This is a genomic window from Gluconobacter sp. P5E10, assembly GCF_018812145.1.
GTDB classification, from domain to species: Bacteria; Pseudomonadota; Alphaproteobacteria; order Acetobacterales; family Acetobacteraceae; genus Gluconobacter; species Gluconobacter cerinus.
In genome coordinates, this window is record NZ_JACRVZ010000012.1 from 1 (window position 1) to 56,146 (window position 56,146).

The following is a 56,146-nucleotide window of genomic DNA, read 5'->3' on the forward strand; positions in this document are numbered from 1 at the left end:
ATTCCGGCGGCTTGTGTGTTGGCGGCGACCGGGCTGTCGATCACCGAACTGAGGGACTTGCGTAATCGGATCGACCGGCTGCGCCAAGCCGTCAGCTCTCCGCGTGCCCCGGGCTGCAAGTCCGACGATCATTGAGCCTGTCACCCGTCAATAACCATTTCCAGAGAGACTAGTCTTGAGTTCCCCTACGCCCTAACATAGACGAGCGGGGTCATCGCATTTGGCCGCCGGCACATACCGCGCATTTTAGGCGGGATGCTCGTGATGTTGGTCGTGATCGACAACAGCCTATTCTCGCAAGCCATGAACACGTCCGTTTCAGAGAAGCGAAGAGCGACGCTCTGGCTTCTGACATGTAGGCGACTGCTGCCTGTCTGCTCTAATATCGCTGAGCAAACAGGCAAATCGTGGAAGAAAACAAAACAGTTGGACTGCTTCCGGATAAAAGGTGCGGAAAGCTGCCAGCTGATTTCACAGTTTGAAAGATGCCCCTAACAGATTTTATCTCCACTCAAAGCCAGAAAATTCCAGATCCAAAAAACTGACAATCTATTCATCGTAGTTTACTCACGAAATATCTGAGATGATCTGCAATAAAACTGGCTACAAAATAATAGCTGTGATCGTAATCAGGACGAAGATTCAGGATGAGTTCCTGCCCTGCATTCTGTGCGGCTTCCTGGAACAGTTCTGGCCTGAGCTGTTCTTTCAGAAACTGGTCCGCCAGACCCTGATCTATCAGAACAGGCAGTCTTTCCTTCGCTGTCCGCACAAGTTCAAGCGGGTCATAGGCTGCCCAACTGGCACGATCCGGCCCCAGATAAGCACTGAATGCTTTTTCACCCCATGGTACCTGCGTTGGCGCCACAATGGGTGAAAAGGCTGACACAGAACGATAGCGGCCAGGATTACGCAGCGCGATCATGATGGCGCCAAATCCACCCATCGAATGTCCCGCAATGCCTCGCTGCTGCGTAACCGGAAAGCTCGCCTCAATCAGCGCAGGAAGTTCCGTGACGACGTAATCATACATCCGATAATGCGCAGCCCACGGCTCCTGCGTCGCATTGAGGTAAAATCCGGCACCCTGTCCAAGATCGTACGCATCGTCATCGGCCACACCCACGCCCCGTGGACTGGTATCCGACGCGACAATGGCGATGCCCAGTTCTGCGGCCACGCGTTGCGCGCCAGCCTTGCCAATGAAATTCTGCTCCGTACATGTCAGACCGGAGAGCCAGTAAAGAACGGGAACCTTTTCAGTTTTTGCCTGCGGCGGCAGGTAGATCGCGAAGTTTGCTTCCACACCCAACGACACGGACTTGTGTCGCCAGACTTCCTGCACGCCCCCAAAAGAGGCATGTGTTTCCTTGCGTTCCATGGCTCTCACTGCCTTTTGCGCATGTCAGTTACCGTCCGTGAAGGTATAACTGCAGATCTTGTTCCCTGCCGGATCCCGGAGATAGGCAGCGTAAGCGCCCGGTAAGTGGCTTCGCGGGCCGGGTGCGCCTTCATCGGTTCCCCCATTGGCAAGACCTGCAGCATGAAAAGCCTCCACTTCGGCGGGTGTCGCTGCTGCAAAACCGATGGTGACACCGTTGCTTGAGGGCGCTTCACCGTTGCCTGGACGTGCAATGATGAAGGCTGGCTTTTCGCGGCCATACAGAATCCACCCATGCCCGAACGGCCCCAGGTTTTTTATGCCCAGAGCCGCAAGCGCGGCGTCATAGAATTTCGCGGATACCGCAGTATCCACTGCCCCAAGAAAAACGTGAGAGAAAACACCGTCACCGGAAATAACTGCCATGATCGTTCTCCTGTAATTTCCAACCATTGGAAATGATGTTGCGCGGTGAGACGCAGACCTTAGAAATGAATGACGGAACGGATGGATTTTCCCTCATGCATCAGATCGAAGGCCGTATTGATGTCTTCGAGCGGCATGGTGTGGGTTACGAAAGGCGCAAGTTCGATATCGCCACGCATGGCATCTTCGACCATGCCGGGAAGCTGGCTGCGTCCCTTGACCCCACCGAAAGCCGAGCCGCGCCACGAACGCCCCGTCACAAGCTGGAAGGGACGGGTTGATATCTCCTGACCGGCCCCTGCCACTCCGATGACGATCGACTGCCCCCATCCACGATGCGCGGCTTCCAGCGCCGCGCGCATGACATTGACGTTGCCGATACATTCAAAGGTGTGATCAATACCCCAGCCGGTCATTTCCACCAGAACCTGCTGGATCGGTCTGTCGTAGTCCTTCGGATTGAGGAACTCCGTAGCACCGAAGGCCTTGGCAAGTTCAAACTTTTCCGGGTTGGTATCAATAGCGAAAATCCGGCCAGCCTTTGCCTGTCGCGCTCCCTGAATGACCGCCAGACCGATCCCGCCCAGACCGAAGACGGCAACCGTATCTCCCGGCTGCACCTTGGCCGTGTTGTGTACCGCACCAATCCCTGTGGTGACGCCACATCCCAACAGACAGACATGCCCTGGATTGGATGCGGGATTGATTTTTGCCAGAGAAACCTCGGCGACAACCGTGTATTCGCTGAACGTCGAACACCCCATGTAATGATGGATCGGCTGACCTTTGTAGGAGAAGCGTGTCGTGCCATCCGGCATCACACCTTTACCCTGTGTGGCGCGCACTGAAATGCAGAGATTGGTTTTTCCCGACTTACAGAACAGACATTCACCGCATTCCGCCGTGTAAAGCGGAATGACATGGTCGCCGGGGGCAACGCTGGTGACCCCTTCTCCGACCTCGATGACAATTCCCGCGCCTTCGTGACCCAAAACGGCTGGGAACAGTCCCTCGGGATCATCCCCTGACAGGGTAAACGCATCAGTGTGGCACACACCCGTATGCGTGATCTGCACGAGCACCTCACCAGCACGAGGAGGCGCTACATCGATCTCGACAATCTCAAGGGGCTTACCCGCCTCGAAAGCAACTGCGGCCCGTGATTTCATGATTTTTTCTCCAAATAACCTATCAGCCAGCATCGAGGGCATTACCGGAGATAGGATCGAACGAGTGACACCACATTCTCGATCGAACCACTGGCAGCATCACGATCACCGGCACACTCAACAAATTCTTCCCGCAGGTGGCTTTCGAGAACACCGGCCATTAATCCGTTGATCGCTCCCCGGATAGCCGCCACCTGTTGCAGCACCGGACCGCAATCAGTTCCCTTCTCCAAAGCCTGTTCCAGCGCATCAAGTTGCCCGCGAATACGGCGCACGCGGGCCAGAACGCGCTTTTTCTCAGCCGGTGTGTGCGGCACGAACGCTTACTCCCGAATATACTACCCTTGAGTATCCTTGTCATACTATAGGGCAGTATGACGAGGATATAAGGGCGTGCTTGTCATATGATCCGATCACAATTCCGTATCGCTGAAATTTTCATCGCAACGTCCATGGGTTGCCCGTCTGTGTCTTGGGATCATTCAAGAGGTACAATTAGTGAGATCCAGACAATCTCTGCAACAAGGCTTTGAAGCGCTGATGTCCGCTATTTGGCAAACAACCTTGTGGTCCAAACGACCGACATGAGGGCGACTGCCGCCTGTCTGTTCTGGTTCCCTTGAGCAGACAGGCGAATTAGGGAGGAAAGCGGAATGTCCGCAATGGAATTGAACGAGGTGAACAGCGGACATAATGGCAGCCCTAGAGGAAAGACCAACCCCTTCCCTGGTCGTATGTCATCACTTTTCCAGCGGATGTCATCGGAAAATGCGATGTGAATACTGCTGCGGTGTGTTCGGCAGCATAATTCAAAGCCCATTTGCGCGATATGATGGCTATCTGAGGATCTGCATCAAAAACGGCACTCCACTCCGGAATACACACCTGAATAGGGTGATGCATGACATCACCCGTGAAGAGCGCACGCTCCATACCTGATTTCAGCACAAGAGACGCGTGATGTGGCGTATGCCCAGGTGTGGGGTGAAAGGAAATTCCTTCAAGAACTTCGGATCCGTCTACGTCAATCTGATCCGCAAGACCCGCCGAGATAATCGGATCAACGCTATCAATGCGTGTCATGAAACTGGTTTTATTACGGACGCTATCATGAACTGGATTACTGAAAAAATCATATTCGGCTCTAGAAAAGACATATCGGGCATTCGGGAAGGTCGGAACCCAGATGCCATTTTGCAGGCGTGTGTTCCACCCCACATGATCAACATGCAGATGGGTGAGAAGAACAAAATCGATATCTTCTGGCCGGACGCCAGCGCGCATCAGATTTTCAAGCCACACGGTGTGCAAGTGATCGAAATACAGAGCAGCAGGTCGAGCCTTGCTATTCCCGGCCCCCGTATCCACAAGAATGTTCCGACCGCGATCCTTGATGAGCCAGCTATGAACGCTCAAAAGGATTTTCGTTTCTGAAGCATCCAGCGTTTCAGACAGATCAGGATAGACCTGAAGTGCCGTTGCATCATCCCAGTCAGGAAGCAAGTGTTCTGGAGTGAGTGCTGCCAGCGTCAGATCCTGTATTTTTAGTATGCGGGCATCCCCTACAGTATACCACTGAAGATCGTTCATAATCCCAAGGCTCTGTTTTCGTTCTTATTTCTCAAAAAACACAGCGCTGTCGTCATGAAGGGAAAAGAGACTTCAATTCTTGCGGGAGTGCGCCTGTTGCATGGTTTGACAGGCACCCGAATAGTGGGTCCCATTCTTCAATCCGCAGATCACAAATCAAACCTTCGGATGCAAAGGGATCACCGGCAATCATCGCGTCAATCTCCTGCCGATTGGCGCCTTTCATAATTAGAAAGCCGGAGCGCAATGGGGTACCTTTCAACGGACCGGAGGCCAGCAGGCTGCCTTCCTGAATAAGGCGCCTGAGATACAACACGTGGGCTGCGACATGCTGTCCCCATCCCTCGCCGTCAGGGTGGTCCATGCGCACAAGATAAACAGGCATTTCGAAAGTCTCCACCAGAACTAGACTTGCCAATCACTCGAAGCCTTCAGCATATTCCTCTTTTTCGCTGGATAAATTGTCGATACGAGACATCAGTCACAACTGAGGATGATGAATGCTTGACCGGTTAACCAGCATGAAGATTTTTATCAAGGTCGTGGAATTGGGGTCCTTTGCTGCGGCCTCCCAGCATCTGACTTTGTCGCCGCAGATGGTCGCCAAGCATATAGAGGCTCTGGAGCATCACCTTGGTGCTCGCCTGTTGCATCGAACGACACGTCGGCAAAGTCTGACTGAAACAGGACGCCTCTATTGCGAGCAATGTCGGCTTGTTCTGCAGGCTGCTGAACAAGCTGACAGTCTGGCAGCCAATATGCTTGGCACACCGCGCGGCACATTATCTGTCAGCGTCCCAGTCACCTTCGGGCGAACGGTATTTCTATCATTTATTCACAGTTTTCAAAAAAGATACCCAGAAATTCAAGTGCATTTATCCCTGACAGACCAACTGGTTCACCCCACAATGGATGGTCATGAGGCTGTGATCCGAATTGGTGAACTGGAAACGGACCTTACAGCGGTCAGTCGTCCTTTGACGGCCTATCGTCGGGTCATCTGCGCGGCTCAAACCTATCTGGAAAAACACGGTTTTCCAGGGCAGCCCGAAGATCTGATGCGCCACGAGTGTCTCGTATATGAAAACTCCGGCGGCCCTGTAACCACGTGGTACCTTTCTCAGGGGAGCGTTACGCGACCTGTCACCGTGTCCGGGAAGATAATCAGTAATGATTCAAGTGTTCTGCATTCTGCAGCTCTTGGTGGCGATGGCATTCTGCTGGGATACGAGCAGGCTCTGCTTCCAGATATGAAAAGCAAACGGCTTGTCCGGCTTATGCCCAGGTGGAAAGTTCCGGACAGGCCCATGCACCTGCTCTATAACGCAGGTCCGGTTATGACACCAAAGCTGCGGGTCTTTGTGACCGAGCTTCAAGAGGCTTTCCAGCCTGAAGCCTCTTTTCGACGGAAGGGTGCCTGACTCCTAAGCTCAGTTGGCAATAAGTTCCTGTTCACCATCCCTGTTCAGTCGGAAGAACAAACAGTTCTGCAACATCCATGCGTGCAGGTGATTTCAAAGCAAAAAGGATGCTGTCTGCTATGTCCTCGCCTTCGAGAAAGGTCATGGACGCTGCAAGATCATCCATTTGTTTGCGGTAATCAGCATCTGTAATGTGGTCGTAAAGCTCCGATTTTACGGCTCCCGGCTGAATGCAGGTAATGCGGATATTATGCTTTGGTCCGATCTCCATTCTGAGGCCGTCTGAAAACGCTGTCACCGCAGCTTTGGTGGCACAATAAACGGCGAGACCCGTAAAGACTTTCCGGCCTGCAATCGAGGACATGTTAAAAATATGGCCCGAATGTTGTGCGATCATCTGCGGAAGAACGGCTGCCGTTCCATTAAGAACACCGGATATATTGACGTCCACCATCTGCTGCCATTCGTCCACTTTCACGCTGTCAACGCTAGATAGGGGCATCAGGCCCGCATTGTTGACCAGAACATCAATCCTTCCAAATTGGGCAATCAAGCTCTTTGCGGCTTCTTGACACGAGACAAGGTCAGTAACGTCCGTCACCAGAGGAATCGCTCGACCGCCAGCCTTGATAATCTCACTGACAAGTGCATTCAGGCGATCATGACGACGTGCCGCCAGGCCGACTGTCATTCCTTCTGCTGCAAGTTTGCGCGCTGTTGCCGCACCAATGCCACTGGATGCTCCGGTCACCAGAGCAATTTTTCCTGCAATGTTCATAATCTTCTCCACGCAACGAGCCTTCAATCGCCCTTGTTGGTCGAAGGAGGTGTAAATTATGCCAGAAGATATCTCTCTTGGCTTCTTGCTGAAACTATTGCGATTTTGCGCTATAGATAGTCGTGCATGGAAATCAGGGAGTGTAACAGATGGGGGTGCCCTGCCTTCCTTCTCGGCGTGCTGCCAGTTTGGCACTGGAGCAACTTCTCCCCGGGAAGAAAATCGCACAAAGTGAAGGGGATGTCTGGAACGACGTTGACGTCCAGATCTTCTCTCGCCCGTTACAAGAAGACGAAATTCTTGTACCTGCCGTCGCAGAACCCTTGCTTGTCTGGGTTATCAGCGGAGAAGCAAATATTGAAGAGCGTGAACTGACAGGACCTTGGGAACAGAGCAAGGCAAAAGCTGGAACGTTTTACCTCACGCAGACGGACACACCCTATCTGATGCGTTGGCAGGGCAAGGACGACACTTGTTTTGAAGTGTTGCATCTCTATCTTGGACTTGAGCTTGTTAACCGAGCCGCCATGTCATTAAATCTGAACTCCTCACGTATTCGAATGCGGGATGTCTCGGGAGGACAGGACGTTTTTATATCAGGCATTTTGAGTGGTCTGGTAGCTGAAATGCAATCTCCCGCCATTGCAAATCCCTTATTTGTAAATGGTCTTCTGGAAAGTCTGACAGTTCATCTTTTAAGACAGTATGCTGATGCCAGAGCTAAGATAAAGCTACGATCCACTCTCTTGCCCACATGGAAACTGCGTAGAGTTCTTGATCATATGGAAGCACATCTGGCTGAGGCATTTGATTTGGATTGTCTTGCTGCTTTGTGTGGCATGAGCCGTTTTCACTTCAGTCGCTCATTCCGTACAACCACGGGACAAACCCCCTCTGGTTGGTTCATGCAGCACCGCGTCCAGAAAGCATCAGAAATGCTTCGTAAGACCAATCTTTCCATTATCGAGATCGCCTTGGGGATCGGATACGACAGTCCAAGTCACTTTGCTCAGGTCTTCCGCAGAGTGAAAGGTGTCAGTCCTCGTGACTATAGAAAACTGTAATCACTCTCTGAATAAGGTTTCAGAAAAAACCTTGGTAAAAAAGTTCACCTAAATACAGTCCCATTCCAAAGACAGCATGAGCGCTTATACTGAGAAATAGTCCTTTTCCAGGATTGGGAGCCCTAAGTCCGAAAAAACCGCCGCCCAAAGCGGGTTTCATAAACAGGAATGGCGCTAAAAGCGTAATCAGTCCGAAGATCAGACCATTCAACAATGTGGGGACTGTCTCTGCTATGACAGTCACAAAACTGAGATACAGTGCAGCATAAATAGCACCAATCAGATAATGAAATGCCCAGCCGACAACTGCCTCTCCTTTCAGGATCGGTCTTTTTCCAATCATTGGATCATAGATCCTGCCGTTGCGCCACCCTATGACCCAGCGGCCCGTGACAGGCCAGTTGGCTGCAGGAATTCCAGTCAATGGTTTCTGGGCTTGTTGCCAGATATCGGATGCGGCAGTCGCCACGACGCCGACTGTCAGAATTTCGAGCAAATTCATACAGCATGTCCTCGAAGTAAGAGTGTTCTCACACACTTTCATGTCACTTTTCTAGTTTCATGATATACTGACGAAATCGCACTCTAGCAACACAAGAAGTTACATGAGACAAGATAACAGATTATCCTGTGTGCTCCACGTACTCCTGCATATGGCAGAAGCAGGGGGGCCCATGACGTCAGAAGCCCTGGCTCGCGCCCTTAACACCAACCCCGTGGTTGTGCGACGTCTTATGGGCGGTCTGCGTGAGCATGGATATGTGCACTCCGAGAAAGGACATGGCGGGGGGTGGACGCTTTCATGCCAGTTGGATCGGGTAACGCTGCGAGATATTTACGAGGCTCTTGATGCCCCAAGATTATTCGCCATAGGGAACCGAAGTGAAAAGACTGAATGCCTTGTTGAGGAAGCCGTTAACGATGCATTGAGTGGCGTCCTTGCGGATGTTACGGTCCAACTTCTCGCGCGTTTTGGCCAGATTACACTTGCAGCGCTTCATGCCGACTTCCATCAGAGGCTAGCAGCGCGTCATGCTCCGGCCACGCTCTGCAAGTAGACCAAGGGCTGATGGCTAGGTGTTTAGTCCCGGGATTTGATGGGGTATTATTTTCACGCGAGTGGAAGGAAGCCTTATGGGACAGATACGTCATGGCAGCGCCACGACCACGCACGCCGTGCGAGCAGCAATACAGCGATCGCAGGCTTCGCTCGCGGCGCTGAGCGAGGAGTTCGGGATCAACCCGAAAACAGTTGCAAAATGGCGAAAGCGCCAGACTGTCGAAGATCAGAAAACTGGCCCTAAAGAGCCTCGCTCAACGAGCCTGACAGAAACCGAAGAAGCCATGGCAGTCGCTTTTCGCCGGCATACTTTACTGCCGCTGGATGACTGCCTTTATGCCCTGCAGGCCAGCATTCCTCATCTGACACGTTCGGCCCTGCATCGCTGCTTTCAGCGTCACGGGATATCCCGGTTGCCGGACATCGAAGGAGACAGGCTCAAACGCCAGCGCTTCAAACGCTATCCCATCGGCTTTTTTCACATCGATATTGCCGAAGTCCAGACTGCTGAAGACAAGCTGCACCTCTTCGTTGCTATCGACCGGACAAGCAAATTCGCTGTCACACAACTCGTCGGGAAAACTGATCGGAAGACCGCCTGGGAATTCCTCGAACATCTCCTGAGCATCATCCCTTACCGGATCCATACCATTCTGACCGATAACGGCATCCAGTTCTCTGACCAACCCCGTAATCGCAATACGGCCTGGTCGCGTCCCATGCGCTTCGACCTGATCTGCGAAGCCCAGGGGATCGAACATCGTCTGACGAAACCCAATCATCCCTGGACGAACGGTCAGGTTGAGCGGATGAACCAGACAATCAAGGAAGCAACCGTCAAACGCTTCCATTACGATAGTCATGAGCAGTTGAGGACACACCTCAACGACTTCATGGCAGCCTATAATTTCGGGCGAAGACTCAAGACCCTCAGTGGCCTTACCCCTTACGAATACATCTGCAAAATCTGGACTTCAGAGCCAGAAAGATTCATCATCAATCCAAACCATCAAACCGCGGTACCAAACGCCTAAGGCTGGCACGCCCGCCCAAGCGATATAAACCCTCGTATCGCGCTGGAGTGCATTGCGTTAGGCTTGCACCGGTGGTGCGGGGCGTTCGTCGACTGGCGCAGCAAAGCACCCAGCAAGTGCGGGGCTACGACTGCCCCAGTCCTCCGGCGGTACTCGCCAGAATCTCGGCCAGGGAACATGGCGTGCCTCCGGTCAAACGCACGATGTCACCGCTGACGATGTCGTAGGCGCCACGCGCCTGCCGCGTCTTTATCGATACCACGGCATCGGCCACAACCTCATGCAGACCCGTTTTGAGCAACCCGGCTCGCAACACCTCGGCGCGCATCACGTTCAAGACAAACGGCCGCTGGATGTGCTGCGCGACCAGCCTGCACACCGCTTTACCGCGCAGGGTTTCAGGGCCTGTCAGCTGATATATGGCGCCCTCGTGGCCTTCGCTGGTCAATGCGGCGGCGGCAGCTTTGGCCACATCGCCGCGCGAAACGAAACTGACGCGGCTGTCCTCAAGCGCCGCAAGCCCGCCTGCCGTCAAAGACATCCGCACCTCTTCGACCAGCGTCTCGGAAAAATAGCTCATACGCAGTATCGTCCATGCGGGGATCGCGCTCTTGATCAACGCCTGCTCACTGTGCCAATACGCCGCGCCAACGGCGGCCTCCCCCTCACGCTGCGTCCCGGTTGCCGACAACAGGAAGACGTGACCGACTTGGGCCTGTGCAGCGGCATCCACGGCCGCCAACATCTGGCGCGAACGAATCCCCGGCCGCAGATCAGCCCCTGGAATCAACAGCAGGCGATCCAAGCCCTGATAGGCCGCCACCAATGTCTCGGATTGGTCATAGTCGCCCAAGCGACCTGCGTAGGTTAGATCGGTCTTGGGGGTGCGCGAAATCGCCACCAAATTTTCGGCCGCAACCGTTTCCGCCAACGCCTGAACAACTGCGCTACCGAGCTGACCGCTGGCACCGCTTACACCTATTTTCATCATCAGATTCCATGGTTATTTATGGTTCCTTAGGATAAATTTGTTCCTATAAGCTAACAAGTACGCATGAATTCATGCGTCAAGAACACCCAGGTTCCTGTCGCCCCAAGGAGTAGCAATGGAAAATATAGAAGCGGAATGTCGCGGCCTGGCAGAGGTGATTGCACGCATTGGCGACAAGTGGACGGTTATGGTCTGTGGCCATCTCTCAGAAGGCACCCATCGTTTCAATGCGTTGAAGCACCGCGTCCCCGGCATCTCGCACCGGATGCTGACCATCACTCTGCGCGGGCTCGAGCGCGATGGACTGGTGGCTCGCAAAGCCTATGCTACCGTCCCGCCGAAGGTTGAGTACTGTCTGACCCCATTGGGGCAAAGCCTGACAGGACCTCTGGCAGCCCTGGCAAGTTGGGCACGCGAGAACCGGCCCGCCCTTGAACAGGCCCGCGCCGCATTTGATCGTCGTGCCGCGCAGGACTGATCTGGCGTTGAGGTGTGATGAAGCGCGCCGTCAATCAGCGGCGCATGCGGGGCATCATTCCATCAAGTTGAACCACTTAACCATGCGCTCGCTCAGGTGTTTGTCCAGAGATGTCGGTTCATTTTGCTACAGTATAATTACCAATATGCGCAGCATCGTGAGGCACATGAGCGGAAATTACTGGCAGACGGGAACAACGGTGACGGCATACGCGAGTATGTCGGACTTGCCACGCGCACATGTCCGGTTTTGGAAATCTTTATCGCGCCTTGTATGTCGAGGATGAGGGCGTAAGCGGACCAGCTGCTTGCGCCTACTTTATCGACGTTATCGGGGCTGTGTCAGCTTCCGCAAAGCGGACGCGCGTCATGGCCTACAAAGATTGTTCACTTGAGGATTTCGTTGAACTCGAGGACGTTCCGGTCCGGATCACGGATGAAACAGACAATGCGTCTGTCATGTCCCATCTGGACTGGCCCTTCCGTGATGGCGATCTGTTCCTGTTCCAGCCAGCGCACCAGATCTGCCACGCTCTCAACAATGAACGCCGCGTGCGTGTAGCCCGGACGTTTGATGGGAACGTCCATAAGAACATTCCCGGCTGGGTCTGGCACACCATTGAAAATGAGATGGATACGAAGTCCGGATGGGTGGCGTAGGCCACAGGCTTTCACGGCCGGAGCGAACTCTTCCGGATCGCGGATGAAGCCGAATTTGGCATAAAACCGTTCAGAAACTTCCAGATCGGTCACGCGAATGCCAACATGATCGAACGTCAGGTGCGCGAAGTTCATTGCCCGTCTCCTCTTTCCAGGCCCACCACGGTTTTCTGGAACGGGACAAATCCCCTCAGACTTTCTAAGCGCTGCAACCAGACAGCAATCGCGTCGTATCCCGATAGATCAACATTTCCCTCCGGTGCTCTTGCGATATAGCTGTAGAGAGCGACATCCGCGATCGTGGGCTGTTGGGTTCCTGCGATCCAGGTTCTAGCCTTCAGGGCCTGCTCGATCACTTTGAGCGTGTCATGAGCGCGTTGAATAACCTCTGCCACATCAAAATGGACGCCAAAAACCGTCACTAGACGTGCGGCGCAGCATCCATACGCAATCTTTCCCGCCGCCACCGACAGCCAGCGCTGGACTTCGGCCTCTGTCACGGTGTCCTCCGGCAGCCAATGAGACGGACCGACTTTCCGTGCCGCATACACAAGGATGGCATTGGAATCCGGAATAGTGATCCCGCCATCTTCCAGGACGGGAATTTCCCCGAATGCATTCAGCTCCAGGAATTTCGCAGTCTTCTGCTCACTTGCGGCAAGGTCAACAGGCTTCAACTCATGAGGCAGGCCAGCAAGAGAGAGAAAGAGATGCGCTCGATGCGCATGTCCCGAAAGAGGATGATAGTAGAGTTTCATGGGAACTCCCGAAAGAACGACTGAACAGGAGCATTGTCTTTCCACGGGATGAGGTGTGCGATAATCTCTCAAAAATGCACTTCACTATTGCGGTTTACGCTTATAATCTACTGAGTTGCAGGAGAGATCTCTGATCGACCTTCAGACATTACGGATCTTCCTGGCCGTGGCCGATCAGGTCAGCTTTGTCGGAGCTTCCCGGAAACTAGGCCTCTCCGCCACCACAGTGACCCGGACGATCAGAAACCTGGAAACTACCCTCGGGCTCTGCCTGTTCAACCGTACAACGCGCTCTGTTCATCTGACGAAGGAAGGGGCGGAGTTTCTGGTCCGGTGTCGTGCGGCGATTTCCGACCTGGATGATGCGGTCGCTGTTGCACGAGGCGCGGGGACGGAGCCGCAGGGGGTATTATCGATTACCGCACCGGTTGTTTTCGGGCGGCTACATGTTCTTCCCGTTGTCACGGACCTTTTGAAAGCCTGGCCACAATTGACCATACGGCTCTTCCTGACAGACCGTGTTGTTCATCTTGTGGAGGAAGGGATCGATCTCGCCATCCGGATTGCCCCACCGCAGGATAGTGCCTTGAAAATGCAGAAAATCGGCGAGGTCCGGAAAGTCTTTGTCGCCAGCCCAGCTTATCTGGCACAGCATGGAGAGCCACAGAGCCTTGAGGATCTCGCGGCGCACAGTCTCATCGATATCGATGAGTATGCGACTGGACATTCGGCATGGCGACTGGGCGGAAAGAATGAACCTTCAGTCAGAATTTCACCTCGGCTCTACGTCAATAGTATAGACGCGGCCCTTTCGGCTGCCAAAGAAGGCCTAGGTATTACCAGAGTCTTGTCGTACCAAACCCATGATTCTATCGAAAAAAAACAGCTTTGCAGAGTTCTGGCAGATATTCCTACGTCCGCATTACCTGTTTTCATGCTGTTTCCTCCCAGAGAGCGCCAGTCCGTTAACGTTAGGATGTTTCTCACCGCCATGAAAAAACGCTTCATGACAGATAATTTCTAAAAAGCACGCCAATCACAAATCGCTTTCGAGTAGGACGCAATAAAACTTACGACACTGTTAATGATCGGATGCACACGGCTTATCGGTCACATCCCGTGACGGACCGATCATCTTCTCTGCTAAACTGCCTGTTGTTCAAAAAACAGTAGCAGACAGGTTGCTTACGTCTATATCTCTGTTTCGATTTTCCGCTCCAAAAGCGGATACGTTTTTAGCGATTACTGTTGAGAGCCGAATAAAACACTCTGATGGGGGCTGAACGCCACTTTTGCTTAGGTCACGTTGACAAAAGATCTATACGATCAGCCTGAGATCTGATTCACTTGCTGCCTATGGGATAAGGAGCAGGGAGAACAGGCATGGCACGAGGCGATCTGACGGATCAGGAATGGGCGATAATTGGTCCGCTTCTGCCTTCTGAGCGTGGACGTTGGGCGCGCCCGTCTGGAGATAACCGCCGTTTTCTCAATGGTATGCTGCACATCCTACGCACTGGATGCCCCTGGCGTGACATGCATGAACGCTACGGCAAATGGAACTCGGTTTATGTCCGGTTTCGCCGTTGGGCCGAACAGGGTGTCTGGGATGCCCTGCTGCAAACCCTGGTAGAGCTGGGGCTGACCGATGACTGGCAGCATATGCTCGACAGCACCGTGGTGCGTGTCCATTCACAAGCCACCGGGGCAAAAGGGGGGCTCATTCGGAGGCTTTTGGCCGGTCACGCGGCGGCTTTACGAGCAAAATCCACGCCCGATGCGACAATCAGGGACGTCCTCTTGGCTTTGTCCTCACCGGCGGGCAAGTCTCGGACTATAAAGCCGTCAATGCTCTGATGGCACTTCCGGCTCCGAACCCCAGGGCCATGCTGGCTGATCGGGGCTATGACAGCGACAGCTTCCGCCAGAATCTGCTGATCCATGGGATCCTGCCGGTCATTCCCTCACGCAAAGGCCGCAGCGTTCCTCAGAAAACAGACTGGCGGCGTTACAGGGAGCGCAACCGCATCGAGCGGCTGTTCAATCACCTCAAGCAGATGCGCCGTATCGCGACCCGATACGACAAGACCGCCCTGTCCTTCATGAGTTTCCTCAATATCGCCGCAGCAAGGCTCTGGATCAGATCTTTTGTCAACGTGACCTAATCACGGAAAGAATACCCCTCCGATGGGAATAATCGCCTATCGTCGAGAGAACAGGACCTGGGTTCAGAGCCGCCTCATGAACCTTACCATGTTCGATGTCGTCGCAAGGCCTGCCGCCAGCCCCATACTGAACCGCTTTCATCCTCACAAACCACCCACTCTGAACCAGCAAATTAGTATTATGTTACACAAGAAATGCGTCATTAGCTGGCAGTGGGCGAACGGTACTTCTGGAGTCGATCCAGACCACCCGATCATGTATGCGCCACTGCCAATGTCACCCGCTAGGCTCAGGACCCATTGATTTTTGTAGGGAATTTTGATTCAGGCTCTGCAAGGAGACTGAAGATGAGCGACCTGTTTTGGCTGACGGACGATCAGATGGAGCGCCTGCGACCATTCTTTCCCAAGAGCCACGGCAAACCTCGTGTTGATGACCGTCGAGTGTTGAGCGGGATCATTTTTGTGAACCGTAATGGCTTGCGCTGGCGTGATGCGCCCCGGGAATACGGTCCACATAAGACACTGTACAACCGCTGGAAGCGCTGGGGTGCCATGGGGATCTTTTCCCGGATGATGGACGGTCTGGCTGCCGGAAAGGCAGAGCCCCAGACGATTATGATTGATGCGACGTATCTCAAGGCGCACCGCACGGCTTCGAGCCTGCGGCTAAAAAAGGGGATCCAGGGCGACTGATCGGACGGACAAAAGGTGGCATGAACACGAAGCTGCATGCGATCACCGATCAGAACGGACGACCGCTGAGCTTCTTCATGACAGCAGGACAGGTCAGTGATTACACCGGAGCCTCTGCCTTGCTGGACAGCCTGCCCATGGCACAATGGATGCTGGCGGACCGGGGTTATGATGCTGACTGGTTCAGGGATGCCCTGGAGGGAAAAGGGATCAGGCCCTGCATTCCGGGACGGAGATCCCGCGGAAAACCAGTCAAATATGACAAGAGAAGATACAAACGTCGCAACAGCATCGAAATCATGTTCGGTCGCCTCAAGGACTGGCGGCGGGTCGCAACCCGCTATGACAGATGCCCGACCGTCTTCTTCTCAGCCATCTGCCTCGCTGCAACCGTCATGTTCTGGCTATGAGTCCTGAGCCTATGCTGACTGGTTCAGGGATGCCCTGGAGGGAAAAGGGATCAGGCCCTGCATTCCGGGACGGAGATCCCGCGGAAAACCAGTCAAATATGACAAGAGAAGATACAAACGTCGCAACAGCATCGAAATCATGTTCGGTCGCCTCAAGGACTGGCGGCGGGTCGCAACCCGCTATGACAGATGCCCGACCGTCTTCTTCTCAGCCATCTGCCTCGCTGCAACCGTCATGTTCTGGCTATGAGTCCTGAGCCTAGACTGCCTTCGACTCTCCAAGGCCAAGATGGCTGACAGGTGTGCGATGGATATCCACATCGGGTATGACGCATCGAACGAAAAACTCGGGCACGCCGTCTTTGAGATGTTTCACCGCCCCTATCTCAAGCAAGCCGCTTTTGACGCGCAATGGTCGTATCTCGTGCAGGTGACGCCCTATCTCGAGCCAGCCATCCTCGACGCATGGTTTTAAGCATATTTCCCAAGGTGACTCGCTCTGATGCTGTCGAAAATGTCCGATTTTTGTAGCATATATCGCAAAGCAGACATTCCGTTTGCCCCCCCCATTGCTGCCCACACCTCCACAGGTTCAACATCAACAACGAGTTCTCTATTTTGAAAACAAGATCGTTCGAAGCTCTTATCTTTCCTACCGAAAGTCCCGTGCCTTCAGGAGCTCCGATCCCTGAAGTAACGGCGTACGGTCTTCCAGACTAAGCACAACGACATGAATCACCTCGCCTTCCTTCTGAAGCCGGCCCTTACAGGCCAGAAGACGGGACGCGAGAAGAGGACGGCGGTATTCCTCCTGCACGTCCTTTCAGACGATCAGATTGGCCGTGCCGGTTTCGTCTTCGATCGTGACGAACATGGTGCCGTTGGCCGTCCCTGGCCTTTGCCGCATCAACACCAATCCGGTGAGCTGGATCCGACGCCCATCCCGCAGATACGGGAGATCCCCGCAACGAACGATCCCTTCCTTTCGCAGGCCCTCCCGTAGAAACGCGATTGGGTGCCCGTTCAGGCTGAGTCCCGTCGCCCGATAATCCTCATGCACTGAGGCCCGCTCTGACATTAGTGGCAAGGAAATCTCCGGCTCGATTACTTCCGGTAGCGGAAAGTTCCGGCCCCGATCAGCCGCTTCGAACAACGGTAGAGCGGTATCCGCCAACCCTTTGATTGACCAGAGCGCAGCACGGCGCATTTGTCCAAACACCCGGAAAGCGTCTGCTTCCGCGAGACATTCCAGGGCCGAGACCGGCACATCCGCACGGCGCCAGACATCGTCAATGCTCTCATAGTCCGGCATCCGGGCTGCGATCAGGGCGGCCCCATGGCCGTTCGCCAACCCGCGCACCATCCTGAACCCCAGCCGGACCGCCGCGTGCCGTCCGTTCCGGCCGCGCTCCAGTGTGCAATCCCATCGGGAGGCGTTGATGCAGATCTGCCGGACCTCGACCCCATGCCGTTGCGCGTCCTGAACAATCTGCGAGGGGGCATAAAATCCCATCGGCTGAGAGTTCAGCAGGGCGGCACAGAACACATCCGGGTAATGGCACTTCATCCAGGCCGAGGCATAGGCAATCAGGGCAAACGAGGCGGCATGGCTTTCCGGAAAACCGTAACTGCCAAAACCTTCGAGCTGCGCGAAGGTCTGCTCGGCAAAGTCCTGCTCATACCCATTGTCCAGCATCCCGTTCACCAGTTTGTCCCGGAACGGCGACACGCCCCCGGTCATTTTGAACGTCGCCATCGCGCGGCGGAGCTGGTCGGCTTCGCCTGGCGTAAAGCCTGCGCAGTGGATCGCCACTTGCATGGCCTGCTCCTGGAACAGCGGGACACCCAGTGTTTTCCCCAGAATGCCGCGCAGGGTCTCGGACGGGTAGGTGACAGGCTCCAGTTTCTCTCTTCTGCGGAGATAGGGATGGACCATGTCCCCCTGGATCGGTCCCGGCCGGACGATCGCCACCTGAATGACCAGATCATAAAAGGTCCGGGGCTTCATGCGCGGCAGCATGGACATCTGCGCCCGGCTTTCGATCTGGAACGTGCCGAGCGTGTCCGCCTTCTGGATCATGCGATAGGTCTGCGGATCCTCGGCTGGGATCGAAGCGAGATCCATACGCGTCTGATACACGGTGTGCAGCAGCTCAAACCCGCGACGCAGACAGCCGAGCATTCCCAAGCCCAGAACGTCCACCTTCATGAAGCGCAGGACGTCGATGTCATCCTTATCCCAGACGATGATCTGCCTCTCGTCCATGGCGGTCGGCATCAGGGGGACGAGTTCATCCAGGCGATCCTCGGTCAGCACAAATCCGCCCGGATGGGTGCCGAGCTGGCGGGGAAAGCCCAGAAGCAGACGTGCGAGATGGAACGTCAGACTGAGCCGGCGATCCTTCAGGTTCAGGCCAAGATCGGCCGCACGCGCCTTGCACAGATCGGGATCGGCTAACGATGAGGCGATATGTTTTGAAAGCTGGCCGGTCAGATCTTCGGGCAAGCCCAGAACCTTACCCACTTCCCGTAAGGCGCCTTTGGGCTGATAGCGCTGCACCGTGGCGCACAGGGCGGCGCGATGGCGGCCGTAATGGCGGTAGATCCACTGGATGACTTCCTCACGGCGGTCGCTCTCGAAATCCACGTCAATATCCGGCGGTTCCTGCCGTTCGGCCGAGATGAACCGCTCGAACAGCAGGCCCGAGCGGACCGGGTCAATACTCGTGATTCCCAGGACATAGCAGACGGCCGAGTTCGCGGCAGATCCCCGCCCCTGACAGACAATGCCAAGCGAGCGGGCATGACGGACAATGGTGTTCACGGTCAGAAAATACGGCGCGTAGGCCAGAGAGCCGATCAGCCTCAGCTCGTGGGCAATCTGCGTCTCGACCTCAGGCGGTGCCCCGGCCGGGTAGCGACGCGGTAGCGCGGCCTGGACCAGGCGTGTCAGGGTCTCCTGCGCGCTTTCGCCCGTGCGCTCGGTTTCGGTCGGATACTGGTACGTCAGGTCATCGAGACTGAAGGCGCAGGCCTCGGCAATCCGCCGCGTGTTGGCCAGAGCGTCCGGAAAGGCGGCGAACAGGCGCGCCTGTTCTTCAGGGGCTTTCAGATGGCGATCGGCGTGAACGTGACGGCGGTTGCCAAGATCATCGACCGTGCAGCCTTCCCGGATGGCCGTGACCACGTCCTGAAGAACGTGCCGGCGCGCATCGTGGTAGAGAACATCTCCTGTCACAACGCAGGCCAGACCTTGGGCTGCACTGAACGCCGCGAGCGCGTGAAGCCGCGCCAGGTCTCCCGGCTGCCGGAGCATCGTCAGCGCAAGAAACCGGATTTCTTCTTCGCCTGCCCTTTGTCCCGGCAGATCCAGCAGGCTCTGAACGTGCCCGCGAAGCGCTGTCAGATCCTCGGGCGGCAACAAAATTAGGAGGAGGTCCGGGGCCGCTGCGACGAGATCCTCCCATCCCAGAAGGAACACGTCCCGCTCGCCCCGATGATGACCAAGGGTCAGGAGCTGGCACAAGCCCGCCCAGCCCGCACGGTTGCGGGGATAGGCCCGGAGCGCACTGCCATCGCGCAGAGTTAGACGACATCCCGGCAGAAGACGCAGACCGGCCTCACGCGCCGCCAGATGGGCGCGGATCACCCCGGCCACGGTGTTCCAGTCGGTCAGACCGATGGTGTCATACCCCAGGGCCTTCGCCTGGAAAATCAGTTCATCCGGCTGGCTGCCTGAGCGCAGGAACGAAAACGACGATGTCACCTGCAATTCGACATAAGGCGCGCTCATGGTTCAGCGCCTGTGCGGATGGGGGTGCCGGCTGCTGTCAGGCGCGTTGCTGGTGGGCGCGCGCATCACGACAAATCCGGAGCGTTCCAGATAGGCGACCAGACGCTCGGCCACGAGACGGGCCATCAGTTCGGCGGCGTCATGCGTCCGCCTGCGTCCGTCATAGCACAACGCGTGCATCAGGACTTCGGCCACGTCCGAGGTGCTGGCCGGGATCAGATCATCACGGGGCTCCATCAGAATACCCCCTGAAGAAACCACGCGCCTGACCCGGACCAGTCGTGGGTTCGGTCGCCTTTGCGAAACAGCCACAGGCGCAGGCCGGTCGTGGTCTCGACCTGCCAGTAGTCGCGGATCGCGCCGTAGCTTTCGGCCGCCTGCCACCACTCACCCAGCAGACGTTCGGGACCGTCGGCCGCCGCGATGCGATGCGTCTGCCGCTTCAGGACGAACTGGCGTGGCGCACCGTCCGGAAGCAGGGCAGTCACCTGCACCCGGACGGGCAGATCGAACAGGATGTTCGGCCGCGCCCAGAGCATCTGGCTCGCGAGAGGCGGTTTTGCCATGTCGTCTGGGGAAACGCGAGACTGCCCGTCTTCCGGCCAGGCGGAAAACCGGGGCGCGAGCTGGTGGACAGAAACAACCCCCGGACGGTTCAACAGCCGGTCGATCAGAGTGGCCGGGAGCGCGCGCTCCGAGGATGCCCCGACGTCCGGCAGGACAGAGCGTTCAGGCCCGGCTTCGAGCGGTTCGTTCGCGCTGACGGTCAGGATGACGGTTTCAATTCCAAACTCGGGCGCGATCTGCGGGATCTGGCCATTGAGCAGGCGCGTCAGACGTGTCACGTCAGCCGTCGGGTCAGACGTCCCCACGCGGACGGCCTGAATGGATCCGTCCACGCGCACACAGAGAAAGTCGAGTTGCCGCGCCCCCTCCCCGCGCGCCGCCAGCTTTTCGCAGACAACCGGCACGAGTGCGGCAATCACCGTGGCAATGGCGCCCGATGTGCTGATGGGTTCGACCAAAGACCGGGTCAGGGAAATCCGGTCCGCAGGTTGAAACACGCTGAGCGGGTTGGCCTGCCGTCCTAGAGCCTCATCGAGACAGGTGAGAAGCTGTGCCCCAAAGCGCTTGGCCAGAGGCGCGCGTGGCAGATCTGCAAGGGCGCCAATGGTATTGAGGCCGAGCCGGGTGAGGCTCGACAGTGTCTTTTCGGGTAGCGGTAGCGCTGTACAGGGCAAAGGATGCAGAGCCTGTTTCTGCTGACCGGGAGGCACGAGACAGATCCGGTCGATCCGCGAGCGGGCCAGAGCGCGTGAGGCAGCGGCCGTATCGCTTAGCGCCACAGAGCAGGAATGCCCCCTTGCCCTCAGGCGTTCCCTGACGAGATCCAGCATGGCCGCCTCACCCCCGTAAAGATGGGCGCATCCGGTGGTATCGCTGTAGAGACCGTCCGGAGCGTCGAACGCGGGCAGCGGCGACAACCAGATCAGCCAGGAGCACAGATCGGTCAGCGCGGCAGTCTGTGCTTCCGCGTCTTCTTCTGCCGTCAGAAGATCCGACACCAGGGAGCGGGCCTGTGCCAGCGGCATTCCGGGTGTCAGTCCGGCCGCGAGCGCAGCCGGACTGACACCGGTGACGGTGTGACGGTTATGTGCCAGCGCGTGCACAACGAGCGGCCTGTCGGTCGGAAAGTCTCCCGGGCGGGAGAGCTGGAGGCGCTCGGTGCGCCAGAAGGGCATCCAGAGAGCGAGAAAGCGGCGCATGATCGGTGCAGTCGAGGATCCAGTGAGCATGGCGGCCTCCCCTCACCCGCAACAGCGTGACAGAAAGGCGTCGGGAACCGGGACGCGGCATGGTCAGTCCCGGAAGCGTTTGAGGCGATGAAGGATGGGAGAGGACCCGCCACCGCGTGGCGCACGCACAGGGGTCTTTCCCAGGAGCTTGTGCGAGAGGCGCAGAGCGCAGGAAAAAGCCTGTGTTTCCGCTCGCCTCCACAGCCAGATTGAGGCGGCGGATTTCCTTGAGCGTTGGGACGTGACGTCCTGCGATCACGGCCATTGCGCGCTCTGGTCCGCGCAACACGTCCTCGGCGACCGACAGCAGGTTGGCCGGGTCCGTTTCAATGCAGACCAGATGTTCCAGTGAAACACCCGACTGATGCAGCCCGCAGGCGTTCAGTTCGGCAGGTGTGTCGCTGATCCAGAAGACCGGCCCCCTGCCCTCTTTCAGAATGGGCCCGAGCATCGCGAGACTGGCCCCCGTCTCCAGAGGATCGGAGATCAGAAAGTCATGCAGGCTACCCGTTTTGAGGCCACCGCCGAGATGGTCATCGACGGCAGAATGCCCGGTAGGCAGGGTGTCAGCATGGGAATGAGGAAGGCTTCGACGCTCCAGGCGTCGGACCTGCTCGCGCAGTCGCGTCACGGCGTCCGTTGTCATCTTTGTTCTCCTCGACGAGAACATAAAGAGAACAAAAGGAGGCTTAAGGCAAGATCAATCTTTTTGCCGAGCGCCACCTGTGAAAGCCGAGAGTAACGGAATTATCCATAGTCTTGCTAGAACAGAGTGCATGAATGTGCATGCTACCAGTTGCATGCAGTGCTACCGGTAGCATGCCATTTTTAGACTTTTGCGCGGTCCATCAGTTCCCGAATGCCTTCCCAGTAGGCAAGACGGTTCGCATCACAAAACTCAATGAACCTTTCAGCTACGTCTTCTGGAACTCTGGTGTTTATCGTCACAGTCGGTCCAACCGACTTCTTCCTGCGAGGAACCAATCGCGCGCCCGCTTCGCGGCTTGTAAATCCAGCGCTACGCCCCGCCTGATCAATGCGCTCAAGATCATCGCGGCCTAATGCGCTTGGTTCACGCGGTGTTATCGCAGCCAATCTTGAAGTGACTTTTTTCGGTTTGAAGCCGAACGCGTCGTCGTTCATGCGGAGATTTCCTCGGTGTCTGATGTCTCGACGAATGATGAGATAAGTTCTTCCGCTACGGCTTCCGCGTTCCTCAGTGCTTCTGGCAAACCATTAACATCTGTCGGGTCCAACTCTTGAAGGGCCAGTCGCCTTACGAAGATCGCCTTGTAAGCCTGACGCTCGTTGAGCGCGTTTGCAAATAGCGGCAATTCTGCCTGTTTCAAGCCCGCGAGTATCTCGCGCTCAATGCGCGTTTTTATCACCGGGCTGGTACGAGTGAGAATGATGCGGAATGGAATCTCGTGACCGCGTAGAGCCTCTTCTTCTTCGTGGATTAGGTCGATGGCGCGGCTTGCCTGGCGTGCATCGACGCCGCTAGCTTGGAGCGGCACTACTACGAGATCGGCATGGCTAATCGCGCGGGAGACGAGACGGCTGGCTGTTCCTTCCAGATCAACAAAGACGAACTGCTTTTGACGGGCAGCCTCGACGATTTGACGGATAACGGTTCCTTCCTTCACCTCGGAAATCACTTCGAAATCAGCCTGTGAGTTACCCGTGCGCCAATCGGCAATCGGCTTATTAGGATCGGCGTCGATTACGGTGACGCTTGCTCCCATTGCTGTCAGGGTCTGTGCCATCACGAGAGTGAAGGTACTCTTACCGGCGCCCCCTTTTGGGTTGGCTGTAACAATTACTGGCATCAGAACTCCTAGCGGCAACGCATATAATATTGGTTGCATGTCGTGCTGTTGAATGCTTCTAGTAGCACTGCATGCAACCGGTTGCAACGCAACCAACTGCATGCACAGTAAATTTTCTGCTGCCAGAAAACAGCGGAATAATGCCAGATTATCGGGGATTTCGTGGATGAAGGAAGGCTAGTCAAAATGATTGCTACCGGTAGCAATCGGCAGCAACTGGTAGAAGAAAATGAAAATTACAAGAAGAAAAAAGACAAAAGAAAAGAGCTGGCTGGGAGCCGCCCAGTCAGCAACAGGTGGGTCAACGCGTACAACGCAACCAACTGCATGCACAGTAAATTTTCTGCTGCCAGAAAACAGCGGAATAATGCCAGATTATCGGGGATTTCGTGGATGAAGGAAGGCTAGTCAAAATGATTGCTACCGGTAGCAATCGGCAGCAACTGGTAGAAGAAAATGAAAATTACAAGAAGAAAAAAGACAAAAGAAAAGAGCTGGCTGGGAGCCGCCCAGTCAGCAACAGGTGGGTCAACGCGTGTCCTCGCCATGCTCGCCGGCTACGCCGTTTGCGCGTGACTGCGGGCCGCGTTGATTCTGCCGCTGCGCGGCACTGTTGCAGTCTGAACAGCCCCCAGGCGGACGCGACGATGTTCAAAAACCAGAAATGGATCGAGCATCATGCGCCGTCATTTAATATTGGTTGCATGTCGTGCTGTTGAATGCTTCCGGTAGCACTGCATGCAACCGGTTGCAACGCAACCAACTGCATGCACAGTAAATTTTCTGCTGCCAGAAAACAGCGGAATAATGCCAGATTATCGGGGATTTCGTGGATGAAGGAAGGCTAGTCAAAATGATTGCTACCGGTAGCAATCGGCAGCAACTGGTAGAAGAAAATGAAAATTACAAGAAGAAAAAAGACAAAAGAAAAGAGCTGGCTGGGAGCCGCCCAGTCAGCAACAGGTGGGTCAACGCGTACAACGCAACCAACTGCATGCACAGTAAATTTTCTGCTGCCAGAAAACAGCGGAATAATGCCAGATTATCGGGGATTTCGTGGATGAAGGAAGGCTAGTCAAAATGATTGCTACCGGTAGCAATCGGCAGCAACTGGTAGAAGAAAATGAAAATTACAAGAAGAAAAAAGACAAAAGAAAAGAGCTGGCTGGGAGCCGCCCAGTCAGCAACAGGTGGGTCAACGCGTGTCCTCGCCATGCTCGCCGGCTATGCCGCCTGCGCGTGACTGCGGGCCGGGTTGATCCTGCCGCTGCGCGGCACTGTTGCAGTCTGAACAGCCCCCAGCCGGACGCGACGATGTTCAAAAACCAGAAATGGATCGAGCATCATGCGCCGTCATTACCTTCCTTATGTCCCAACACCACGCGGTCGGCCGCCCATGCGCTGGACCGATACGCAGGAGCCCGTATCCTGCCGCAAGTGCAACGAGCACTGGGAAGGTGGCGATCCGGCGCTGACAATCGCCTGCACGGGCTGCAACGCGCCAGCCCATGAGCCCTGCCGTCGCAGTGCGGGCGGCAATGAGCGGGTGTGTGCGTGCCGGGATGAGGCGGCCACCCAGCTTGGACTCCTCTCACGCTGCGAAGGCCTGAGCTGGGACAACCGGCATGTAAAGCCACTCATGCTCCGGGCCGCTCCTGTCCCCACCGCCCTGATGTGCCGCTCTGTCCGGACAGGTGCTCCTGTCAGCAGGTTTGTGCCATGACGCCGGATCTGAACTCCTATGACAGCATCATCGTGGCCGTGTCGGGCGGGAAAGACGGCACCGCCTGCCTCCTTGACCTCCTTGAAGCCGGGGCTCCGAAGGACCGCCTGGAACTGTGGCACCACGAGGTGGACGGGCAGGGGCCATCCTTCATGGACTGGCCCTCCACCTCGCCCTATGTGAGCGCGCTGGCGCAGGATTTCGGGCTGCCGCTCTATCGCTCCTGGCGAGAGGGCGGCTTCGAGCGGGAGATGCTGCGCAACGCTGCCCCAACGGCGCCTGTCCTTTTCGAAAGCCCAGACGGCCTGATCCGCGTGGGAGGGGAGGGGCCGATCGGGACGCGCCTGCGCTTCCCCCAGGTCTCCGCCAGTCTGACGACACGCTGGTGCTCCGGTGTCACCAAGATTGACGTCGCCGATCGCTCCTTGCGGGGGCAGGAGCGCTTTCTGAACCGGCGCACGCTGTTCGTAACGGGCGAGCGGGCCGAAGAAAGCCCCAACCGTGCCCGCTATGCGGCCTTTGAGCCGCACCGCACGGACACGCGACATGGCACCCGCCGTCGCCGGCACGTCGATCACTGGCGGCCGGTTCACCAGTGGAGCGAGACGCAGGTCTGGGACAGTTTGAAGCGCTGGAACGTGATGCCGGCGCTGCCATACCGCATCGGCTTCTCCAGGCTGTCCTGTGCCACCTGTATTTTTGGCGATGCGCGGCAGTTTGCAACGATCCGCTGGCTCGATCCTGCCCGCTTTGAACGCCTCGTGCAGTACGAGCAGCAGTTCGGCTGCACGATCAAGCGTACCCTCTCTCTGGAGCAGCTCGCAGAGCAGGGGAGGCCGTATGACGCTGCACTGGCGGCGCCCGATCTGGCCCGCGCGTGCCTGTCGTCGCGGCCGATCCAGACCGTCTTCACACCAGCTTGGGAGTTTCCGGCCGGAGCGTTCGGACAGGGCGCAGGTCCGACTTAGAAAAAAGTAGAAAAAACAGAAGGTTAAAAAAGGAAAAGGAGGGGAGGGGGGCAGCACAGGCCAGCCCGCCCTGCAAGAGGTGGGTCCGTCCGTGTCCTCGCTACGCTGCGGGCCGGGCGGTCCCGACGCTGCGCGTCGCTCTGGCAGGCCGCGCTGTCCTGCGCTCGCCGGAGAGGGTCAGGAAAGGAAATAAAGACGATGTCAGAGACCCTCGAACGCCCCGCACAGGCCACGGCCTTTGAACCCAGACAGGCTCACAAGGAAGGCTGGACGCTCCTCGAAGGATGCGGACCCGAGAACGACGAGACGCATCTGGTGGGTCTGCATTGCAGCGATCCGCAAGCCTGGTGGCGCGTGGCGACGAAGGCACGGGAAGGGTCGGCCTACCACTGTGACGCGCTAGCCCGCCTGTCCGAGGGCGAGCGTGAGCAGATCCGCCTGCGCTTTGGTCCCTTCTGACCCCGAACTGATCCGGGAGGCCTGACGCCTCTCTCCCCGCACTGATCCTGTTTTCCGGCCCCCCGGTCTGCCTCCGCGCAGCACCGGGCGCTGCCGCTTGTCCGGAGTTTTTCCATGTCCACGTCTCAACTGAGCTTCTTCGACACCTCAGCACTCGGCGGCAGCCAGTCCAATCTCTACTGGGGTGATCTCCCCGGAGACCGCGCCCTTGAGGAAGCGGCCGCTGCGGCCCAACAGGTGGCAAAAGCCCCGGCTCCGATCCCCGCTGTCCTGCCGAAGGTGGACTTCGCCCTGACCGGAACGCGCGGTCTGGCACAGGGCTGGAAAGAGCGTGCGCGGGACAATCTTGCGGCGATCCGCCTTCTGGCCACGCTTGAAGCAGAAGACCGCAACGCCAGCCCCGACGAGCAGGCTGTCCTCGCCCGCTTCACCGGGTTCGGGGCAGGGGAGCTGGCCAACAGCCTGTTCCCGCGCGTAGGCGAGACCTTCCGTCCAGGCTGGGAAGAGATCGGCAGCCAGCTTGAGGAACTGACCAGCCAGCAGGAGCGGGCGGGTCTGGCACGGGCCACGCAGTACGCCCATTACACGCCCGAGCTGATCGTTCATGCGATGTGGGATCTGGCCGCACAGATGGGCTTCCGGGGCGGCCGTGCGCTGGAACCGGGCTGCGGGACCGGCCTGTTCATGGCGAGCGTGCCGTCGAAACTGGCCCCGAAAACCGCCTGGACCGCGATCGAGAACGATCCGCTGACGGCCCGCATCACGCGCAAGCTGTTTCCGAACCAGTGGGTCCGGTCGGAAGACTTCACGACCGCCAGGCTGGCGGAACGCTACGATCTGGTGATCGGCAACCCGCCATTCAGCAACCGCACGGTCCGGGGCATGGACGAGCTGGGCCGCCTCGGCCTGTCGCTGCACGATTATTTCATCGCCCGCTCCCTCTCCCGTCTGCGTCCCGGAGCCGTGGCGATGTTCGTGACGTCGCGGTGGACGATGGACAAGTCCGATGCCGGCGCACGGCGCACAATGTTCGAGACAGCCGATTTCGTGGGCGGCGTGCGTCTGCCAGCGGGTGCCATGCGCGACGATGCCGGAACCGATGTCGTGGTGGACGTTCTGGTGTTCCGCCGCCGCGCACCGGGCGAGGATGCGGGCGATGCAACCTGGCTGGACGTAGCGGCGCTGGAGGACACCGATCAGGGCGAAGGCCCGCTGCGGATCAACCGCTATTTCGCGGAAAACGGCCAGCAGGTTCTCGGCCGGCACGACTGGACGAGCGGTCAGTTCGGACCCGAATACACCTGCAAGGCCAATCCGCTCCAGATGCTGGACGAGGCCCTGCCACTGGCCCTTGGCCGTCTCTCTTCGCTGGCCCGCTTCCCCGTCCCGCAGACACTCGATGTCGCGGCGGTGCAGGATAACCACGCCGCCGAGATCGGAACGGCCGCAGACGGTGCCCTGCTGAAAGAGGGGAGCTACCTGCTGCACAAGGGCGTGCTGCACCAGATCATCGACGGCGAAACCGTGCTGGTGAAGGTGAAGAAAGGCGAGCAGAAGGAAGGGATCTTCCAGAAGCACGCCGCGATCATCAAGGGCCTGATTCCTGTCAGGGATGCGGCCCGGCTCGTGCTTCGAGCACAGGTGGAAAACCTGCCCTACAGCGCCCATCAGGCAGATCTCAAACGCGCGTATCAGGCCTTTGCCCGTCAGTTCGGGCCGATCAACCTCACCAACACCACGACGCGGGTGGATGAGGAGACAGGAGAGGAGAAATCCACACAGCGCCGTCCGAACCTTCAGCCGTTCTATGACGATCCCGATGTGTGGCTGGTCAGCTCGATTGAGGAGTATGACGAGAAGAGCCAGACCGGCCGTCCGGGTCCGATCTTCAGCGAGCGCGTGATCCAGGCGCCGTCCGAGCCCGAGGTTCACGGCGCTCATGATGCGCTGGCGGTCTCCCTGCACGAGACGGGTGGTGTGGACGTCGAGCGCATGGCGGAGCTTCTTGGCCGCCCGGGTGAGGAGGTGCTCGCCGAACTCGGATCCTCGGTCTATCTCGATCCGATCCGCAGCACAGGTGGCCGTGAGGTCTGGGTGACGGCCGACGAGGCCCTGTCAGGCGCGGTCCGCACCAAGCTGGCGCAGGCCCGGGAGGCTGCCGAGCGCGACCGACGCTACCTGCGCAATGTCGCGGCCCTGGAAGAGGCCCAGCCCGAAGACCTGCGCCCGTCTGACATTACGGCCCGTCTCGGAGCCCCGTGGATCCCTGTGCCGGATGTCGAGGCTTTCGTGGCAGAGGTCATGGGGGTCCGCACGACCATTCACCACACGATGGAGGTGGCGACCTGGAGCGTGGATAAGAGCGGGTTTTCCGGCAAGGCGGAGGCCACCTCGGTCTGGGGAACACAGCGCCGCCATGCCGGGGATCTGCTGGACGATGCGCTCAATCAGGCCAGCCCGAAAATCTGGGACACCTGGCGCGATGTGAATGGCGAACACCGTGAACTGAATACGAAGGAGACCGAGGCCGCCAAGGAAAAGCTGGCCGCGATCAAGACCGCGTTCGAGACGTGGGTGTGGCAGGACACTGACCGCGCCAAGCGTCTGGTGCGGCTGTATAACGATGCGTTCAACAACCTTGTCCCGCGCACGTTCGACGGCTCCCACCTGAAACTGCCGGGAGCGAGCACGGCCATCAGCCTGCGCGACCATCAGAAGCGGGTGATCTGGCGGATCATCGCCAAGGGCAGCACCTACATGGCCCATGCGGTGGGGTCCGGGAAGACGTTCTCGATGTGCGCGGCCGTGATGGAGCAAAAGCGCCTCGGACTGATCTCCAAGGGCATGATCGTGGTGCCGGGACACTGCCTTGCGCAGATGGCGCGTGAGTTCATGATGCTCTACCCGAACGCCCAGATCCTCGTGGCGGACGAGACCAACTTCGTGAAGGACAAGCGCCAGCGGTTCCTGGCCCGGGCCGCTACGGGCACCTGGGATGCGATCGTGATTACACATGACGCTTTCAAGTTCGTGCCGGTTGAGAGCGCCTTTGAGCAGGAAATGGTCGAGGACCAGATCGCTTCCTACGAAAGCCTTCTGGAGAACGTGAACCGGGACGACCGTCTGTCGCGCAAGCGCATCGAGCGCCTGAAGGAAGGGATGGAAGCCAAGCTGAAAGCCCTGTCCAGCCGCAAGGACGATCTCGTGCATCTCGGTGAGATCGGGGTGGACCAGATCCTCGTGGATGAGGCGCAGCAGTTCCGCAAACTGTCTTTCGGCACGAACCAGTCCGATCTGAAGGGGATCGACCCGAACGGCAGCCAGCGTGCCTGGGATCTGTTCGTGAAAACGCGCTACCTCGCCAAGCGTAATCCCGAGCGCGTGCTGGTGATGGCGTCAGGCTCGCCGATTACCAACACCTTGGGCGAGATGTTCTCGATCCAGCGGTTCATGGACCTGCCAGCCCTTGTCGAGCGTGGTCTGCACGAGTTCGACGCCTGGGCCGCCAGCTTTGGTGAAACCCGCACGGAACTGGAGCTTCAGCCGAGCGGGCTTTACAAGCCGGTCACGCGGTTCTCCGAGTTCGTGAACGTCGCCGACCTGATGGCGATGTATCGCGACTTTGCCGACGTGGTGCAGCAGGACGACCTGCGACGCTACGTCAAACTGCCCGAGATTGCGGGCGGCAGGCGTGAGATCGTCGTGGCCGATAGCGGGGACGCCTTCCGCGAGTATCAGAAGACGCTTGCCGAGCGGATCAAGACGATTGAAGAGCGCACGGGCAAGCCCCAGAAGGGTGACGACATCCTGCTGTCCGTCATCACCGATGCCCGGCACGCTGCCATCGACCTGCGTTTCGTGCGGAACTGGGCGGCGAATGACAACAGCAACAAGCTGAACGTCATGATCCGCAAGGTCTTCCAGATCTGGCAGAACACGTCGGCCAATCGCTACACCGACCCGGAGACAGGACGGGAGTACGAGCTGCCCGGTGCGACGCAGATGGTGTTCTCGGATCTGGGCACGGAATCCGCGCTGGAAACACGCGGTTTCTCGGCTTATCGCTGGATCCGCGACGAGCTGATCCGGATGGGCGTCCCGCGCGACGAGATCGCCTTCATGCAGCACTACAAGAAGAGCACGGCCAAGCAGGCGCTCTTCCGCGACATGAACTCCGGGCGCAAGCGCATCCTGATCGGATCGTCCGCGACCATGGGAACGGGCGTGAATGCGCAGCAGCGCCTGATCGCCCTGCATCATCTCGATGTGCCCTGGCTGGTCTCGGACATCATCCAGCGCGAGGGCCGGATCGAGCGACAGGGCAACCAGAACCCGGTGATCCAGCTCTACGCCTACGCCCTGAAAGGGTCGGTGGACGCGACGAACTGGCAGATGCTGGAGCGCAAGCAGAAGTTCATCTGCCTTGCCATGTCCGGAGACCGGACGATCCGCCGTCTGGAAGACGTGGGGGCGGAAGCCAACCAGTTCGCCATGGCCAAGGCCCTTGCGTCAGGAGATGAACGCCTGATGCAGAAGGCGGGACTGGAGGCCGAGCTCGCGCGTCTGGAGCGCTTGCAGGCCGCCCATCACGACGATCAGTATAATGTCCGTCGCGCCATCGACCGCGCCGAGCGTGACCGTGACACAGCGCAGGCTGTGATCCCGCGTCTTCAGAACGACATCGCAAAGCGTGAGCCGACACGCGGTGAAGCGTTCCGTCTGGTGCGCAAGGACCGGGAGATGACCGAACGTGAGAAGGCCGGTCAGTGGCTCCTCTCGCAGGCCCGCCTCGCCGCGAAGGCCGGGGAGAAAGGCAAGTGGACGCTCGGCACGATCGGCGGTTTCGAGATCCTGTGCGAGACCTGGCGCACCCGCTTTGACGGCGAGGAGACATGGGACGCGACCCTCGGTCTTGTGCTGGACGGGCGGATCCTCGGCATGGACTTCGACCGCGAGACAAGCCCGGTCGGGCTGATCAGCCGCATCGAGAACGCATTGTTGCGGTTCGAGGCGGAACTGGCGGACGCGCGCCGTCAGGTGGAGGAAGCCGAACGTAAGCTCCCCGGCTATCGCGCCCGTGTGGGTCTGGCCTTCCCGGAGGCGGCGCTGTTGCAGGAAAAACGCGAGGCCATGGCGGACCTTGAGGCGGATCTGGCAGCCGATACGCACCGCCGTAAGGAAGCGGAAGAGGCTGAAGCAAAGGCCGCGCTCGAAGCTGCGTGAAAATCGGGAAAATAGTCAGAAATGGGGGGAAACCGGTCTGTCTGCTTCGCGTCGCGAGCGCTTGGAAGCAGACATGACCGCCGATCTCGGTGCAGTTCAGTCCTCCACTTCGTCCCCGGGCGACGTGAGGTTAAGTGGGTTTTTTTTACGCCCAACAGGCGGAGCAACTGGCAACAGAGCCCATCCCAAGGCTGATTGCAGAACAAAGTCCTTAAGAGTAGTCGTCGAAGGGCTATTGCCCTCGCATCAACTTTTGAGGCCCACATTGAACCAGACGTCCCACAGCAGCCTTGTTTCCTTCATCTGGCGCATTGCCGACGATTGCCTCCGCGATGTGTACGTACGGGGCAAGTATCGCGATGTGATCCTGCCGATGGTTGTGCTGCGCCGCCTTGACACGTTGCTTGAGCCGACCAAGGACGACGTTATGAAAGAGGTCCGGTACCAAAAAGAAGACATCGGCGCGACGGAGTTGGACGATGAGCCGCTCAAGGATGCCTCTGGTTACGTCTTCTTCAACACCAGCCACTGGACCTTAAAGAAGCTGTACAACACCGCCACCAACAATCAGCAGATCCTTTTAGCCAATATTGAAGATTACCTCGACGGCTTCAGTGACAACGTCAAAGAGATCATCGGTCGCTTCAACCTGTTCGAACAGATGCGCCATATGGCGGAGAAGCAGGTGCTTTTGGACGTCATTGAGAAATTCGTCTCCCCCTGGGTCAACCTGACGCCGAATGACATTGAGGATCCGGAAGGCAACACGCTTCCGGGCCTCTCTAACCTGGGTATGGGATACGTCTTTGAGGAACTGATCCGTAAGTTCAACGAAGAGAACAACGAAGAGGCAGGGGAACATTTCACCCCGCGCGAGGTGATCCACCTCATGACACACCTGCTTTTCGACCCGATAAAGGACCGTCTGCCCCGGATCCTGACGATTTATGATCCGGCTTGCGGGTCGGGCGGCATGCTGACCGAGGCTCAGAACTATATCACGGACGCAGATGGCCCTTTCCATGCCCACGGGGACGTTTACCTCTATGGCAAAGAGATCAACGACGAAACCTACGCGATCTGCAAATCCGACATGATGATCAAGGGCAATAACCCTGAAAACATCCGCGTGGGCTCCACTCTCTCCACTGATGAATTCTCCGCCAACCGCTTCGACTTCATGCTGTCCAACCCGCCCTATGGCAAAAGTTGGAACAGCGAGGTGAAGTACATCAAAGACGGCAAGGACGTCATTGATCCCCGTTTTCAGGTCAAGCTGGCCGACTACTGGGGCAATGTCGAAACGATGGATGCCACCCCGCGCTCATCGGATGGCCAGCTGCTGTTCCTGATGGAAATGATCAGCAAGATGAAACCCACCAGCGCCAGCCCGCTAGGCTCGCGCATCGCGTCGGTCCATAACGGCTCCAGCCTGTTCACTGGGGATGCGGGCAGCGGGGAATCCAACATCCGCCGCTTTATCATCGAAAATGATATGCTGGATACCATCATCCAGCTGCCCAACAACCTGTTCTACAACACCGGCATCACCACCTACATCTGGCTCCTGTCCAACGCCAAGCCCGAGGCACGGCGCGGACGGGTCCAACTGATTGACGCCAGCCTCATGTTCCGCAAGCTGCGCAAGAACCTTGGCGACAAGAACTGCGAGTTCTCGGACGAACATATCCAGCAGATCACCGAGGCCTTCCTGAACTTCGCCCCTGTCGAGCGCCAGATCGACGCGGCAGGCGATCCGCAGGGCATCGCCGTGCAGGTCTTTGACAATGCGGATTTCGGCTACCACAAAGTCACCATCGAACGCCCGGACCGCCGCCGCGCGGGTTTCAGCGCCGAACGCCTCACTCCCCTGCGCTTTGACAAGTCCCTGCGCGAGCCCATGGAATGGCTCTACGACGAACACGGGGATCAGGTCTATCAGTCGGGCTTTTTAAAGGAGCAGGCCAAACACATCACCGCGTGGTGTGAGGAAGCAGGGCTAACCCTGAACGCCAAGGCGAAGGCGAAGCTGCTCGACACCAGATACTGGGTCAAGCTGCGCGACCTGCTGGACACGGCGACCCAGATCATGGGCGATGTAGGCCTTGAAGAGACCGACGACTTCAACGCCTTCCGCAAGGCGGTTAACGCCGCGCTCAAGGCGCGTAAGATCCAGCTGGGCGTGACCGAGAAGAACGCCATCCTGAACGCCGTCAGCTGGTACGACGAGACCGCCCAAAAGGTCATCGCCAAGAAGCACAAGCTGACCGGCGCCGAGGTCGAGGCGCTGACCACGCATCTTGGCTGTGCGGCGGAAGATCTGGCCGATTTCGGTTGGTACCGGCAGAAGGATGGCAGCTACCTGACCTATGAGAGCACCGCAGAGCTGCGCGATGCCGAAAGCGTGGCCCTGAAAGACGACATCCACCGCTACTTCCTAGCAGAGGTGAAGCCGCATGTGGAAGAAGCCTGGATCAACCTCGACAGCGTGAAGATCGGCTACGAGATCAGCTTCAACAAGTACTTCTACCGTCACAAGCCCCTGCGCAGCCTTGAAGAGGTGACGCAGGACATTTTGGCCCTGGAAGAAAAGGCTGACGGGCTGATTGCCGAGCTCCTTGGTGTCGAGGTTGCGACCACGCTGGAGCCAGCGGAATGATGCGGGTGCTTTCAGACACGACTTGGTCGCCTCGGAAGATCTGGAACTGCTTTGACATTGTCAACGGAGCTACACCAGCTTCGGGTACTGCGCACTTCTGGGATGGCGAAATTTCGTGGGTTGGCCCAGCTGATCTTGGAAAGCTAAGCTCAAGAGTGGTTTCCCGCGGCGAACGAAACCTCACGGAATCTGGCTATAAGAACTGTGGCACTACTTTCGTGCCCGCAGGAACAATAATCTTGTCCGCACGGGCTCCTATTGGTCACGTAGCTGTGGCGGCAAACAGACTTTGCTTTAACCAAGGCTGTAAGGGGCTGGTGCCAAATTCAGACATTTTTGGTGAATTCGCGTATTGGCTGATCTTGGCACTCAAGCCAAAACTCGAAGCTGCTGGTCAAGGCACAACCTTTGTTGAGCTGTCCAGAAGCAAGCTTAAGGACGTCACGTTTCTACTGCCACCCCTCCCTGAACAACGCGCCATCGCGGCATTTCTGGATGGGAAATGCGCGACGATTGACGAGGCGGTGCGGATCAAGGAGGAGCAGATCAGGCTCTTGGCCGAGCGCAGGCAGATCCTGATCCAGCAGGCCGTTACTCGTGGCCTGAACCCCGACGCCCCCATGAAGAATAGCGGCATCGACTGGATCGGCCAGATCCCCGCGCATTGGGAGGTGAAGCGCTTCAAATCAGTCGCAACCGCTTTTGGTCGTATCGGCTTTCGAGGCTACAGCACGACGGACCTCGTAAACAAAGGTGAGGGTGCCGTCACCTTGAGTCCCTCAAACCTGTCCGACGGTTTAATGCAGTTTGAGAAATGCAGCTATATAAGTTGGAAGAAGTATCAGGAGTCACCGGAAATACAGGTTGAAGAAGGCGATGTGCTGGTTGTGAAAACTGGATCGACGTTCGGAAAGACTGGTTTCGTCAGGAAGCTACCCGAGCCTGCGACAATCAACCCCCAGCTTGTCGTTTTGAAAAACATCAAATGCGACTCAGAGTTTCTCTACCATCTGATTTCGTCGCCCCAGTTTCAGGCTGAAGTCAAACGAAGGGTCATTGGAAGCACGATCCCGACCATGTCGGAAAGTCGCTTGCTTGGGATTGATCTTCAGATCCCACCTCGAGATGAGCAAAACGAAATTATTGACCATATCGCAGCTGTATCCGGTCAAATTGACGCAGTCATCGCCCTCAAGGAATCCCAGATCACCGCATTGCGGGAATACAAGACGAGCTTGATCAACGCGGCGGTGACTGGAAAGATCAAGGTATTGTAAGCGCCCGGTCCCTCGATGCGGCGTGGTAGAAACTCATTTGAAAGCAACACCATGAATGTCGCGGTCAGCAACACCAAGGAAATCGCCCTTGAACAGGCCATCGAGAGACGGCTTTGCGGCGCGAGCTCCGAAGAGCTGGCCGCCGGGGCCGTCGCCTCTGGCCCTTGCCGTATCGGCCAGCCCGCTGATTTCGACGCGACCCTCGCGCTCGACCGTGCGAAGTTTTGGGAGTTCCTCGAAGCCACCCAATCCAAAGACCTCGACAAGCTCAAGCAGCACAACCCCGCCGACTGGCAGGCCAAGATCACCGGCCAGCTCGACAAGCTGATCAAGTCCAAGGGCCTGCTGCATGTCCTGAAAAAGGGCCTGCCCGTCGACAACGCGCATTTCCACCTGATGTATCCCGCTCCGCTGGCCAGTTCGGCGCAAAAAGTCCACGACAACTTCGCCGCCAATATCTGGAGCGTTACGCGGCAGGTCCATCACAGCACCGCCAACCCGAATGAATCGGTGGACATGGTGGTGTTTTTGAACGGGCTGCCGCTGGTGACGCTGGAGCTGAAGAACGCCTGGACCCACCAGACCGCCCGCTACCACGGCCAGAAGCAGTACCGTGAGCGTGATGCAAACCAGACCCTGCTACGCTTTGGCCGTGTGCTGGTCCACATGACCGCCGACACCGACGAGGTGTGGATGGCGACGAAGCTGGCGGGAGCCTCGACCTTCTTCCTGCCGTTCAACAAGGGGCACAACGAGGGCGCGGGCAACCCGCCGAACCTGAAGGGCCACAAGACGTCTTACCTGTGGGAAGAGGTTCTGCAACCGCAGAGCCTTGCCGGGATCATCCAGCATTTCGTCCTGCTGGAGGGCAAGAAAACCGACCCGCTGGCGAAGAAGACGCTGATCTTCCCGCGATATCACCAGCTGAATGTGGTCCGAAAGCTGCTGTCCCACGCCGCTCAGACGGGCGTAGGGCATAAATACCTGATCCAGCACTCTGCCGGATCAGGAAAATCCAACAGCATCACCTGGGCCGCCTACCAGCTGATCGAGACCCATCCGGCGAAGCTAGACCTGCCGGGCGCCAGGGCGCTGGACTCCCCGCTGTTCGACAGCGTGATCGTCGTGACCGACCGCCGCCTCCTGGACAAGCAGCTGCGAGACAACATCAAGGATTTCTCCGAGGTCAAGAATATCGTGGCCCCGGCGCTGAAATCGTCGGACCTGAAGGCAGCGTTGGAGAACGGCAAGAAGATCATCATCACGACCATTCAGAAGTTCCCCTTCATCATCGAGGGTATCGAGGATTTGGGCGACAAGCGTTTCGCAGTGATCATCGACGAGGCGCACAGCGGCCAGAGCGGCATCGCCAGTGACAAGATGAATCAGGCAATGGGCGGCGACCCAGACGAAGATGACGCGCAGGACAAGATCGTGGCGGCCATGCAGGCCCGCAAGATGCGCGGCAATGCGTCCTACTTTGCCTTCACCGCAACGCCGAAGCCAATCACCCTAGAGAAGTTCGGTGAGCAGCAGCCGGACGGCCGCTTCCTCCCGTTCCACCTATACAGCATGAAGCAGGCGATCGAGGAGGGCTTCATCCTCGACGTGTTGGCGAATTACACGACCTACAAGGGCTATTACGAGATCCAGAAATCCATTGAGGACAATCCCCTGTTCGACACATCCAAGGCGCAGAAGAAGCTGCGCGCCTATGTCGAGCGGAGCCAGCAGACGATCAACACCAAGGCCGAGATCATGGTCGAGAATTTCATCGACAAGGTGGTCAACCCCAAGAAATTGCGCGGCAAAGGCAAAGGGATGATCGTAACCCAAAATATCGAGGTGGCGATCCGCTACTACAAGGCTGTACAGGCAGAGCTTGCCAAGCGCGGTAACCCGTTCAAGGCGCTAATTGCTTTCTCGGGCGAGAAGGAGGTCGATGGGGTCAAGTACACCGAGACCGAGATGAATGGCGTACCTGAGGACAAGACCCGCAGCGAGTTTGACAAGGATGAATTCCGCCTGCTGATCGTCGCAAACAAGTATCTCACCGGTTTCGACCAGCCGAAGCTCTGTGCGATGTACGTCGATAAAAAGCTGCAGTCGGTTCTGGCAGTCCAGGCCCTGTCCCGTTTGAACCGGTCTTCCCCCAAGCTAGGCAAACGGACCGAGGATCTGTTCGTTCTCGACTTCTTCAACTCGATCGAGGACATCAAAGCTGCCTTCGACCCGTTTTTCACGGTGACGACCCTGTCCGAGGCGACGGACGTGAACGTCTTACACGAGCTGAAAGCATCTTTGGATGATGTCGGCGTCTACGAATGGTCAGAGGTAGAGGAATTCTGCAAAAGGTTCTTTGACGGCGAAGATTCCGAGAAACTCAGCCCCCCGATTGACGTGGCTGCCGAACGTTTCAACACCGGCCTGGAACTAGAAGACCAGGAGAAGATCGACTTTAAGATCAAAGCGAAGCAGTTCGTGAAGATCTACGGCCAGATGGCTGCAATCATGCCGTTCGAAGTGGAGGCTTGGGAGAAGCTCTTCTGGTTCCTGAAGTTCCTGGTCCCGAAGCTAAACATCAAGGACCCGAATCAGGATGCGTTGGATGATCTTCTCGAGGCCGTTGACCTTTCGTCATATGGGCTAGAGCGGACAAAACTAAACCAGACCATCGGCCTGGACACTTCAGAAGCAGAGCTAGATCCACAGAACCCCACCCCCCGCGGTTATCGCGAAGGAGAGGTGCAGGAAGACCCGTTGGAAGAGATCATCCGCAGCTTCAACGAACGTTGGTTCCAAGGCTGGAGCGCCACCCCGGAAGAACAACGGATCAAGTTTCTGAACATCGTTGAAAGTGTCCAGGCCCACCCCGACTTCGAAAAGAAATTTGATGAAAATTCTGATCCCTACAGCCGTAACTTGGCATTTGAAAAAATTATGAAAGAAGTCATGCTACAACGCCGGAAAGAGGAGTTGGAACTCTACAAGCTTCACAACCAGGACGAGGCGTTCAGATCTGCGCTATACCTAAGCGTCAAGGAGGCGCTGACACAGAGCCCGCGCTGACAATGAACTGAAGCGTGCCCGCCCAGACTTCGGAGACGATGAATTCGTCCAATGAACTCGAATTGACCTTCTCCACCGATTGCCCTTCGATCATAATCAGGGTCTGCCAGTTTGATATTATTGGTCGCAAGGTTGATCGAATGACAAGCACGTCTGGCTCTGTGCCTTTAGGCCACTTGTGGCACAGGCCCCCCGTCATTTTAGGCTCAACGGACTGAACCGCCCCGGGATTGACGGTTACCAATTCGTGCAAGCTTTGAGCCATGTCCGCTTCGGAGAAGCCCGCGGCTGCACATTGACGTCCGACAAGAGGCGACTGCAGCCTGTCTGCTCTGTTCATTAAGAATGGAGCGACAAGCTGGCGTGGAGGACCAGAAGATGAGTTATTGAGTAGCAAATTCATCAATGACGTGCCTGGCTAAAACGTCATATGCAAGAGATAGTTTGCTGATCTGGATCGAGATAAACCCAATCTATATGCTTACAATTCATCGCCACTGCTACCAAACCCCGGGCTGAAAAGGCGCTTGTAGAGACGCTCTGCGTAGCTATCCGTCATTCCAGCAATATAATCGCATACACGACGTTTCTCAGAGCTTTCTATACATCCATCTTCCCAAGATGCTTGTGGAATCAGGCTTTTAGGATCTGACTGTAGAGTTTCGAACAACCGCTTTACGATCATTTGACCACGTCGTTCGAGCTGCTGCACCTCAGCTTTCCTAATAATGAGTTCGTAAGCCAGCCCCTTGAGAGATTTTAATAACTTTTTATGGGGATCAGGAAGAGTTGCGTTGAATCTGAGAAGTGGATGTATGTACGAAACATCCTCTGAAAGCTCGACGCTACTGACAAAAAGGTTTACAAGCCCAGAAATCATCTGCTTTCTTTGGAAGCTATCTGCAAGAAGGCCTCTCGCTACTGAATCTGCATTAAATCCATTCAAAGATTTACCGTCAATTTTGTCAAAAGCTACTGTAACTGCATTTCGGACAGCACTTTCGGTTGCCAAACCTCGAGCGACAATGTCCTCTATATCATGAATGCCATAAGCAATGTCATCAGCAAGCTCGAGGATACTGCAGTCAAGGGTATGATGCGCCTGTTTGCCGTCCGCTGATGCTATAAACTGCCGTGTATCATTGGGTGAGAAGCCATCGAGAGCCCATGCGACAACATCTGCTTCGTCTTCGTGATAAGATTTAGGGGGATGACTAAAAGCGTCAAGGTCAAAGTTTTTGATTGAACGAGGATACTTCAATATCCCCAAAGTCAAACGACGTGTTGGATATAGCCCTTTCCCTCGTTCTTTATATTTTTCCAGTTTAGTTATAATGCGAAGGGTCTGACCATTCCCTTCGAACCCGCCGTGCTGCAACATGGCTTCATGCAGCGCCTGCTCCCCTTTGTGTCCAAACGGCGGGTGACCAAGATCATGAGCGAGACAGGCGGCTTCAATCAGATCCCGCTCAGGTAACCATTTTTGAGCGTTTTCGTCGAGACTTTGTTTTTGAGATTGTAATACCTGAAGTAGGCCATAACCAATCTGGGACACTTCAATAGAATGAGTTAGGCGGGTGCGATGAAAATCACCTTCTCCGACACCCATTACCTGCGTCTTGCCTTGTAGCCGCCTAAAGGCAGCTGAATGCATTATGCGTGCGCGGTCTCTTTGAAATGGTGAACGAGGGTCTCCTAAGCGTTGGGGCTGATTTGCATAAAGTCGCTCTTCAAAAAACCTCAAATCAGAGCTCATAGATATTGTCCTTTTCCTAATGGTTTAAGTCGAGTTTTAGTTGAAAATTTATGCTTACAATGTCGGTCATAAGGACGAAACGATACTATATTGTCGTCACAGACGCACAAAGAAGCTAATTTTATTATTGGGTTATGGAATCGATTCAACGATTCAGGTTCAAACAGATGATGTCCGCTATGTGAAGACCCAGTTGATGATGTGTATGTCTGACATTTAGGCGACTACCGCCTGTCCACTCTGTTTCTGCTGAGCCGACAGGCAGTTTCGGCGGGAATGGAAAATCTGCTGTTTGCGTTTAGAAGTCGAGAAGGTGTCGGTAGTTTCTCAGTGAACCGCTGCGACATCACCATTCTCACATTGCTTCAAAACTGGAAGCATGAATAAGTATTAGTGGTGTGAGCTAATTATCTTTTGATTGACAAAATCTAATATCGTTTCATATTTAACGATATTACAATCGAAGCGGATTTATTATGAATCAAAATAAATTAACTGAGGCCATAGAAAAAATTGGCAAAGTAAGCTTACGAGGTGGTATCTTCGGCAAGAATACTTTAGCTCTTATTGCAACGGTCATTTGTATCTCCGCCATTGTGCTGGCAGCGCGGAACTTATATCTAGATATCGCTGCCGTTATTTTAATATTTATATTTTCCGCTTATTTTTTATGGAGACTTCTTCAATTCGCCGAAAAAAATCCATTGATCGCCATTTTGGATGGTGCGGAATTCGTTGCACATGAGCGTATAATACAGGAATCGAAGTATGGTGGCGTTCTGCAATCACAAGCAAATGCGATCGATCATGCGCAACCAATTATCGATAATGCATCTATAGAAGCAGATGATATTGAAGAACCTAAAAAATAGAGGGGCAGTGATGACAGGTTTTTTCGTTGTTTATTTAGATCGAAAGCCAGATGTTACTGCTGATCAAGTTGAGGAGAAAATGAACAAAGCAATCGACTGGTATAAAGTCGATTCTAAAATGTGGATTCTCTATTCAAGCTCAAGCGTTGAAAAGTTGTATGCAAGGCTATCACCTCTTGCAAAAGGGGGGGGTAACGTATTCATCTGCGAATTAAACATAGATAATCGGCAGGGATGGATGTCCAAATCTTTTTGGAGTTGGATTAAAAAGGAACGTTAGAGAAGAGTAGGAAAGTGTGTCCGCTTCAATCGAGGAAAACCTAAGCTTTCTACGTCCGATATGTAGGCGTAAGCCGCCTGTCTGCTTTTTTGTCACTGGGCAGACAGGCAGTTTAGGAGGAAAATCTGACGTTCACACATGAATACGTCGTCTATTTTTTTGGCAAAAAAATAGACTCATTCGGATAAATTAAAGTTCTGGCTTGATAAATACGAAGATAAACTGATCTGTCTTTCCTCGAATAGCAGGATCAAAAACTTTGAGATGATGATCATCTTTAGGATTCGAAAGTAATTTGCTCTCACTTTTCAAAGTAAAGCCCGTATTCAGAATGGCTTTTTTGGCGACTTCCGGATCAATACGGTGCAAAGTGTTCGTCTCACTGAGGCCCGTCCCTGGGGCGGCCACATGATCAATGACAACAAAAAGGTCATCTGGGGCAGCCGCTACGTTTTCTGTCCCTGGTGCCCCGACCAGCACTTTCATGCGGATTTCGCCCTTTGACCCCGGAGTGACCATGCCTGCTGGCCAGATATCCAGCACCTTACCTTCAGGACCAACAATACCAGAGAAAATACGGGTCCAATAACCACCTCCCGGCAGAAAATCAGCAACCTGCTCGCCTGGCTTGATCTCAGCCAAGGCAGCGATCTCAGCTCCGTGTCGACGGGTATCATCCGCTCTGTCGCTCTGGCGAATTGGAGCAGTCATTGCAGACGAGATATAATTTTCTAAGGGGGCGGCATAAGCTACAGAAGACGCCAGAAGCGTGATCACGGCGGCTGAGACTGCTTTGCGCATAATTATGATCCAATCATCTCATACCAGAAATGCCACATAAGGTTATTATCTTGATACTGTGGCAATGTTGAAAAATATTCACATGCTCATGTCCGCAGGAGAGTTTTCTCGCAACGGAAAACGAACGAAGACGGATTTTTGGAAAGCACTTCCGCCATGACTGGAGGCTTACTTTCAACAGAACCGTATTATTCCTGTTTAAGTTGAGTGGGCGTATCATGACACGCCTCTTCGGGTGTGCGTCTAGCCAGCGGCCACGCCCATCCATGATGATGCTGCTCGGCATATTAGGTAATGTCAGGGCATCAGACCTGATTGGACCGATCAATCACGAACCGCACTCCCCTAAAGGCTACAGCACCTCGCGTGCTGGCACCGGGACATTGCAGAGTGCGACCCCATGGGCGGGATGAACAAAGAACGGATCAATCCTAGCGGCGCGCGCAGCAAGATACGCCGTGAATGTCGCACTCTCGACGCGCATCGTCTGAACCTTCGGGCGCTCGGAGACCGGCAAGTCCGAAGCAAGCACGACGCTTTGAATACCGACGTTCTGTCGCACATCGTTATAAAACCCAAGTGGACCCGTGCCACGCGGTAACGCGCCCAATTGCTCCATCCCGACCAATACACGGCCGACGACCGCGAGGTTTCGGTCGAGTTGGCGGGGCGCCTCACCGTTGACCACATAAAGTTCCTGTCCGTTTCCTGTATCCGGCGGCATATCCCGCGCCACACCGATAGTCCCGTAGCACTGCGCCGGCCACACGCTCGTTCCATCGCCGCCAACTGGCCATCCATCTGCAAATCCGACCTGCGCGGCATAAGGATCGGTATAGCCGAGAGGATGATATGTGAGACCATCGAGCGGGCGATCGTATTCAGCAGGCGGATGCACGACGAAATGCGTGGGCAAAGATGCTTTTTCGTCCCTGACGCTCCATTGGACGACGTAATTATCCTGCACACGCATGATCGCTCCGCCGTCCCAGGCCCGACCTTGCGCAAGACGCACGATATTAGCGACGTGAACAGGCGAAAATTGCGGAGCGAGTTCGATTACGATCCGCCGCCCATCGTTCGTCTCCATAAGCAACAACTGCTCGGGCGCGACCGTCCGCCATGCACTATCCGGAGCATGATCCACGATCTCGGCAGGCGAGGGCACCGCAGCAAGAGTGCCCCCCAACGGCAATACGAGCAATAAGGCAGGAAGAGCATTTCGCATACGAGACAGAATGCCCATTTCCTACACCGAGGACTAGCCATTTCCAGTTCTCCCTCGTAGGACTGAAGCAGAATAGGCCTTCCACGTTACTTCGCAGGTGAATCAGAGGCAGTACTCCGTGGGGAGGGGAGTCAGCAAAAATCCGCTTCTAAGACGGATGCCAGAGATCTTGAGCGTCGGGAAAGTAGGCGTGATCGGCTTGTCTCAAGGATAGCGAGAAATACGTCGTGCCGTAGGCAGAAGCTCCCGGAATTGTTTCAGTACGGGACGCATGAACGCGTCACTGAACTGACCAAGCGATGACGTGTGCTGCAAGTAATACGAGGTAGCGGTCGGATCCAGGTTGTATTCGTCCAACAGGATCCATTGGCGCAATTCCTGATCAAGGCCTGCCCGCTTTTTCTCGGTTGCCGGGACCTCGACTGCAATGCGTGGCCCAGAGGGTTGTTTCGTCGTCAGGGGAAGGAGCAGAACATACTGACGATCATCACGTCCCACAAAGACTGCGGCAACTGCTGTTGGACGATCTTTGCGTCCTTCTGTTTCGCCATTCCCGCTCTGCCAATGCCAGAGATAGGGGTATCGCAGCACCATCCCTGGCCGAAATGTGTGACTCATGGTTCTGTGCGGGTTTCCAGCAGGTACCCATCGATCGCATTTGCTACATCGTGGGCCAGATCCTGAGGCATTTCCGTAGTGGCACCGGCAGTACGCTCTGGTGCGCTTCCCACCAATGCCTCGTATTGTTCGACACTCAGCATGACCAATCGTGGTTTGCCGCGCTGATTAATTGAAATTGGCCCTTGCAGGGCACTGGCGATGATGTCTCCGGATTTGCGGGACAAATCGCTTGTCGAGAATGTGCGCATAGCGTTCTCCTTTATTTACATAAAATACAGCATTCACCGATTTGATGCAATTTCTGAAAGGGTGAAGGAATAAGAGGAAAGGCGGGGCTGTCACGAACCAGCCAGCCGCGCAAGGCTCAGGCCGGGCGCGCTTCGCGCGGCCTTGCGCGGCTGGCTGGCCCGTGACGCGGGAGGGACATCTGAAAAATTATAGAAAGAGCGTCCCATGGCCGAGCTTCGCCGCGTTGATCCGAGAACCCTTGTGCCCAATCCGAACAATCCGCGCTCTTCCATCGGAAGCCTTGAGGAGCTGCGCAAACTCGCCCTGAATATCAAGGCGATTGGCATCCTCCATCCTCCGGCCGTCCGGGAACTGGAAGACGGCCGCCTCATGATCGTGGCAGGCCACCGTCGGACAGAAGGCGCCATCTATGCCGGTCTGACCGAGATCGACGTTTATGTCGGAGATCAGAGCGAAGACCTTGATGCCCTGGCCGCCGTCAGTGAGAACTTCGTGCGTCTGGACATGACGGAGCCGGAACAGTGGAACAGCGTCACCCGCCTGCGCGAGCAGCTCGGCTATACAGACCCGCAGGTCTGTGCCGCCCTGATGGTCACGCCGAGCTATCTCAAGCGTCTCAGCCTTCTGGCGAAGCTGCACCCGCCCATTCTGGATGCCATCGCCCTTGGCCGAGGCCCTGATGAGCGGCAGCGCAAGATCATCGCGCAGGCCTCTCTGGACGAGCAGCGTGCCGCATGGGCGGAAATGTTTTCCGAGAGCGTGGAAGACGACGAGGATCCGGCCGAGTATCGCGTGAAGGCCGAAGATCCGGAGGACACCGTGGCCTGGGGCGCACTTGCCCGAAATCTCGAACAGAAGGAATGGTACGCCCGCGACGCCAGGTTTGGCGACGATCTTGCCCGCAAGCACAAGATTGTCTGGATGGAAGATCTGTTTGCCGAGCCCGGAACGGACGGCCGCTACACGCTCGATGCCACGGCTTACGCGGCCGCACAGCAGGACTGGCTGGACAATGAGCGGCCCGAAAACTCCATTGTCCTGACCTCGGACGAGTACGGATACGTCCGCGCGCCCGAGGGCTTCATCACCATGGGCACCTGGATGGCGACACAGGAGGGGGAGGTCATGGGCTACGGCCTTAATCCTCGGACCCTGAAGATCGTGGAAGAACGCTGCCGTCCTTACAGCGCAGCAAAGCTGGACCACACGGGCGGCTCTTCCACGCCCGAAGCCCCGAAGGAACGACCGGACGTTTCCGGGACCGGCCACAAGATGATCGGCGAGATCCGCACCGTCGCTTTGCGCGAAGCCCTCGGCGAGGTGGCCGAGACAGCCGATCCATGGGAGCTGATCGCAGCCCTCCTGCTGGCGCTGGAAGCCGAGAACGTCCGTGTGCATGGCGATGCCAGCGGAAACAACTGGTCAGAGCCAACCGCCCGCACGCTTGCGATGGCTGACCTGTTCCCCGAAGGCAGCCTTGTCCGCGACGAAAAGCTGATCCGCCGCCATGCCGTCACCGTCCTGCAAAGCATCCTGAACTGCGACGTGTCGATGCACAGCGGCAGTGGCCTGCCCGCGCAGCTCGTGGGCGTTCTGTTCGGTGCCGACCAGAAGATGCCCAGCATGGCCTTTGAGGCGTTCCTCAAATGCTACAGCAAGCCCGGCATCACCAAAGCGGTTCAAACCGAAGGCCTTGCGCCGCAGAACACCGGCAAGGAGATGCGTGCGGTCCTTATGAACCATGTCGGGGAAGGCCACTGGCTGCCCGAGGTGGCGTCCTTTGCGCAGGCGCAGGACGTCTGGACGCAAAAGCAGAAGAAAAAACAGGCGAAGATCCGGGAGCTGGAAAGCGTGGTGGACGATGAGGACCTGGACGAGATGCCTGAAGATGATTTCGATGGAGCAGCCGATGATGAGGCCGACCTGTCGAACGGCCCTGTCGTGCCAGTGACGGAGCCGGACTCAGAAGAGAGTTTCTCTCTGCAAGCGCCCGAGCCCGAGCCGTCGGAGCACAACGAGGCCATGCAGTTCATGCGGGACCACCTCGAAATCGTTGTCGTGGCCTGAAGCAGGGAGCGGGAAAAGAAAAGGAAAGGAGGGGAGGGGCGCTGCCATCGCGCTCCGGCCGGGTCAAAAGGTGGCTCCTCACCGGCTTCGCCGCTTCCGGTGCCGGCGCACGCGCCGCTTTTGACCCGGCCCTCCCGCGCTGACGCTGGAGAAGACATCACGAAAATCCAAAGGAAAAGGATCAGACGATGTTCGTTCCCTCTCTCGCTCCCATTCAGGTCGGCACCCGCGTTTATACCCATCTCTACAGCCGGGGAGCCGGGATCGTCATGGCTGTTTACGGCAAGGAAAGCCCGACCACCGTCCGGTCCCTGTCGCGTGGCGGGGCCATCGTGTCGGGTGGGAGCGCCTCCTACGATATCGTCTTTGCCTGTGGCTCGATCTCCCGTCGTCTGCCCGAGGCCATTCTGCGCGGTGTCCAGTGGCGGATCGAAGCCGACAAGAAACTGGCAAGCGCTGAGGAGATCGCCTTCCTCCGCACCCATGCCGAAGAGGTTGAGGCTGAGAAGGTGGCAGCCGAAGCGCGCGCGAAAGCCGAACATGCCGCCGAGGTCGCAGCACTGCGCGTCAATCCGGACTATGCCCATCTGGAACAGGGCGACGACAGCAGCGGCACGCTGGCGGCCAAAAACATCCGCCGGATGCTGAAGAAGGCTTTCCCGAAGGTGAAGTTTTCCGTCCGCAAAAGCCACTACGGCAGTGTGACCGTGCGGACCGAGGAGGATCTGGACGAGACGGCGACCGAAACCCTCCAGGCCATCACTTCGCGGTTCAAGTCCGGATATTACGACTGGCAGTCCGACTGCCACCTGACCAGCAACAGCCCCTGGCAGGACGTGTTCGGCAGCTCCGAATTTGTGAGCGACTGAGCCTCTCTTTTTCCGTTCGCCCTTCAAGGCCGCCCGTTCCGGAGCGGCCTTTTTCAGTTCCGGAGCCCTGACATGCCCGTTTTTATTGTGACGCTCAGCGAGTGCCAGCTTCTCTCCGATCGCGTCAACTTTCACGTCGAGGCCGAGACGGCCGAGGCAGCCGGTCAGCTTGTGCTGGACGCGACGGCCGACGAGCCGAACGAGAGCGGGCTGCGCCCGGTTCGCCTGCCAGACGGTCAGAAGACCGTTCTCGAACCCGGAGACGTGGACGGAAATGAAGTCTCGGTGTCCGTCCGCCCGGTCGATCAGCCGGATGCGGTGGCCACGCAGATCGGCGCGTGCTGGCATCTGGATCTCTCGGCACCTGAAGCGCGCCGCCTTCTTCCCGTCCTGACCGGTGCGGTTGTGGACGAGGACGATTCCGTAACGCGCGCGCTCTGTGCCCGCCTGGCGCGGCAGGTCGCCAATCTCGCGCAGTAGGAGACGGGAAAAGAAAAAGGGGGAAGGGGAAGAAGGAGAGGGCAGGCACCACACCGGAGCCTGTCTGGCAAAGGGTGGGTCGGCCGTCTCCTCGCTGCGCTGCGGGTCGTCCGATCCCGCTGCGTTGCAGCGCCTTTGCCAGCCAGTCTCCGCTGCGGTCGCCGGAAGAGGTCATGAAAGAAAACAGGAGAATGACATGGCCGACATTTCCGATCTTCGCCCCCGCAACCGCACGGAATGGCTCGAACTCGCAGGGTTCGTAGCGGGCGTCGCGCTGTTCGCAGCCTTCATCGTTCTGGTGGTGGTGCTTCCCGCCTTTCTCTGACCGATCCGAGATCAGCCGCCCTCACGGGCGGCCCTGTCCTGTGTGGAGATCACCATGCCGACATACACTCTGGCTGCCATCCCTGCGGCCTCTCACGGGAGCCTCATCTCCTGTTCGTCCCCTGACCGCTACAGACAGACACGGATCGAAGCGGCTGACCTTGCGGAAATCCGGGTGGCAGTAGCCGCATACGGTGCACGCCTGCACGACGACTACCCGGAAGACTCCTTTCTCGTGTCTGTGACACCCGAGCGTGGGAGCGATCATCCCGAGGGCTTCTGCGACGCCCGCTGGAAAGGCTCCCTCGGGACCGAGCAGTGGATCAGGACGATCCCTGAGGAGACGCCGTTCAAAGCCTACCTCGCCGAGGTCGAGGCGATGCTTGAGCGCGAGGTGCAGTCATGAACGGCCCGGAGCCAGCGTCCATCGCGTGTCCGTCGCTGCGACGGCCTCCGATCCAGCCTCAGGGCCTCACCGCAACGCAGTTCAGCGACACAGCCGAGAAAGCGAAAATCGGCAATGCGCTGCTGGCCTTCATCGCACGCGGGTTTCCGCAGAGCGCGTGGAACCGCACGCTTTACAACCGCCTGAGCCAGATGTTCGGGCATATCGCCCATTTCGACATCCATGGCTTCTGGGGGGCGCAGTTCTCCACGACACAGGCGCGTCTGGGCTTCCTGCGTGGCATCGCCCTGTACCGCTGTTATGGCGATCCGGCCTGGACCTGGTCGGACGTCGAACGCGACATCCGCGAGCGCATCATCGGCAGCGGGCTGATCGACGCTTACACACGCGCCCTTGCCGCCGAGCAGGAGGCCCGCGACCGGGCCGATCTGGCCCGTCTGGCACAGCGCTTCCGGATCGCCCTGCCATCCGAACACCAGCCTCTCCCTGCCGCGCCCGTGCAGGCCGAGCTTTTCTGACACGGGCCAGAGAAAAGGACAGACCAATGGTTCAGACCCTCAGCCTTGCCATCGTCATTGGCAACCTTGGTGCGGATCCCGAGATCCGCACAGGGCAGGACGGACACCGCGTGGCCCTCTTCCGTCTGGCGACGGACAGCCACCGGACCGACACGCACACCGGTCGTCGCGTCCCGCAGACCGTGTGGCACAGGATCGTCTGCCACAACGACTTTCTGACAGATCTTCTGGAGCGACGCGCCCGCAAGGGCCAGCTCGTGTTCGTACGCGGCGCTTACGAACCCCGTCCCCGCACAGATCAGGCGCCCCCTGAGACCGAGATCGTCGTGAGCGCCCAGGACGGGGATGTGATGATCCTTAGCGATCCGGGACGCTGACGTCCTTTTTCTTCGAAACACGCACGCAAACCGGCCCTGGAGCCGGTCTTTTTATACCCGCTTCCTGAAGGAGGCGGGTTTCAGGAGGCTTTATGTTCTATTCGACGCCCGCTCCCCTCACAGTCCCTCGCAGTCAGGCGCGCGCCCTGAGTGTGCGCCTCATGGCAGAGGCCGTGTTCCTGGAAGACACGGATCAGTCCCTCATGCTGCCATCGCGCCTGACGGCCGGTTTCCGCCGCAAGGCCGCGACGCTGCGCCGCCGCTCGCAGGAGAAGCTCCTGGACAGCCTCGATCGTCCGGAAGGTGTGGCATGAGGACGGCGACGGTGGACCGCCGCGCGTATTCACGCCGTTTCTGGGACGGAAAAACGCGGTTCTCACAGGCCGTGAGACGCACACTGGCGGAGCTGGAGCGACAGAAAGGGCAGACGAAGAAGGACGAAGACGGGATGGCCGACACAGGGCCTTCGAAAAAAAGCTGAGGCCGGGGGGCATCAGTCGCAGATGGCACGGGCAGGCTGGTGACACTTCTTGAAGGATCCGTTCATGCCGTATCATCAGACGTTGCCGCTTCAACCACCCCTTGCGGGGTGGCACGGAGCTGTGTTCCGACCTCGCCGTCATGCGATCAGTGTGACAGTCACGGTCCGAGGGTCTCAAGACAACCCTTCGGGCTCCAGACCGCGTCTTTCGTCAAAAGAGGGCCGCGTTCATCGCAGGACGTTGTCCCGCGCCGCCCGCAACCCGCTTTTGCCGATCCGCAGTCTTCCGGTCCTGACACCCTCGGCCCGCAACTGTCGTGTTCCTGGCAGGACGGGACGAGAAAAACGTCTCCACACATCTCCTTTCAGCGGCAACACCGGGGGCTGCGCTGCCCCCGAAACCCCCGCAGGACGAACAAGAAAAACTGGTTTTTGCCGCTCTGGACGCAAGAACTATTTCACTAAAACAAGTAAATATATTCCGCCCTATTCTGTTGTATTCATTGGATATTATGGCGGGAATTTACTATACTTACCACAGATCGAAAGTAACGGACGTTCGGGAGGATATTCCGCCATGGCTTACCAGAACTCGCCCCAGCAGATGAACGACGAACTCCAGAAGTTTCGTGACGAGATCAGTTGCATCGTTGTTCTGGAGAAGGCCGGTTACAGGTTCGCCCGGTCCGAAAGTTCCGCCCGTCACATGCGCTTTCGTCGCCAGAAGGGCGAGAGCATCATCGTGACCCATGGCGGTAAAGGCTGGTGGGATCCGCACAATTCCTCTTCGATCGTCAAAGGCTCGGTCATCGACCTGGTCCGGTTCCTCAATCCGGGCATGTCCCTTGGCAATGCGCGCGTGGAACTCCGTGGAATGCTGGGCCTTGCGCCGAGCGGGGCCGAGTACGTGGCGGAACCCAAGGAGCGCAAGCCCGCGCGTGATCCGAAATATATGTGGAAGAACCGTCAGGCTCCCCGTCCCGGGTCGGCCGCCTGGATCTATCTGACCCGCGACCGGGCGTTGCCGGAGAGCATCCTTCATCTGGCCATCGAGCAGGGCCTCCTGCGTGAAGGCATGAAGGGCACGGCGTGGTTCGCTCATAGCAACAATGCCGGTGAGCTGACTGGCATGGAGATGCGCGGTCCGGACTATCGCGGCTTCTCCTCGGGCGGCGGTGGCAAGCTTCTCTTTCGGATGAGGACTGGCGAAAAAGGGGAAACGCCCGTTCGTCTGGTCATCGGTGAGTCTGCCATCGACGTGCTGTCCTATGCCGCCATGGACCCGTTCAATTTTGAACCCAGCCTGTATGTCTCATCAGGCGGCGGCATGAGTCCCGAGGCCCTGGAGGAGTTTCGTGCGCTTCTTGGCACCCTTGAGGCAGGCGGCCGCGTCATGATTGCCGTGGACTGCGATGCCCAGGGCGACCGTTACGAAGAGATCTATGCGCCCATGATCCGTGAGGCCGGGCTGAAACCCCTGCGCTACTCACCCAGTGCCCGGGACAAGGACTGGAACGCCGTCCTGCAGCGCCGCGCCCGTCAGGACGTGGCCGCATGAAACAGAGTAAATCCCGTCTGAGCTGGCAGGCCATCACCCTGATCCTGTGGCGGCAGGACGCAGAGGCCATGAAAGTCTGGAAGCGTGCCGGGGTGGGATCTTCTGCCCCTGAAGTCTTCTGTGAGGCGCAGACGCCCGAGGGTCTGGTGCAGGGTGTCGTGATCGGCGGTGATCGCCTGAATGACGCCTGGGACCGCGACGGCGAGCTGATCGTCTTCACCCGCAAGTCCACGATCGTCCGTCTGAACGGACCTGAACTCCCAACGCTCACTTTGTCAGCCTGCCCCAAGGCTTTTGAGGACGTCATGATGTATAACGACACCCGCTCTGCGGCCCGCCAGCATATCGACCAGATGGTTCTCAAGAGCGGCCTGACCTTCAACATGCTGGGCCATGAAAAGGCCTCTGCGATCTGGATGGATCATGCGCGCCGCCTCGGCTGTACGGATCCGGAAGCGCCGGAGATGCCGGTCCCGCATCAGCTTGTGTGGCTGGGCAGCGGCCTGAACCGCGCCCTGGCCCTCGTCATTGCCGGGCGTTGGGACGGCCCTCATGAGGGCTTCAATCTCTATCATCCGCTGACCCTCTTTACTGACAGCAGCAATGTCGTGGCCGTCGAGGATCCGGTGGCGTCTGAAGTCTATCCGGTTGAGCAGGTGCCCGCATGAGCGTCTATCCCCAAACCCTCGCACCCGTACTGGATCCGCTGACCCCTGTGCAGCGTGAGGCCGCCATGGCGCTTGGCCGCGTGCTGGTGCTGGCTGGGGCGGGAACGGGAAAAACAAAGACGCTTACGGCTGGTGTGGCCTGCCGGATTCAGATGTATGGGATGCGCCCGTCACAGATCCTGTGTGTGACCTTTACCAACAAGGCTGCTCAGGAAATGCGCGAGCGCATCACGAGCGTCTTAGGCGAGGGACAGGCTCCATTCTGGCTTGGCACCTTTCACGGCCTCGGCGCGCGGCAGCTCCGGGCGGAGCCTGAGGTGGCGCAGTTGCACCCGGGCTTTGACATCCGCGACGCAGATGATGCCACGGCGCTGATCCGTCGTCTCATGAAGGCCATGGACCCGGAGACTGTGCCCGAACCGGACACAGGCAAGAAGTGTGACGTCCGGCAGGTCAAAAAGATGGGCGAGCGGATCGGGCATCTGAAGGAGAACCTCGTGACACCTGAGGCCGCACCGGCCTGGGTGCGCGGGCTGATCGAGCGCCGCCGTGCAGCGCGTCAGATGGTCGATGTTGAAGGCTGGGAGTTTGCGGTCCGGCTTTACCAGATCTATCAGGCCACCCTGCGCGAGCAGAATGCCGCCGATTTCTCGGACCTGCTGATGTGGCCAACGCTTGCGCTGATGAATGACCGATCCTATCGTGACAGGTGGTCGCAGCGCTTCACGTCCGTGATGGCCGATGAGTTTCAGGACGTGAACCGTGCGCAGATGCTGTGGCTCACCTATATGTCTGAATACTCACGGGAACTCTTTGCCGTGGGCGATGATTCGCAATCAATATATTCTTGGCGTGGGGCCAAAATTGGCTTTATCCGGAACTTCGTTCGGGAGTTTGACGGGGCCAGACTTTTCAAGCTCGAAGAGAACTTCCGCTCGACGCATCATATCCTCCAGGCTGCCAACGCCATCATCGCGCGAGACCCGGGCCGGATCCCGAAGACGCTGTTTACCCAGAAGGGCGACGGTCAGAAGATTGAGGTGCTCTCCTACGATTATGCGTCAGATGAGGCCGACGCGATTGCAGCCGAGATGGGACGTCGTGCGGCAGAAGGTGTCGCCTGGCATGACATGGCGATGATCTACCGGATCAACCGTCTGTCCCGTTCTCTGGAAGAAGCGCTGCTCAAGGCGCGCATCCCCTACGAGATCATCGGCGATGTCGGCTTCTATCATCGCGCCGTGGTGAAGGACGCGCTCGCTTTCCTGATGCTGGCGGCCTGCTCTGACAGTCGCCAGTCCGATGAGGCGTTCCGGCGCGTGGCCAATGTGCCCAGGCGCGGCCTTGGCGCCAAGGCGCTTGGCCAGATCGAGCAGGAGGCTCAGGATCGCGGCCTCAGCCTGTGTGCGGCCGTCACCACGGCAACGCTTCCGGCCAAGGTGCGTGACAGCCTGCTTGCCTTCCGTGAGACGGTCTCCCGGATCGGGCAGATCCCGGACATGCGGCTTTGCGATCGCCTCGATACGCTTCTGAAAGAGACGGGCTATTATACGATGTGGCGGGAGGCCGCATCCGAAGAGGGGGAGACGGCCTTGCAGAACCTGTCCGAGCTGGTCGGGCTGGCCGAGGGCTTTACCCGGCTTCAGGATCTTCTGGAGCACGCAGCCCTTGCCACGGCCTCACCGAATGAGCGCGGACGCGACCGGGTGCAGCTCATGACCATGCATCGGGCCAAAGGTCTGGAGTTTCCCCACGTCTTCCTGCCAGCCTGGGAGGAGACAGTCTTTCCGGGGATGGGCGAGCGCAATTATGAGGAAGAGCGCCGTCTGGCCTATGTGTCGCTGACCCGTGCCATGCAGCAGGCCACGATCAGCAGTGTCGGCTATCGTCAGGGTGTTTCAGCGAGGCCGTCAGGCTTCATTGAGGAAATCCCAGCCGAGCATCGCGTGACGGGCTGGCTGCGCCAGCAGGGGCAATCGAAGAGAAGAGAGACAGGGGGCCGGTTCCGGCACACGGCGGCCGCTCTTGATGCCATGGGGTTTTAAGGGATGTCCGATCATCACAGTCCTGACGACAGGCCTTACATCTCTCAGCGGCCCAGGACGAAGTCCGGCTGGCTTTATGACTGCGAGGTTTGCGGGAAGGGCGCAGCTTTCGGGTTCACCGGAACAAAGGGCGATACACACTATTGCTCCGAGCACCGTCATCTGGGACGAGGCGTGGCTCCGGCCCCCATGCCGCGAACCACGCGGCCGCAGTGACCTGTCAGGTTATCTTTCGTATAGGGTGCGATCCTGCACAGTCGAAATTTGAAAAGGGAATTTGCAATGACCTCAAATAGTGAGACAGATTTTCGGCGTCTGACAGCCAATATTGTGGAAAGCTATGTGAGTGCCCATGAACTTCCCGCAGAGCAGATTTCTGATTTGATCCGCAGTGTTCATACAGCCCTTGCGTCGGCCGGCCAGCCGCCGGAGCCAGAACCAGTTGAGCTGGTCCCGGCCGTCCATCCGAAGCGGTCCGTGTTCGAGGACTACATCATCTGTCTCGAAGACGGAAAGAAGCTGAAGATGCTCAAGCGCCATCTCAAGAGCGTCTATAATCTCACCCCGGATGAGTACCGCTCAAAATGGGGACTGCCGTCCAACTATCCCATGACGGCGCCAGGATATTCACGGCATCGGACCGAGCTGGCGCATCAGATCGGTCTTGGGACCGCGAAGGGTGGTCGGAGCCAGCCTACACCTGAGCCCGAAGAGACCGAGCCTGAGGTGCCTGTGCGGAAAATCCCGGAGAAGCGTCGCGGACGCCCTGCAAAGGGCTGAGTCTCTTTTAGGAAGTCGCAGAAGCGGTCTTTACCTTTGCGGGGTAAAGGGATCTTTTCAGATCCAATGAACCGCAAGGACAGACCGTGACCCGCCTTCTTTCTTCTCTCGCCCTGGCAGCCGGCCTCACGGCCGCTGCCCTTTCGCCAGCCATGGCCCTCGATCCCGCGCTTGGGAGTATGGGGATTGCGATCCCGTCACCCGTGGCCGGAGGCCATGCGGCCTCTGTCCGAACCACATTTGAAGCCATCCCTGACAGTCTTCAGGATCTTCTGAACAAGAATTATCTCATCCATTCCAGCGCAGGCGAGGAGGGCAATATCCTGATCCTCCAGAAGGATAATGGTGCGGCACAGCCTTACACCTGGGTGCGGTGCGAGCTGCTCGGCGATCATAATGGCAATACGCGTCTGACCTTCAGTCAGCATGTGACCTCCACCTGCTGGAAGCTGAACTGATGTGTGATGCGATGCCGGTCTCAAAGACCGGGCCTTTTCGTCCGCAGACCCAGCAGGTTGTGGATGCGCTGAACACGGCCTTTCCTGGCCAGTATGCAGGTGTCTGCAAGGCCTCTGATCTGTCGTCCGAGGCCGAGGAGGAGCACGACGACGATCTTGAAGAAGACGGCCTGCTCAGCGATTTCGTCTTTCTGTCGGATGGATGGGCTGTGCGGGTCGATTACGATCCCGAAGATCCGGATCTCTGCCTGGGCCTGTCGGCTGGCAGCACGGAGGCACCGGCCGACGGTCTGGAAGTCGATCTTGATGACGGTGAGGAAATTCCGGATGGCGTCCTGAAAGACGTCACGGACTTTATTGACGAACAACGCCAGGCCTCGGCAAAACACTGACCTGTCCCGATAAGGGAGGCACCCTTGGCGCTTTCCTTAT

58 protein-coding genes and 3 pseudogenes are annotated in these 56,146 nt (G+C 57.4%); 37 read left to right on the plus strand and 24 right to left on the minus strand.

Annotated elements, in window-relative coordinates; all coding sequences use genetic code 11:
- Positions 1–553: 553 nt before the first annotated feature.
- From fghA to KP707_RS15560, 6 genes are all read right to left on the minus strand, one after another.
- The gene (gene fghA / locus KP707_RS15535) at positions 554–1,381 is read right to left on the minus strand and encodes an S-formylglutathione hydrolase (protein ID WP_003618986.1); all 828 of its coding nucleotides are present in this window, start codon (positions 1,379–1,381) and stop codon (positions 554–556) included.
- A gap of 24 nt (positions 1,382–1,405) precedes the next feature.
- Positions 1,406–1,807 (minus strand): VOC family protein, encoded by a 402-nt coding sequence (locus KP707_RS15540; protein WP_003618982.1) that lies wholly within the window; start codon positions 1,805–1,807, stop codon positions 1,406–1,408.
- Between the two features lie 59 nt (positions 1,808–1,866).
- The gene (locus KP707_RS15545; RefSeq protein ID WP_016738644.1) at positions 1,867–2,976 is read right to left on the minus strand and encodes an S-(hydroxymethyl)glutathione dehydrogenase/class III alcohol dehydrogenase; all 1,110 of its coding nucleotides are present in this window, start codon (positions 2,974–2,976) and stop codon (positions 1,867–1,869) included.
- A gap of 41 nt (positions 2,977–3,017) precedes the next feature.
- Positions 3,018–3,293, minus strand: a complete 276-nt coding sequence (gene frmR, locus KP707_RS15550; protein WP_015074861.1) for a formaldehyde-responsive transcriptional repressor FrmR — start codon at positions 3,291–3,293, stop codon at positions 3,018–3,020.
- A 385-nt stretch (positions 3,294–3,678) separates the two neighbouring features.
- Positions 3,679–4,566, minus strand: a complete 888-nt coding sequence (locus KP707_RS15555; RefSeq protein ID WP_015074864.1) for an MBL fold metallo-hydrolase — start codon at positions 4,564–4,566, stop codon at positions 3,679–3,681.
- A 52-nt stretch (positions 4,567–4,618) separates the two neighbouring features.
- On the minus strand, positions 4,619–4,951 hold the full coding sequence (locus tag KP707_RS15560) for a YciI family protein (protein WP_016737605.1): 333 nt from the start codon (positions 4,949–4,951) through the stop codon (positions 4,619–4,621).
- A gap of 115 nt (positions 4,952–5,066) precedes the next feature.
- Between KP707_RS15560 and KP707_RS15565 the strand changes: the two genes are divergently transcribed.
- Positions 5,067–5,987 carry a LysR family transcriptional regulator gene (locus KP707_RS15565; RefSeq protein ID WP_015074865.1) on the plus strand — a complete coding sequence of 307 codons (921 nt, stop codon included), beginning with the start codon at positions 5,067–5,069 and terminating at the stop codon, positions 5,985–5,987.
- Between the two features lie 31 nt (positions 5,988–6,018).
- Here KP707_RS15565 and KP707_RS15570 read toward each other — a convergent pair whose 3' ends face one another.
- A complete protein-coding gene (locus KP707_RS15570; RefSeq protein WP_016737604.1) occupies positions 6,019–6,765 on the minus strand; it encodes an SDR family oxidoreductase in 747 nt (248 codons plus the stop codon).
- A 149-nt stretch (positions 6,766–6,914) separates the two neighbouring features.
- Between KP707_RS15570 and KP707_RS15575 the strand changes: the two genes are divergently transcribed.
- Positions 6,915–7,829, plus strand: coding sequence for a helix-turn-helix domain-containing protein (locus KP707_RS15575; protein WP_015074867.1), 915 nt, complete (start codon positions 6,915–6,917; stop codon positions 7,827–7,829).
- 19 nt (positions 7,830–7,848) lie between these two features.
- Here the strand turns inward: KP707_RS15575 and KP707_RS15580 are convergent, their stop codons facing one another.
- The gene (locus KP707_RS15580; RefSeq protein ID WP_015074868.1) at positions 7,849–8,331 is read right to left on the minus strand and encodes a DUF2938 family protein; all 483 of its coding nucleotides are present in this window, start codon (positions 8,329–8,331) and stop codon (positions 7,849–7,851) included.
- Between the two features lie 103 nt (positions 8,332–8,434).
- Between KP707_RS15580 and KP707_RS15585 the strand changes: the two genes are divergently transcribed.
- Complete coding sequence (locus KP707_RS15585) at positions 8,435–8,887, plus strand: Rrf2 family transcriptional regulator (protein WP_080578982.1); 453 nt, start codon at positions 8,435–8,437, stop codon at positions 8,885–8,887.
- Between the two features lie 76 nt (positions 8,888–8,963).
- Entirely contained in the window at positions 8,964–9,923 is a 960-nt protein-coding gene (locus KP707_RS15590; RefSeq protein WP_016738641.1) for an IS481 family transposase, read from the plus strand.
- Between the two features lie 124 nt (positions 9,924–10,047).
- Here the strand turns inward: KP707_RS15590 and KP707_RS15595 are convergent, their stop codons facing one another.
- Positions 10,048–10,914, minus strand: coding sequence for an NAD(P)H-binding protein (locus tag KP707_RS15595; protein WP_016738640.1), 867 nt, complete (start codon positions 10,912–10,914; stop codon positions 10,048–10,050).
- 115 nt (positions 10,915–11,029) lie between these two features.
- On the opposite strand from KP707_RS15595, the gene KP707_RS15600 reads away from it, so the two are divergent.
- Positions 11,030–11,392, plus strand: a complete 363-nt coding sequence (locus KP707_RS15600; protein ID WP_015074872.1) for a helix-turn-helix domain-containing protein — start codon at positions 11,030–11,032, stop codon at positions 11,390–11,392.
- A 386-nt stretch (positions 11,393–11,778) separates the two neighbouring features.
- Here the strand turns inward: KP707_RS15600 and KP707_RS15605 are convergent, their stop codons facing one another.
- Together KP707_RS15605 and KP707_RS15610 are read right to left on the minus strand one after the other, a co-directional pair.
- Positions 11,779–12,186, minus strand: coding sequence for a VOC family protein (locus tag KP707_RS15605; protein ID WP_015074873.1), 408 nt, complete (start codon positions 12,184–12,186; stop codon positions 11,779–11,781).
- Positions 12,183–12,809: a glutathione S-transferase family protein gene (locus tag KP707_RS15610; protein WP_015074874.1), complete on the minus strand. Its 627-nt coding sequence runs from the start codon at positions 12,807–12,809 to the stop codon at positions 12,183–12,185. Before KP707_RS15610 ends, KP707_RS15605 begins: the two co-directional genes overlap by 4 nt.
- Positions 12,810–12,924: 115 nt before the next feature.
- Here KP707_RS15610 and KP707_RS15615 point away from each other — a divergent pair, with 115 nt between their 5' ends.
- From KP707_RS15615 to KP707_RS15640, 5 genes and pseudogenes are all read left to right on the plus strand, one after another.
- The gene (locus KP707_RS15615; protein ID WP_015074875.1) at positions 12,925–13,833 is read left to right on the plus strand and encodes a LysR family transcriptional regulator; all 909 of its coding nucleotides are present in this window, start codon (positions 12,925–12,927) and stop codon (positions 13,831–13,833) included.
- A 386-nt stretch (positions 13,834–14,219) separates the two neighbouring features.
- A pseudogene (locus KP707_RS16915) lies at positions 14,220–14,971 on the plus strand (IS5 family transposase); the annotation flags it as partial.
- A 351-nt stretch (positions 14,972–15,322) separates the two neighbouring features.
- A protein-coding gene (locus tag KP707_RS15630) for an IS5 family transposase (RefSeq protein ID WP_100225173.1) occupies positions 15,323–16,080 on the plus strand; the annotation gives its coding sequence in 2 pieces (ribosomal slippage) (positions 15,323–15,644 and positions 15,644–16,080; 759 coding nt in all).
- A gap of 43 nt (positions 16,081–16,123) precedes the next feature.
- A pseudogene (locus KP707_RS15635) lies at positions 16,124–16,330 on the plus strand (transposase); the annotation flags it as partial.
- 57 nt (positions 16,331–16,387) lie between these two features.
- Complete coding sequence (locus KP707_RS15640) at positions 16,388–16,555, plus strand: hypothetical protein (RefSeq protein ID WP_015074881.1); 168 nt, start codon at positions 16,388–16,390, stop codon at positions 16,553–16,555.
- 177 nt (positions 16,556–16,732) lie between these two features.
- Here the strand turns inward: KP707_RS15640 and KP707_RS15645 are convergent.
- From KP707_RS15645 to KP707_RS15670, 6 genes and pseudogenes are all read right to left on the minus strand, one after another.
- A pseudogene (locus KP707_RS15645) lies at positions 16,733–19,873 on the minus strand (error-prone DNA polymerase).
- A 3-nt stretch (positions 19,874–19,876) separates the two neighbouring features.
- A complete protein-coding gene (locus tag KP707_RS15650; protein ID WP_015074884.1) occupies positions 19,877–20,134 on the minus strand; it encodes a hypothetical protein in 258 nt (85 codons plus the stop codon).
- Positions 20,110–21,639: a DNA polymerase Y family protein gene (locus tag KP707_RS15655; RefSeq protein ID WP_252348913.1), complete on the minus strand. Its 1,530-nt coding sequence runs from the start codon at positions 21,637–21,639 to the stop codon at positions 20,110–20,112. Before KP707_RS15655 ends, KP707_RS15650 begins: the two co-directional genes overlap by 25 nt.
- Positions 21,524–22,315 carry an ImuA family protein gene (locus KP707_RS15660; RefSeq protein ID WP_015074886.1) on the minus strand — a complete coding sequence of 264 codons (792 nt, stop codon included), beginning with the start codon at positions 22,313–22,315 and terminating at the stop codon, positions 21,524–21,526. The genes KP707_RS15655 and KP707_RS15660 overlap by 116 nt, the downstream gene beginning before the upstream one ends.
- A 182-nt stretch (positions 22,316–22,497) precedes the next feature.
- Positions 22,498–22,812, minus strand: a complete 315-nt coding sequence (locus KP707_RS15665) for a hypothetical protein (protein WP_015074887.1) — start codon at positions 22,810–22,812, stop codon at positions 22,498–22,500.
- Positions 22,809–23,498 (minus strand): ParA family protein, encoded by a 690-nt coding sequence (locus KP707_RS15670; RefSeq protein ID WP_029495913.1) that lies wholly within the window; start codon positions 23,496–23,498, stop codon positions 22,809–22,811. Before KP707_RS15670 ends, KP707_RS15665 begins: the two co-directional genes overlap by 4 nt.
- Positions 23,499–23,684: 186 nt before the next feature.
- On the opposite strand from KP707_RS15670, the gene KP707_RS15675 reads away from it, so the two are divergent.
- From KP707_RS15675 to KP707_RS15685, 3 genes are all read left to right on the plus strand, one after another.
- On the plus strand, positions 23,685–23,906 hold the full coding sequence (locus KP707_RS15675; protein ID WP_215769437.1) for a hypothetical protein: 222 nt from the start codon (positions 23,685–23,687) through the stop codon (positions 23,904–23,906).
- Between the two features lie 5 nt (positions 23,907–23,911).
- Entirely contained in the window at positions 23,912–24,217 is a 306-nt protein-coding gene (locus tag KP707_RS15680) for a hypothetical protein (RefSeq protein WP_224777939.1), read from the plus strand.
- A 134-nt stretch (positions 24,218–24,351) separates the two neighbouring features.
- Positions 24,352–24,573, plus strand: a complete 222-nt coding sequence (locus KP707_RS15685; RefSeq protein ID WP_215769437.1) for a hypothetical protein — start codon at positions 24,352–24,354, stop codon at positions 24,571–24,573.
- Positions 24,574–24,722: 149 nt separating this feature from the next.
- On the opposite strand, the gene KP707_RS17020 is transcribed toward KP707_RS15685, so the two are convergent.
- On the minus strand, positions 24,723–24,845 hold the full coding sequence (locus tag KP707_RS17020; protein WP_256445652.1) for a hypothetical protein: 123 nt from the start codon (positions 24,843–24,845) through the stop codon (positions 24,723–24,725).
- Between KP707_RS17020 and KP707_RS15690 the strand changes: the two genes are divergently transcribed.
- The 7 genes from KP707_RS15690 to KP707_RS15725 all read left to right on the plus strand — a co-directional run bounded on the left by KP707_RS15690 (position 24,844) and on the right by KP707_RS15725 (position 38,876).
- Positions 24,844–25,221 carry a hypothetical protein gene (locus KP707_RS15690; RefSeq protein ID WP_041240861.1) on the plus strand — a complete coding sequence of 126 codons (378 nt, stop codon included), beginning with the start codon at positions 24,844–24,846 and terminating at the stop codon, positions 25,219–25,221. The genes KP707_RS17020 and KP707_RS15690 overlap by 2 nt on opposite strands.
- Entirely contained in the window at positions 25,218–26,189 is a 972-nt protein-coding gene (locus KP707_RS15695) for a phosphoadenosine phosphosulfate reductase family protein (protein ID WP_215751864.1), read from the plus strand. The genes KP707_RS15690 and KP707_RS15695 overlap by 4 nt, the downstream gene beginning before the upstream one ends.
- Before the next feature lie 198 nt (positions 26,190–26,387).
- On the plus strand, positions 26,388–26,648 hold the full coding sequence (locus tag KP707_RS15700; RefSeq protein ID WP_061498686.1) for a hypothetical protein: 261 nt from the start codon (positions 26,388–26,390) through the stop codon (positions 26,646–26,648).
- Between the two features lie 114 nt (positions 26,649–26,762).
- Positions 26,763–31,871, plus strand: a complete 5,109-nt coding sequence (locus KP707_RS15705) for a DEAD/DEAH box helicase family protein (protein WP_215751865.1) — start codon at positions 26,763–26,765, stop codon at positions 31,869–31,871.
- Between the two features lie 265 nt (positions 31,872–32,136).
- A complete protein-coding gene (locus tag KP707_RS15710) occupies positions 32,137–34,530 on the plus strand; it encodes a class I SAM-dependent DNA methyltransferase (protein ID WP_215751866.1) in 2,394 nt (797 codons plus the stop codon).
- Positions 34,530–35,807 (plus strand): restriction endonuclease subunit S, encoded by a 1,278-nt coding sequence (locus KP707_RS15715; protein ID WP_252348916.1) that lies wholly within the window; start codon positions 34,530–34,532, stop codon positions 35,805–35,807. Before KP707_RS15710 ends, KP707_RS15715 begins: the two co-directional genes overlap by 1 nt.
- A 51-nt stretch (positions 35,808–35,858) precedes the next feature.
- Complete coding sequence (locus tag KP707_RS15725; protein ID WP_252348912.1) at positions 35,859–38,876, plus strand: type I restriction endonuclease subunit R; 3,018 nt, start codon at positions 35,859–35,861, stop codon at positions 38,874–38,876.
- Here KP707_RS15725 and KP707_RS15730 read toward each other — a convergent pair.
- Both KP707_RS15730 and KP707_RS15735 read right to left on the minus strand, forming a co-directional pair.
- On the minus strand, positions 38,845–39,141 hold the full coding sequence (locus tag KP707_RS15730; protein ID WP_215769435.1) for a hypothetical protein: 297 nt from the start codon (positions 39,139–39,141) through the stop codon (positions 38,845–38,847). The genes KP707_RS15725 and KP707_RS15730 overlap by 32 nt on opposite strands.
- A gap of 216 nt (positions 39,142–39,357) precedes the next feature.
- Positions 39,358–40,632 carry an anti-phage deoxyguanosine triphosphatase gene (locus KP707_RS15735; RefSeq protein WP_215751869.1) on the minus strand — a complete coding sequence of 425 codons (1,275 nt, stop codon included), beginning with the start codon at positions 40,630–40,632 and terminating at the stop codon, positions 39,358–39,360.
- Positions 40,633–41,108: 476 nt separating this feature from the next.
- Between KP707_RS15735 and KP707_RS15740 the strand changes: the two genes are divergently transcribed.
- On the plus strand, positions 41,109–41,504 hold the full coding sequence (locus tag KP707_RS15740) for a hypothetical protein (RefSeq protein WP_215751870.1): 396 nt from the start codon (positions 41,109–41,111) through the stop codon (positions 41,502–41,504).
- A gap of 10 nt (positions 41,505–41,514) precedes the next feature.
- Positions 41,515–41,784 carry a hypothetical protein gene (locus KP707_RS15745; protein WP_215751871.1) on the plus strand — a complete coding sequence of 90 codons (270 nt, stop codon included), beginning with the start codon at positions 41,515–41,517 and terminating at the stop codon, positions 41,782–41,784.
- A 189-nt stretch (positions 41,785–41,973) separates the two neighbouring features.
- Here the strand turns inward: KP707_RS15745 and KP707_RS15750 are convergent, their stop codons facing one another.
- The 4 genes from KP707_RS15750 to KP707_RS15765 form a co-directional block, all read right to left on the minus strand.
- Positions 41,974–42,585, minus strand: a complete 612-nt coding sequence (locus tag KP707_RS15750; protein WP_215751872.1) for a hypothetical protein — start codon at positions 42,583–42,585, stop codon at positions 41,974–41,976.
- 352 nt (positions 42,586–42,937) lie between these two features.
- Entirely contained in the window at positions 42,938–43,831 is an 894-nt protein-coding gene (locus KP707_RS15755) for a peptidylprolyl isomerase (protein WP_211504752.1), read from the minus strand.
- 186 nt (positions 43,832–44,017) lie between these two features.
- Positions 44,018–44,431, minus strand: a complete 414-nt coding sequence (locus KP707_RS15760; RefSeq protein ID WP_228119037.1) for a hypothetical protein — start codon at positions 44,429–44,431, stop codon at positions 44,018–44,020.
- Complete coding sequence (locus KP707_RS15765; RefSeq protein WP_099287192.1) at positions 44,428–44,682, minus strand: type II toxin-antitoxin system prevent-host-death family antitoxin; 255 nt, start codon at positions 44,680–44,682, stop codon at positions 44,428–44,430. The genes KP707_RS15760 and KP707_RS15765 overlap by 4 nt, the downstream gene beginning before the upstream one ends.
- Before the next feature lie 205 nt (positions 44,683–44,887).
- On the opposite strand from KP707_RS15765, the gene KP707_RS15770 reads away from it, so the two are divergent.
- The 15 genes from KP707_RS15770 (at position 44,888) to KP707_RS15840 (ending at position 56,106) form a co-directional block, all read left to right on the plus strand.
- Positions 44,888–46,750 carry a ParB/RepB/Spo0J family partition protein gene (locus KP707_RS15770; protein WP_211504751.1) on the plus strand — a complete coding sequence of 621 codons (1,863 nt, stop codon included), beginning with the start codon at positions 44,888–44,890 and terminating at the stop codon, positions 46,748–46,750.
- 188 nt (positions 46,751–46,938) lie between these two features.
- Entirely contained in the window at positions 46,939–47,619 is a 681-nt protein-coding gene (locus KP707_RS15775; protein ID WP_202208648.1) for an LPD29 domain-containing protein, read from the plus strand.
- A 72-nt stretch (positions 47,620–47,691) separates the two neighbouring features.
- The gene (locus tag KP707_RS15780; protein ID WP_211501616.1) at positions 47,692–48,099 is read left to right on the plus strand and encodes a hypothetical protein; all 408 of its coding nucleotides are present in this window, start codon (positions 47,692–47,694) and stop codon (positions 48,097–48,099) included.
- 196 nt (positions 48,100–48,295) lie between these two features.
- A complete protein-coding gene (locus KP707_RS17025; RefSeq protein WP_256445653.1) occupies positions 48,296–48,424 on the plus strand; it encodes a hypothetical protein in 129 nt (42 codons plus the stop codon).
- A gap of 54 nt (positions 48,425–48,478) precedes the next feature.
- Positions 48,479–48,829 carry a hypothetical protein gene (locus KP707_RS15790; protein WP_211501617.1) on the plus strand — a complete coding sequence of 117 codons (351 nt, stop codon included), beginning with the start codon at positions 48,479–48,481 and terminating at the stop codon, positions 48,827–48,829.
- On the plus strand, positions 48,826–49,347 hold the full coding sequence (locus tag KP707_RS15795; protein ID WP_211501618.1) for a hypothetical protein: 522 nt from the start codon (positions 48,826–48,828) through the stop codon (positions 49,345–49,347). Before KP707_RS15790 ends, KP707_RS15795 begins: the two co-directional genes overlap by 4 nt.
- A 26-nt stretch (positions 49,348–49,373) precedes the next feature.
- Positions 49,374–49,724 (plus strand): single-stranded DNA-binding protein, encoded by a 351-nt coding sequence (gene ssb / locus KP707_RS15800; protein ID WP_211501619.1) that lies wholly within the window; start codon positions 49,374–49,376, stop codon positions 49,722–49,724.
- A gap of 92 nt (positions 49,725–49,816) precedes the next feature.
- Positions 49,817–50,038, plus strand: a complete 222-nt coding sequence (locus KP707_RS15805; RefSeq protein ID WP_062028029.1) for a hypothetical protein — start codon at positions 49,817–49,819, stop codon at positions 50,036–50,038.
- Positions 50,035–50,205 carry a hypothetical protein gene (locus KP707_RS15810; RefSeq protein WP_211501620.1) on the plus strand — a complete coding sequence of 57 codons (171 nt, stop codon included), beginning with the start codon at positions 50,035–50,037 and terminating at the stop codon, positions 50,203–50,205. Before KP707_RS15805 ends, KP707_RS15810 begins: the two co-directional genes overlap by 4 nt.
- 577 nt (positions 50,206–50,782) lie before the next feature.
- Entirely contained in the window at positions 50,783–51,763 is a 981-nt protein-coding gene (locus tag KP707_RS15815) for a DUF3991 and TOPRIM domain-containing protein (RefSeq protein WP_064275722.1), read from the plus strand.
- Complete coding sequence (locus tag KP707_RS15820; RefSeq protein ID WP_064275723.1) at positions 51,760–52,431, plus strand: hypothetical protein; 672 nt, start codon at positions 51,760–51,762, stop codon at positions 52,429–52,431. Before KP707_RS15815 ends, KP707_RS15820 begins: the two co-directional genes overlap by 4 nt.
- On the plus strand, positions 52,428–54,476 hold the full coding sequence (locus KP707_RS15825; RefSeq protein ID WP_211510624.1) for an ATP-dependent helicase: 2,049 nt from the start codon (positions 52,428–52,430) through the stop codon (positions 54,474–54,476). The genes KP707_RS15820 and KP707_RS15825 overlap by 4 nt, the downstream gene beginning before the upstream one ends.
- Before the next feature lie 282 nt (positions 54,477–54,758).
- Positions 54,759–55,256, plus strand: a complete 498-nt coding sequence (locus KP707_RS15830) for a MucR family transcriptional regulator (RefSeq protein ID WP_015074916.1) — start codon at positions 54,759–54,761, stop codon at positions 55,254–55,256.
- 86 nt (positions 55,257–55,342) lie between these two features.
- A complete protein-coding gene (locus tag KP707_RS15835; RefSeq protein ID WP_215751875.1) occupies positions 55,343–55,714 on the plus strand; it encodes an ABC transporter substrate-binding protein in 372 nt (123 codons plus the stop codon).
- Entirely contained in the window at positions 55,714–56,106 is a 393-nt protein-coding gene (locus KP707_RS15840) for a hypothetical protein (RefSeq protein WP_215751876.1), read from the plus strand. The genes KP707_RS15835 and KP707_RS15840 overlap by 1 nt, the downstream gene beginning before the upstream one ends.
- Positions 56,107–56,146 lie beyond the last annotated feature (40 nt).

Coding starts and splice junctions, on each gene's coding strand:
- KP707_RS15790 (WP_211501617.1), top strand. CDS start 48,479: ATGCCGACATACACTCTGGCTGCCATCCCTGCGGCCTCTCACGGGAGC.
- KP707_RS15555 (WP_015074864.1), bottom strand. CDS start 4,566: ATGAACGATCTTCAGTGGTATACTGTAGGGGATGCCCGCATACTAAAA.
- KP707_RS15735 (WP_215751869.1), bottom strand. CDS start 40,632: ATGAGCTCTGATTTGAGGTTTTTTGAAGAGCGACTTTATGCAAATCAG.
- KP707_RS15820 (WP_064275723.1), top strand. CDS start 51,760: ATGAAACAGAGTAAATCCCGTCTGAGCTGGCAGGCCATCACCCTGATC.
- KP707_RS15705 (WP_215751865.1), top strand. CDS start 26,763: ATGTCCACGTCTCAACTGAGCTTCTTCGACACCTCAGCACTCGGCGGC.
- KP707_RS15805 (WP_062028029.1), top strand. CDS start 49,817: ATGTTCTATTCGACGCCCGCTCCCCTCACAGTCCCTCGCAGTCAGGCG.
- fghA (WP_003618986.1), bottom strand. CDS start 1,381: ATGGAACGCAAGGAAACACATGCCTCTTTTGGGGGCGTGCAGGAAGTC.
- KP707_RS15830 (WP_015074916.1), top strand. CDS start 54,759: ATGACCTCAAATAGTGAGACAGATTTTCGGCGTCTGACAGCCAATATT.
- KP707_RS15775 (WP_202208648.1), top strand. CDS start 46,939: ATGTTCGTTCCCTCTCTCGCTCCCATTCAGGTCGGCACCCGCGTTTAT.
- KP707_RS17020 (WP_256445652.1), bottom strand. CDS start 24,845: ATGATGCTCGATCCATTTCTGGTTTTTGAACATCGTCGCGTCCGGCTG.
- ssb (WP_211501619.1), top strand. CDS start 49,374: ATGGTTCAGACCCTCAGCCTTGCCATCGTCATTGGCAACCTTGGTGCG.
- KP707_RS15725 (WP_252348912.1), top strand. CDS start 35,859: ATGAATGTCGCGGTCAGCAACACCAAGGAAATCGCCCTTGAACAGGCC.
- KP707_RS15660 (WP_015074886.1), bottom strand. CDS start 22,315: ATGACAACGGACGCCGTGACGCGACTGCGCGAGCAGGTCCGACGCCTG.
- KP707_RS15740 (WP_215751870.1), top strand. CDS start 41,109: ATGAATCAAAATAAATTAACTGAGGCCATAGAAAAAATTGGCAAAGTA.
- KP707_RS15715 (WP_252348916.1), top strand. CDS start 34,530: ATGCGGGTGCTTTCAGACACGACTTGGTCGCCTCGGAAGATCTGGAAC.
- KP707_RS15780 (WP_211501616.1), top strand. CDS start 47,692: ATGCCCGTTTTTATTGTGACGCTCAGCGAGTGCCAGCTTCTCTCCGAT.
- KP707_RS15750 (WP_215751872.1), bottom strand. CDS start 42,585: ATGCGCAAAGCAGTCTCAGCCGCCGTGATCACGCTTCTGGCGTCTTCT.
- KP707_RS15590 (WP_016738641.1), top strand. CDS start 8,964: ATGGGACAGATACGTCATGGCAGCGCCACGACCACGCACGCCGTGCGA.
- KP707_RS15575 (WP_015074867.1), top strand. CDS start 6,915: ATGGGGGTGCCCTGCCTTCCTTCTCGGCGTGCTGCCAGTTTGGCACTG.
- KP707_RS15825 (WP_211510624.1), top strand. CDS start 52,428: ATGAGCGTCTATCCCCAAACCCTCGCACCCGTACTGGATCCGCTGACC.
- KP707_RS15685 (WP_215769437.1), top strand. CDS start 24,352: ATGATTGCTACCGGTAGCAATCGGCAGCAACTGGTAGAAGAAAATGAA.
- KP707_RS15565 (WP_015074865.1), top strand. CDS start 5,067: ATGCTTGACCGGTTAACCAGCATGAAGATTTTTATCAAGGTCGTGGAA.
- KP707_RS15670 (WP_029495913.1), bottom strand. CDS start 23,498: ATGCCAGTAATTGTTACAGCCAACCCAAAAGGGGGCGCCGGTAAGAGT.
- KP707_RS15810 (WP_211501620.1), top strand. CDS start 50,035: ATGAGGACGGCGACGGTGGACCGCCGCGCGTATTCACGCCGTTTCTGG.
- KP707_RS15795 (WP_211501618.1), top strand. CDS start 48,826: ATGAACGGCCCGGAGCCAGCGTCCATCGCGTGTCCGTCGCTGCGACGG.
- KP707_RS17025 (WP_256445653.1), top strand. CDS start 48,296: ATGGCCGACATTTCCGATCTTCGCCCCCGCAACCGCACGGAATGGCTC.
- KP707_RS15700 (WP_061498686.1), top strand. CDS start 26,388: ATGTCAGAGACCCTCGAACGCCCCGCACAGGCCACGGCCTTTGAACCC.
- KP707_RS15540 (WP_003618982.1), bottom strand. CDS start 1,807: ATGGCAGTTATTTCCGGTGACGGTGTTTTCTCTCACGTTTTTCTTGGG.
- KP707_RS15605 (WP_015074873.1), bottom strand. CDS start 12,186: ATGAACTTCGCGCACCTGACGTTCGATCATGTTGGCATTCGCGTGACC.
- KP707_RS15755 (WP_211504752.1), bottom strand. CDS start 43,831: ATGGGCATTCTGTCTCGTATGCGAAATGCTCTTCCTGCCTTATTGCTC.
- KP707_RS15695 (WP_215751864.1), top strand. CDS start 25,218: ATGACGCCGGATCTGAACTCCTATGACAGCATCATCGTGGCCGTGTCG.
- KP707_RS15690 (WP_041240861.1), top strand. CDS start 24,844: ATGCGCCGTCATTACCTTCCTTATGTCCCAACACCACGCGGTCGGCCG.
- KP707_RS15765 (WP_099287192.1), bottom strand. CDS start 44,682: ATGCGCACATTCTCGACAAGCGATTTGTCCCGCAAATCCGGAGACATC.
- KP707_RS15585 (WP_080578982.1), top strand. CDS start 8,435: ATGAGACAAGATAACAGATTATCCTGTGTGCTCCACGTACTCCTGCAT.
- KP707_RS15840 (WP_215751876.1), top strand. CDS start 55,714: ATGTGTGATGCGATGCCGGTCTCAAAGACCGGGCCTTTTCGTCCGCAG.
- KP707_RS15545 (WP_016738644.1), bottom strand. CDS start 2,976: ATGAAATCACGGGCCGCAGTTGCTTTCGAGGCGGGTAAGCCCCTTGAG.
- KP707_RS15610 (WP_015074874.1), bottom strand. CDS start 12,809: ATGAAACTCTACTATCATCCTCTTTCGGGACATGCGCATCGAGCGCAT.
- KP707_RS15640 (WP_015074881.1), top strand. CDS start 16,388: ATGGATATCCACATCGGGTATGACGCATCGAACGAAAAACTCGGGCAC.
- KP707_RS15760 (WP_228119037.1), bottom strand. CDS start 44,431: ATGAGTCACACATTTCGGCCAGGGATGGTGCTGCGATACCCCTATCTC.
- KP707_RS15655 (WP_252348913.1), bottom strand. CDS start 21,639: ATGCGCCGCTTTCTCGCTCTCTGGATGCCCTTCTGGCGCACCGAGCGC.
- KP707_RS15665 (WP_015074887.1), bottom strand. CDS start 22,812: ATGAACGACGACGCGTTCGGCTTCAAACCGAAAAAAGTCACTTCAAGA.
- KP707_RS15570 (WP_016737604.1), bottom strand. CDS start 6,765: ATGAACATTGCAGGAAAAATTGCTCTGGTGACCGGAGCATCCAGTGGC.
- KP707_RS15745 (WP_215751871.1), top strand. CDS start 41,515: ATGACAGGTTTTTTCGTTGTTTATTTAGATCGAAAGCCAGATGTTACT.
- KP707_RS15580 (WP_015074868.1), bottom strand. CDS start 8,331: ATGAATTTGCTCGAAATTCTGACAGTCGGCGTCGTGGCGACTGCCGCA.
- KP707_RS15675 (WP_215769437.1), top strand. CDS start 23,685: ATGATTGCTACCGGTAGCAATCGGCAGCAACTGGTAGAAGAAAATGAA.
- KP707_RS15815 (WP_064275722.1), top strand. CDS start 50,783: ATGGCTTACCAGAACTCGCCCCAGCAGATGAACGACGAACTCCAGAAG.
- KP707_RS15560 (WP_016737605.1), bottom strand. CDS start 4,951: ATGCCTGTTTATCTTGTGCGCATGGACCACCCTGACGGCGAGGGATGG.
- KP707_RS15680 (WP_224777939.1), top strand. CDS start 23,912: ATGATTGCTACCGGTAGCAATCGGCAGCAACTGGTAGAAGAAAATGAA.
- KP707_RS15770 (WP_211504751.1), top strand. CDS start 44,888: ATGGCCGAGCTTCGCCGCGTTGATCCGAGAACCCTTGTGCCCAATCCG.
- KP707_RS15595 (WP_016738640.1), bottom strand. CDS start 10,914: ATGATGAAAATAGGTGTAAGCGGTGCCAGCGGTCAGCTCGGTAGCGCA.
- KP707_RS15730 (WP_215769435.1), bottom strand. CDS start 39,141: ATGGCTCAAAGCTTGCACGAATTGGTAACCGTCAATCCCGGGGCGGTT.
- KP707_RS15600 (WP_015074872.1), top strand. CDS start 11,030: ATGGAAAATATAGAAGCGGAATGTCGCGGCCTGGCAGAGGTGATTGCA.